Origin of the sequence: Vibrio thalassae (genome assembly GCF_900089835.1) — a bacterium.
Taxonomy (GTDB): domain Bacteria; phylum Pseudomonadota; class Gammaproteobacteria; order Enterobacterales; family Vibrionaceae; genus Vibrio; species Vibrio thalassae.
Genome location: NZ_OANU01000041.1, coordinates 1 through 43,803, shown reverse-complemented (window position 1 = coordinate 43,803; position 43,803 = coordinate 1). Strand labels below are relative to the sequence as shown.

Here is a 43,803-nt window from a genome sequence, read left to right as displayed (position 1 = left end):
AACGGCGGCATTACTGGATAGGCTTCTTCATCACTCGCACATCGTACAAATCAGTGGAGAAAGCTACCGATTACGAGGAAAGAAGGCGGCTGGAACCATACCAACAGTTCTAGAAAATCTATCTGAAAGTAAAAATTAATTACTTGGGTGGGTCAGTTTTACTTCGGCGATAACGTCGATAAGTGGGTCAATTTTAAACTGGCGTTGACAACATTAGTTTGCTTGGATACTATAAAACCCGCAATCACACTTTTTTACACAATAAAACCACCCAATCTGCATCGGATTGTCCTATTTACAGATACAAACGACCATGCGGCATTAGGGTAGTGATCACATTTACAGGGATAAAAAATGCAAAGTTCTAGCTTGTTAGCTCGCTATGCTAATGGAAATTTGGTTCTCCAAATCTTAGCGGGTATCGTTTTTGGTGTTATCCTCGCAATAGCCTCTCCTTCAACAGCTCAAACTTTTGGAATGCTGGGTAGTTTGTTTGTTGGAGCTCTAAAAGCTGTTGCCCCAATTTTAGTGTTCATTCTTGTCGCCGCTTCTATTGCTAACCAAAAGAAAAATCAAACCACCCATATGCGCCCAATCGTGGTGCTGTACCTCATAGGTACATTTTCAGCATCTCTTACAGCCGTTGTATTGAGCTTCCTTTTCCCGACCGAACTCGCACTAGCGTCTGGCGCGGAAGGTGCAACACCACCTCAAGGCATTGCTGAAGTTCTAAATACGCTTCTATTTCAACTGGTAGACAATCCCGTTCATGCGCTAATGAACGCTAACTATATTGGCATTCTCGCGTGGGCTATTGGTCTTGGTTTGGCGCTCCATCACGCATCTGATACCACAAAAGCAGTGTTTGAAGATCTCAGCCATGGTGTTTCTCAGATCGTACGCTTTATTATTCGCCTTGCGCCTTTTGGTATCTTTGGTCTTGTAGCAAATACGTTTGCGACCACTGGTTTCTCAGCATTAGCAGGCTACGCACACTTGCTCATTGTCCTTCTGTCAGCAATGGCAATTATCGCATTAATTATGAACCCTCTTGTCGTTTACATAAAAACGAAAGAAAACCCATACCCGCTGGTATTCCAATGCCTACGTGAAAGTGGTGTCACGGCTTTCTTCACTCGTTCAAGTGCTGCAAACATTCCAGTTAACATGGCGCTATGTGAAAAGCTGGAGCTTGATGAAGACACGTACTCTGTGTCTATCCCTCTGGGTGCTACGATTAACATGGCAGGCGCAGCCATCACGATTACAGTCCTCACACTGGCCGCTGCGCATACTATGGGAATCCAAGTTGACCTTCTCACTGCACTACTACTTAGTATTGTTGCGGCTATCTCTGCATGTGGCGCGTCCGGTGTCGCAGGGGGCTCTCTACTGCTCATCCCGCTAGCGTGTGGTCTGTTTGGCATTTCAAATGATATCGCGATGCAGGTTGTTGCGGTGGGCTTTATTATCGGGGTTATTCAAGATTCAGCAGAAACCGCCCTAAACAGTTCAACCGATGTCGTATTTACTGCTGCGGTCTGTAAAGCCGAACAAAACAAGCTAAGTTAATCATTGACAATGTTCTAAGCTGAAAAACAAAGGGCTGCGCAAATGCGCAGCCCTTTTCGTTCGATACTACCCCGCTTTACGGATCGACTTTAATAATATTCAATTGGTCTAACTGATTGAGCAGCTCCGACTGATGATTACCTTGATCCGTCATCACATTAGAATCTGCAATACCCAAGTCATTCCAACCGATACCTTGTAATGTAATATCCGTTTGTTCACCATTATTAGTCACACTGATGGTTGTTGTAGGATCAGTATCGTCATCTGGATCGTCCGTAACGGTAATAGTGATATTAGCTAGTAAATCACCTAAGTTGTCGTGCTCAGGCAACAAATCGGAAATATCCAACTTATCATCGCCAATGTGAAAATCCGTGACGGTCTGTTCAGCAGGACTTGCTGTCGTTCCAGCGCTATCCTCTGTAAACAAGAACAGATCGAAGCCATCTCCGCCAGTGAGGATATCATTTCCGCCACCACCATAAATAACGTCACTTTCAGCCGTACCGATTAAGGTTTCAGAAGCGTCCGTACCAATGCGAATTTGATCAGGTAAAGTAAGCTGTTCAGATTGATGCAGCGCTAAGGTGACTTCGGTTGGTGTCATGCTATCCACTTCCATCTGTGAGACACCAAGTAAAGCGGTCAGCGTGACACCCTCCAAAACAATAGATTGGAGTACGGTACCGCTATCGTGGATCTCAATGACCGTATCACCCGATTCCTCTTTCACACTCAATTGGTCTGTTAACTGCTGATCGGCTTTAAAGTCCACCGCCGTCAAATCGACCACATCGTGTTTCACGCTTGGATCTGTCGCGGCAAAGTCTCGGACATCGAAGTCTTTGATGGTATCCGTTCCCGCAAGGTTTGCCGTTTCCCAACGGAACGAGTCTTGTGAATCATTATCCGCAGTGATGCCACCACTCGCTGGAATAGAATTACCAAATAGCCATTCATCATCCACCGTGGCGGTCAAGATATCGTCAAGAGCACTATCGCCTCGTTGTCCTTGATTACCCGTTACCGTGATGGTGATCGGCTGTACGCTGTCTCCACCTGCCGCGCTATCAGTCGCTTCGATATAGAAGGTTTCAGTCGCAGTTTGATCGCCTGCCAGTGCGTTACTGCTGCCTGCAAGCAACACATATGCCCATACGCCTGTTGCGATATTAAAAGTCAGTGTCCCATACTGCCCTGTCGCAGTGTAGGTATCACCGTTCAATACGCCATTGCGCAGTGAACGAGTAATGACTGAGCTATCCACATCAACAATGTTCACCGTACCGCTCATAGAATCTGTCACGCCTTCTTGAACGCCTTTAGCAAAGTCACCGCTAATGGTTGGGGCGTCATTCGTGCCTTGAATGGTCACTTTAACCGTTGAAACTGTGCCATCGATTGTGGTAACGGCAAACGTCTCCTCAATACTCTGACCGACATTCAAATAGTCGAAGGATTGGTTTGCAACAAATGTCCACTCACCATTGGCATCAATACTAAACGTACCGTATGTACCTTGATGATTGCTTTGAACCGTAAACGTATCATCTGAATTATCCACATCGGTCGAATTGAGGTTACCCGTCATCTGTAAAGGGGCATCTGTTTCAACTTGCGTTTGCGAATCAGACGTCACCATCGCTGCGTCATTGCGTCCTTCCACTGTTACTTCAATTGTCTGTTTAATGGCATCGCCTTGTGCCACACCACCAACCATACTCTCTATGAACAGATCAAAGTTTTCGGTTACCGGACCATCATTTAGGCTATCTGCTTTCGATTGATCCAGTACGTATTCCCACTTAACGCTATCTGGAGTATCACCTGCAACAAGCTTAAGCGTGCCATAGGTACCCTGAATTTCAGTCACCATGCCAGTTCCACTCAAACTGTAGCTGTGGGTATCATTTTGGTCGGCATCTTCAATAGTGACCACACCAGTCGCAACCCCTGATTCCGCTCCCGTAGGGTCTTCGTGCACGGTTCCGGTCGCAACCGTATTTGCCGCGACAACGCTTGGAGCATCGTTCGTACCGGTAACTTGGAAGTTAACCGTAATCGTATCTAAAGCACCATGTTCATCCGTCACTTTCACCTGATAACTCAATGGGCTAGATAAGGTTTCACCTGCTGATAAATAGTCGAAATCACCAGTCAGATTAAAGGTCCAAGCTCCAGTCACAGGATCGACCGTCAGTTCACCTCGAGGGTCCCCCGAGACCACTTGCCAATGATGACTATCTGCTACATTCATTGTATCAATGTCACCAGAATCGAACTGACCCGTAAGTTGCGTTGTCGTGTTCTCTATAGCCATCTGCTCACCAATATCAACAATCTGCGGCGCATCATTGGTGCCAACGATGGTGATAGTAATGATATGCTCATTAGACTCTTCGGTTGCCGTCACGCCTGAACTGTCTGTCGCGACCACGCTAACCTGAATCGTTTTGGTCTGTCCTTTGGCTAGAGCTTTGATCTCTGGGTTGTTTTTATCGACTACAAACTTCCAATTACCCTTGTTATCAACAGTAAATGTCCCAAGGTTTGAGTCCTGCTTCACAGAGAAGGTATGCGTGTCGCCAATGTCGACATCAGATACCGTCACTTTACCCGCAGCCGTACTGCCTAACGTATCGCTAACCGAGCCGGACGCTGAACCAGAAACGGATGGCTGGTCATTGGATCCTGTGACCATCACTTCTACTATTTGGGTCACCTCCGCACCAAATTTATCCGTCGCCCGGATAGTAAACTCTTCTGTTACCGTTACGCCTTCACCTAGAGATTGAACATGCGACTGGTCGTTAAAGAGCACGTATTTCCATGTGTTGGTCACTGGATCAACCACAAAGTTGCCGTAAGTACCGTTTAGGTTTGCTGGGACGAGAGTAACCACATCGCTCGCATCCACATCATCCAAATAAATTGGCTTGGTCACCGAGATTTCCGAACCACTTAAGACGTCTTCTTTTACTGAGCCGTCGTCGGTCGTCATCGTCGGCGCTTGGTTATCACCTTTAATGTTGATTGTCAGTGTCTGTGTCGCCGTTTCACCTTTGGGGTCGGTGACAGTGACAGTCCAAGTTTGTTCAATACTTTCATCGGCAGCTAACGCCAGAATATCTGGGTTGGTAGGGTCGACAACAAAAGACCATGTCCCATTCGCGTTAAAGGTTAACGTCCCGTAATCAGAGTTGACGTTGTCTTCTGCAATCGTCCATGTGTGATGGCCACGATCCTGCGTATCCACATCATTGATCGTTAGTCGACCTGCAATCGTTTGGTCTGAGTCGTCAGCGACTATGGTTTCTTCAACATGAGCTTGAAGCGTCGGAGCATCGTTTTGTCCATGGATATTAACCACGATTTCTACTGTCTTAGGTAAGCCATTTTCATCAACCACGGTTTTTCCGTATTGGTCAACGGCATATACCTCAAACGTATCTTCCCGAACCTGACCTTCCTGCAGTGACTGTACTGCACGACTATCATTATCAAGCGTAAAGGCCCAAGAGCCATCTTGAGAAACAGTAATACTGCCGTAGGTACCTTGACCGTCAACCAACGTCCAACTAATTTGACTGCCCAACCCAATGCTAGGGTCAAGCGAAAGTGGACCGCCACTTATCACTACCTCTTCAGCGCCTGTCCCTAACTCGCCAGACTCGCCATTGTCTTCAGTTGCAGTGATAGTCTCTACGACGATTTTAGTGTCACCTTGGTAAGAGTCTTCAGCCGAGCCAATGATTTTGATTTTCACTTCACGCGTATCTGATGCCGTACTCGCCCCTTCATTTACATCGGTATCAGTAACCCTAACAACAAATGTATCAAATACCTCTTCTCCCGCAGGTATGTCGACTCCAGGCTTAAGAATGTATGTCCACTCCCCTGTATCAGGGTTAATGCTAAGAGTTCCGTATTGACCAACCGAATTACCATCAATTCCCCATACATGAGTATCGCCCAAGTCAGGATCATCTACGCCAAGAAGACCAGACATCGATGTGGTTACATCTTCTGTCGCTTCCCCTAACAAGATGGTGTCGTTCTGAGGGTGCGTGCTGTCTGTCTCGTAGGTTATTTCAGGCTTATCTGCTTTGCCTTCAATCGTAACGGTGACCTCGACGTAATTGCCATTTTCATCAATGACGCGCCACGTTTCTGTTGCCGTTTGACCTTCTTCTAAACCTTGTGTAAAAGGTGAATCATTATTCAGAACATAAGTCCACTTACCATTACTGGCTTCTAGATGACCATAGATTCCACCATTTATTGGATTGGTAGTCAGCACACCTTGTAATGGGTTACTCGCATCAGAGTCATTATCCGTATCCGTTAGTTTATCGTCTTCAATGACATTTAATTGTGAATCGTCGACTTTAGCACCCGAACCACCATCGCCACCATTACCGCTTGGATCATGCTGGCCGATAACGTCAATAACCACAGGGATCCGTTCCGATACACCACCATTATTGTCTGTGGCTATCACATAGAAAATTTCCTGTGCAGTTTGCCCAACTTGTAGATCTTGAGTTGCTTTTTTTGTGTTATCAATTACATAGGTCCACTTTCCATTATTATCTAACGTCAAAGTGCCGTATTGGCCGACACCAGAAGACTCAATAGACCAGGCGTGAATCGAACTATTGTTATCAACATCGGTCGCAACTAATTGACCTTCAACACGAGTCAAGTCAACACCAAAGACATCCTTAGTCCCATCCTCAACGACTGTACCTGTCGATTCACCATGAATCACTGGTACATCGTTTCGACCTTCGATGGTTATTGTGATGTCTTGAGTGATGGTTGCACCATTTTTGTCTTTAGCAACAACGGTAAAAACTTCTGTTTGTGTCTCACCTTCTGCCAACGCTTGAAGCAAGTCATTCTTCGGGGTGAACTCCCAGTTACCATCCTTATCAATCGACAAGTCGCCGCGCAATCCGGTATACACACTATGTGTTTGCCCATCGGCAATAACAAACTCTGCAGAATCGCCATTATCTAAGTCGGTCAGTACCGCTTGACCAGTTACTGGCGTGAGATCGTCACTCGGATCATCCGTTCCGTTATCTTCAACGAACGTCCCAGAGACATCACCACTCACCGTTGGAGCATCATTTTGTCCTTCAATACGGATGGTGACCGTCTCTGTTGATTTTTCCCCATGACTGTCAGTCACGGTGACTTCAAAGGTATCAGTGACCACCTGACCCGGTTTTAATGCTTTAATTTCTGCTAATTTACTCGGTTGGTCGTAAGTGAACGTCCACTGACCATCTGAGCCAAGCGTCAGTGTACCGTACTCACCACGGCCATTATTTGGATCGGTGAGAGCCCATATATGTGTGTCGTCAGCGTCAACATCCCCAGGGCTTAGCAAACCTGTTGCGGTATTTTGCCCAGCTTCAATCGCATCTTCAGAGATGGAACCAACGGTCGCTCCAGTGATATTTGGCGCATCATTTTCACCTTCGATAACAATCTTGATTTCTTGTATCGATTCAACACCGTATTTATCTCTAACACGAATCTGGATGGTATCACCACCAGGTAATATGTCTCCCTTGTCAAGCGAGTCTACATCTGGATGGTTGTTATTGAGTACATAAGTCCAAGTGCCCGTCGCTTCATCAATGGTAAAGCTGCCGTATTGACCGTTTTGGATTACGCTCCAAGACACCAGCTCACCCTGATCAGGGTCGCCACCACCGATAACATTGTTATCTAGCTGATCTTGCGTCGGTATACCCGCAATGATAGTTCCGCTTAAGGCTGCGCCATCTTCTATAACGGTATATTCAGGTTTAACAACAATTTCTGGCTCACTATTGGTACCCGCAACGGATACCGTAACAGTAGCCGTATCTGTTAAACCGCCAGCATCGGTGACAACCACTTGGAACGTATCTGTTACCGTCATACCAGGAGGAATGGAACGAGTAGCAAGAGAATCACTGTCAAGCTCGTAGGTCCACTTGCCATTCTCGTCAACGGACAGCTGTCCATAGATACCCGTTGCTTTCCCATTCACCGGATTTTCGCCTTGAACTTGCCAAGTGTGAGTATCGGTGGAATCGACATCAGAAACTGCCAGGTTGCCCGTTGCCACTTCACGCCCAGGAGTATCTTCGATAACGCTTCCGGTTGTAGCACCTGATAATTCTGGTGCATCATTCGTTCCAGAAATATTGATGGTAATGGTTTGGGTCGCCGTACTATCCGATTGACCTGAGTCATCTTTAACTGTCACAGTAAAAGTCTCTGTCAAGGCTGCGTCGCCTGGTCTAAGTGCTTGTACTGAAGGATTATTGTTGTTTAGAACGTAGGTCCACTCACCTGTATCGGGATCAATTGAGATAGTGCCATATTGGCCCTTTGGTGTGTTCAAAGACCAAGTATGGTCGTCACCGGCGTCTACATCCCCATCGGTAAGCGTGCCCGTCACGGTAATATCTTGAGTAGCATCGTTATTAGGATGAACGTCCTCAGTGACTGCGCCAGACAAATCACCGCCAATAATAGGCCTGTCATTGTCACCGTGTATGGTTATCGTAATATCTTTGGTGTTCGTCGCTGCATACTTATCGGTTAACGTAATTGAGAAAGACTCTTTTACTATCGCATCATGCGGTAACGCATCCACTGCTGCTTTTTGTGCCTCCGTTACACCAAGCGTGTATGTCCACTCACCATTTTGGTCAAGTACAAGAGAGCCATATGTTCCGACACCCGAATTCGCATCGTTGATTTGCCAACTTTCCGTTTCATTTAAATCTGGGTCGCCCGTCGACAAATCATGTGTAACGCTCTGTCCGTAACCGTTAACTTCATAGAGTTCGGCTGTGCGAGTGCCCGTGATTTCAGGGGCATCATTGGTACCAATAACATCAATATTGACGTCAAATACTTTCGTGGCAGTACCATCGGTCACTTGTATTTGAAAAACATGTTCGCCATTTTCAGAGCCTGATGGGTACAATACCCCTTGCTCAAGTTTTTCAGCCGAGTCCTTGTCAAGTGAGTAGGTCCACTTCCCATTTTGATCTACGGTGAGAGTACCAAGGTTTCCATTTGGATTGAGGACTGTCCATGTAAACTGGTCGTCGATATCTATATCTGAAACAGCAATCACACCATCTTCAACGGTGTGAAGATCTTCCGTCAAAGTTGCTGAACTATCACCATTCAATGTAAAAGTATCATTGGTGCCTTCAACAGTAATCGTGATGTTTTGAGTGCGAGTTCCACCATTTCCGTCATCGACTTGAACCGTAAATACTTCTTTTTCTATTTGACCTTCCGATAAAGAATCGGCTTTATCGTTGTCCAGAATGTACTTCCAAGTACCTGAATTTGGATCAATCGTAAACGAACCATACTTCCCTTCTGAAGACCCAAGTAAAGACCATTCGTGAGTGTCTGAGGTATCTTTATCTTTTGGATTTAAATCACCGGTAGTGCTCACTTCACTATTGATACTTTCAGCATTTTCCTTAACACTCCCAGCCTTATCACCTTTAATACTTGGTCTATCGTTGGTACCCGTAATAATGATAGTAATCACTTCAGAAGTAGATCCATCCGCAGAATAAACACGGAATGACTCCTGCATAGTTTCGTCTACTGCTAGGCTTTGAATGGCTTTGAGTTTGGTGTCAACTTTGTAGTCCCAATCACCTTGTGCGTTAATAGTGAGCGTACCTAGCGTTGAGCCAATAGATTCAACGTTAGTATTGAAGTGACTTTCATTAGCATCAATATCTACAATTCTTAATGAGCCACCATCTGTGATGAATTTTGTTCCACCTTCATTAGTGATCTGTCGGTCTTCTACCACATCCCCAGTATTTGTTCCCGATATAGTAGGCTTATCGTTAGTACCATGAATCGTGACTTCAATGGTCTCGGTTTTGGAGCCATCAATTGAAGTCACGGTGAAACGTTCTATGCGCGTTTCACCTTCACCTAACTCTCGTACTCCTGGAAGAGAATTCGATACTTGATAAGACCAGTCACCGTCTTCAGTGATCGTCAAAGTACCTAAAGGTTGCTGCCCATGATCATTCACTACTTTGGTTACCGCGGTGCTGAATTTGTTTTCACCGGCATCCTTATCACTAATACTCAGCGACAGGTTGTCGCCTGCGATTAGAAGCCCAGTGTCAACATTGGTGTCTTCTGTAACCGTATCGGTCGTTGGACCGGTTATAACAGTTTCGTCCTCAGTACCATGAATCGTAACGGCAATCGTATGTACCGTCCCATCTGCCGACGTTACAGTAAATTCTTCAATACGTTGATCGCCTACATCCAAGGCTTGCACCGCGTCTAGCGAATTGTCTAAGGTATATGTCCACGTACCATCCGCCTGGATGCTCAATGTACCCCATGTGGTCCCCACTGGTATCGCGTCGCCAGCTTGAAAGACCTCTTCTCCCGCATCTTCGTCTGTAATGACCAGTTTATCTGTGGCCACCAAATTGCCACTGCTATTGGCACCAACATCTTCTGTCACAGAGCCTGAGGCACCCTTAACGATGGCAGGGGCTCCGTCTACACCAGTAATAGTCACAACAATGTTCTGCGTTACTGAGCCATCAATTGACGTCACCTGGAAGACTTCTTCGCGTGTGACGCCCTCTCCCAACTCTTGAACACCCTCCAGTGAGTTGTCGACGCTATAATGCCAATTACCATTGGCATCAATAGTCAGGGTACCCAACGGCGATTGGTCGTCACTGTTAGTAAGTCTCGTGACCGTTGTACTGAATAAAGCTTCACCTGTATCAAGGTCTGTAATCGAGAGCGCGCCAGAGTCCGTCAAGATGCCTGCCGTATCTTCTATAACCGCGCCAGGCTCGTAGTTACTGATAATCGTTGGATCTTCTGTCCCATTAATCGTCACATCAATTTGGTGCTGAGTGCCATCCGCTGACGTCACAATAAACGACTCTGTCAGACTGGTATTCACGTCCAATGCTTGAATCTGAGCTAGGCCGTTATCGACTTTATAGGTCCATTCTCCAGCCGCATTGATGCTCAACGAACCCAAGGTGGTTCCCACTGGCGTGGCGACACCTGCATTAAAGACTTCTTCACCAGCGTCATCATCAGAAATCACCAGAGTATTCTGAGCGACGATATTGCCATCACCATCAACCATGACATCTTCTTGTGCGAGCACAGAGTCACCTGATGTAATGGTGGGAACATCATTTACCCCATGAATCGTGACCACAATGTTATGCGGTGTCCCGTCTTCACTCAGTACTTGGAACGTCTCTGTTAGTGTCTCACCCTCGCCAAGCGATTGAACCGCAGAGTTTGTGTTATCGACTTCATAACTCCAAGCACCGCTCGCGGTGATCGTCAATGAGCCTACTACCGTTCCTACCGGCGTTACCCTTGTTTGGAACTTAGCCTCACCAGCGTCTACGTCCGAAATAGTGAGTTGACCGTTATCTGTTAGTCGGTTCGCCGACTGAACATTAAAATCTTCGGTCACACTGCCAACATCATCACCAGCAATAATAGGGGCATCATTAGTCCCTTGAATCGTGACTTCAATGGTCTCGGTTTTGGAGCCATCAATTGAAGTCACGGTGAAACGTTCTATGCGCGTTTCACCTTCACCTAACTCTTGTACTCCTGGAAGAGAATTCGATACTTGATAAGACCAGTCACCGTCTTCGGTGATCGTCAAAGTACCTAATGGTTGCTGCCCATGATCATTCGCTACTTTGGTTACCACGGTGCTGAATTTGTTTTCACCAGCATCCTTATCACTAATACTCAGTGACAGGTTGTCGCCTGCGATTAGAAGCCCAGTGTCAACATTGGTGTCTTCTTTAACCGTATCTGTCGTTGGACCGGTTATGACAGTTTCGTCCTCGGTACCATGAATCGTAACGGCAATCGTATGTACCGTCCCATCTGCCGACGTTACAGTAAATTCTTCAATACGTTGATCGCCCACATCCAAGGCTTGCACCGCGTCTAGCGAATTGTCTAAGGTATACGTCCACGTACCATCTGCCTGAATACTTAAGGTACCCCAATTAGCGCCTACAGGTGTTGCCACCCCTGCATTGAATACCTCCTCACCAGCGTCGACATCCCTGATGACTAATTTATCGGTAGCCACTAAGTTGTCTGAAGAGTTGGCATCAAAATCTTCAGTTAGTGTACCTGTTGAACCACTTACAATAGTCGGTAAATCATTGGTGCCGGTGATAGTAATCGTGAGTGTATCTGAACTGACTGCACCAAACTCGTCAGTTACAACAACAGGAAAAGTAATGTCTATTGAATCGCCGGCATTTAACGTTTGAGTCGCTGTCGCAGTATTATCAAGAGTAAAAGTCCACTGCCCATCTTCTTGGAGAACCAGTTTTCCATATTCACTGTTTCCATTTTGAACTGAGAATTTAAGTTGCGACCCTGCATCAATATCTTCTGCTTGCAACGTCCCTTGAGCTACAGGAGAACCCGCTTCGGTATTACCGGCAGCATCATGACCAGCTTCAACAACTGAGCCTGTATTCTCACTACTTGCAGAAAACTCTGGCTTATCATTCGTTCCGGTAATAGTGATAACAATCGTATCTGTCACCTGCGCGCCTTTGTCATCGGTAACCAAAACGGTGAACTCAGAAGTCACCGTTTGGCCTTCAGCTAAAGCTTGTGTGGCAGCGGAGTCGTTATCTAGGGTATAGACCCATTCACCAGTCTGACTATCCATCGAAATGGAACCATACTGATCTGATGGATTGGCGACAGAATAAGCAAGGACAGCGTCGGTATCGTTGTCTGTCGCCAATACTTGACCAATGGCGGTGTCGTTTCCTGCATCGACATCTCCGTTATCAAAATGACCTGACTCATCAACACTACCCTCTCCTAGCTCTACAATGACTGGGATGTCGTTAATAGGGTTTATGGTGATCGTTACGCCACCTGATTGAACCGAGTTGATTTCACCACGACCATCATCAACGGTATAAGTAAACTGACCCGCATCCTCACCTACGGTATATTCCATCGGCGCATCAAATTGCAGACCTTCGAACTCGGCTTGTGTGAGTTGCTGACCCACTTTTACTGGCGTGCCGTCAGCAAGCGTTAAGGTACCTAGTTTAGGGATCTCAGTAACGATCAGTGTGAGTGGATCGCCATTTGGGTCGGTGGGAAAGTCTAGATTCAACTCACCATTTTGCGATTCTTCGTCGTAATTACGTGAATCAAAAACAGTAACTGGTGCGGCGTTAGAAAATATATCTAAGAGTGTGTTGGTTTGAGTATTATTAAGGCTTCTAGGATCTAAACCTGTGGTTTCAAAGAAGGTTGCTGCCAGAACTTCTGGGGTTATTGCTTCAACAGTCGCGGCATCAGATATGCTGGAGCTAATACCATCACCAGCGGCCGTCGCTTGGTCATCGTTTTGGGTAGGGTCTTCACCAGATTCAATTTGGACAATGATGTCAAGAGCATCTTGGTCACCAAGTAACTGACTTGAACTTGTGCCTTGGCTAGGTACATCCACTTGGGCTATCTTGACGCCATCTAATTCATTACTGGGTTGATTAGCTACGTGTTCCAACACAACATCTCCAGGTCGAGGATCAACCCCTTCTGGTAAAACGACCAATTTCCCTTGTGAATCAAGAACTAATGTCCCAGTGACATTCGCAAGTCCCACTAATGCAGCTATACCCATGATGAGCTCCTTTAAAACCGACCACTTTCTGGCTAAAGTTGTTTTTGATTATGCAAACTTGATTAGATAATCAACGATTCAATATCACTTTCACACTCAAAACATTATAGGTTTGTTAATCAACACTTCTAGTTTTGATAGATTTGTAAATATCAGAAATATCTCATTTAATAAACCGAATTTAGCACTAAATTACGAAATGTCTCAAAAACGAAATATGGATGCGGGATAGGGGGGTTGCCGAACCTCACTTTCGTGCAGTTCAACCCTATAAAGGTAAGAGTTTGTATAACCTAGGAATTCAGTGTATCTAACAATTCTGGGTTAACACCAAACCCAGTTTTATGTTCTTCAATGACCACTTCACTACGAGTTTGAATGACACCCGGTAACGTTCCTAGCTTGGTCGACATAAAGGCTTGATAGGACTTCATATCTTTAGTGCGAACCTTGATCATCGTGTCAAAATCGCCAGAAAGAGAATAACACTCTTCGATTTCTGGCATCAGTTCTACGGCTTTGGCGAACTTCTCAAAGATAGAGAAACTGGTTTGGTCGAGTCGAATATGAATAAAGACTTGAACATCTAAGTTCAATTTCTCAGGATTGAGCTCTGCATGATAACCAAGAATAAAGCCTTCTTTTTCTAGTCGTTTGACCCTATCAGAGCAAGGAGACGTTGTGAGATTGACCTGTTTAGCCAATTCGACAATAGGCATACGACCTTTGAGGCTAAGTATTCTTAGGATTTCTAAATCGATTTTATCTAATGCGAGCGAAGCCATTGATTTATCTCGAGCGAATGGACATTCTATCGATTGTAAATCAATCGTTATGCATGTAAATAGACGTCAGATCACAAACTCACAACAAAACCAAAAGGTTAAAGCTGAGGAGTTTGAAAAACATTACGCTAGGTTTGCTTGCTGACTCATGACAGGTTTTGCCGCTTCTTGGTTTTGCTTATTACAAACTCTGCAATACAGTTGACGCTCTAGTTTGTAATAACCACTACCTGTGACAAGTTGAGACATCAATTGCTGGAAACTGTGGAGCATGGAATTACTATCATTTGGACTGCGTCGCATCACGGCTTTGTGGGCTGTATCTTTCTTGCATGCTGCGCAGTAGTTAGTTGGCATTGTCATTGTCTCCAGCGGGTCTGTTTATTTTGTAACCATATTGTGTTAAAGATCGATAGAATTACAAAACGATCATTGCAAAAAATGTGGCGGCTATTCCAAATTCTTGGTCATTATTTTGCGAATTTTTGATCAAGATTTCGAAATTCACTTACCAATCCCTCTTAAAAAGTGAAATGGTAACAAGGTGCAAGCAATTTATGTCATCTTGCAGCGAAAATCACACATCAACCCCAATACTCAACAAAGCGCTCATACTATTGACACAAAAAAAGCCCACTCTTAAAAGTGGGCTCGGTTCATTAATTTGGCTATTTGGTTACTTAGCTGGCTTGATATTGAAAAAAATCGCAAACAGCACAGGTACTACGATCAGCGTCAGTACCGTAGCAAATCCCAGCCCAGCCATGATAGTCACCGCCATAGAGCCGAAGAACGCATCAAAGACCAGCGGGATCATCCCTAGAATGGTCGTCAAAGCTGCCATACTCACCGGGCGCACGCGACTTACCGCACTATCAATGATCGCTAAGTACGGATCCTTACCGCTTTCAAGCTCCAAATTGATCTGATCCATCAACACGATACCGTTTTTCAAGATCATACCACTAAGACTTAATAGACCAAGTAACGCGGTAAAACTAAACGGCATATTGGATAGCAAGAGACCAAAAGCGACACCAATGATCGATAATGGAACAGTAAACCAAATCACCAATGGCTTTTTCAACGAATTGAATAGCAACATGGTAATAATGAACATCAACAAATAACCCATCGGTAAGGATTTGAACATCGCTTCTTGTGCGTCCTTCGATGACTCATATTCGCCCCCCCATTCGATCGTGTAGCCATCAGGCAGAGGCAGTGATTCTACCTGTGGCTTTACACGAGCGAATAAACTTGCTGCGGTCTCATCGCCAAGCACGTCGTGGTCGGCGAGTACAGTTAACGTACGTTTTCTATCACGACGTTGAATAATAGGCTCTTGCCAATCCAAACTAACATTGTCGATGATTTGCTCGACCGGCACATAGGTCTGAAGCATTGGACTCCATATGGATATGTTCTGCAAAGATGCATAGTCCACACGCTCATCTTCAATTAGGCGAGTCACGATAGGTAACATCTGAGTACCATCACGGAATACACCGATAGTATTACCACCGAATGCCAGCTGAAGTGTGTTGGATAAATCCTCTTTAGAGATACCAAGACGGCGCGCTTTCGACTCATTAAATTGCGGCACTAACTCTTTGGTTCTTTCACGCCAATCGTGTCGAATGTTTCTCGCCCCGGGATCAGCAATCAAAACGTCTTCAACTTGTACCGCAATATCACGCAGCACTTGAGGGTCTGGGCCTACGATGCGAGCCTCAATCTTGGACGCGGGAGACGGACCAAACTCCATTAAACGCAGCTGGAACGTTGGTGCGGCAAATTCGCTCGCTAAGTTATCATCCAACTTATGCAGGAGCGCAAACATATTGTCACGGCTGGTTGTTCGCACTTGGAGCTGAGCATAGCCTTCATAGCTCTTCTCTGGCTGATAGGTCAGCATAAAACGTTGTAACCCTTGACCAACCGAAGTAGAAACAAATTCAATGTTGTCTTGCGCTTGAATGTATTGTTCAACTTTTTCTGTTTGCTTGAGCGTTTGACGAATATCCGTCCCTTCAGGCATCCACATATCAACAAAGAACATTGGTGTATTCGATGGTGGGAAAAACGACTGTTTCACCAACCCAAATGCCATAACAGCCACAATAAGCATTGCCACCATGCCGGCAACGGTTAACCAACGCAGTTTTAGAGCAAGTTTTAATGACCAACGAAAAACGGTGAATAAGATACCTTTGTATGGGTCAGAGTCCTCTGCGCTCGCATTTTTATCCGATTCTTTGAGCAATAAGTCTGCTAAAAACGGAGTCAGTGTTAATGCGGTAATCCAACTTAAAAATAGTGAATAGCATAGGACCCAAAATAGAGAACCCATAAATTCACCCGTCGCATCCTGAGACAAACCAATAGGAGCAAACGCCGTAATTGCAATCACCGTTGCGCCGAGCAGTGGCCATTGCGTTTGTTTGGCGATAGCCATTGCAGCTTGTTTCTTGGTCTGGCCTTGTTTTAGACCGACCAGGATACCCTCTACAATGACAATGGCATTGTCCACCAGCATACCCAAAGCAATAATTAGCGCGCCCAGAGAAATACGATGTAGCTCGATGTTACTGATACTCATCATAATGAAAGTACCAAACACCGTGAGTAACAAAACCGCACCAATGATAATTCCGCTGCGCATTCCCATAGTAAACAGCAGCACCAGAATGACGATTCCAACCGCTTGAGCAAGGCTAACTACAAAGTCTTGAACTGACTTACCGACTTCCGCCGATTGATTGTAGAAATAATCAAGATGAATACCTGCAGGTTTAATGCTTTCTAATGATTTCAGCTGTGCATCTAACGCCTTACCAACTTCCACGACGTTAACGCCAGACGCAAATGAAATCGCTAGGTTAATAGCCGGCTTGCCGTTGAAGGTAATCACATTCGATGGTTTTTCTTGGATACCTTTGGAAATATCCGCGACATCTTTAAGGCGAATTAGGTTTCCGGTATCACGACCATGGATAATCAGATTTTCCAATGACTCAACGGAATCTAAGCTACCATTTGGACGAATCGCTATGCTTTCGCCATTAATCATAATCTCGCCAGAGGAAAGTACGCTGTTTTGCTGATTAAGCAATCCCATCACCGCATTCATGTCCAGGTTCAGTGCTGACAACCTTTCTAGAGACAGCTCAACAAACAGCATCTCTTGCTGATCGCCTGCAATGGTCACTTTGCCCACGCCATCGACCAACTCAAGTTCTCTGCTTAAATAATCTGCATAGCGCTTAAGCTCGACATAATCATAGCCGTCACCCGTGAGCATGATCATTACGCCAAACACATCACCAAAATCGTCAATGATTTGTACCGAGCTTACCCCATTGGGGAGCTGTGGTTGTAAATCATTGATTTTTCGGCGCATCTCATCCCAAATCTGTGGCAGCTCACCAGGACCATAGTCCATTTTCATACTGACCATGATTTGAGAAAGACCCGAAGATGAAGTCGATTTGATGTTATCGATATAAGGGAGTTTGCGTATTTCTTTCTCTAATGGATAGGTCAGTTCTTCTTCGACTTCTGTGGATGTTGCCCCCGGATAGGTAGAAATAATCATTGCATCTTTAATGGTAAATGCAGGGTCTTCCAAACGACCGAGATCCATAAAAGATTGCACACCACCAATAGCTAATATGACGAGAAACAACCAGCTGATGACGCGGTTCTTAATTGAATATTCCGTTAAACTCATTGTTATTTATTCCCCTTGAGAGCCACTTCTTCACCATCTCTCAGTTTTCTCAAGTTAGAGCTCACCAACACGTCGCCTTGGGTAACACCAGTATCAACAATCACGCCGAAGCTGTTTACTTGGTCCACATGAACAGGCGTCTTAGTGACGACTCCTTCAGCATGTTTCCATACAAAGAACTCGCCAGGCTTAGTACCAGCCTCAAGCACGGTCATCGGCAGTTGATAGCCTTGGATTGAACTTAGCCCAGCTGCCACCATGTCCACGTTCACGGCAACACTGGTACCAGGAAGGATTTTCTCAGCTGGTTGAGGCATTTGTAGCCACAACTCATAAGCACGGCTTTGTGAGTCTGGTTCGCTAGAGTGTTCTAAATACGTCATACTGTAGCTTTGATCTACACCAGAAAAATAGGCTCTTGGCTGATAGGCATTTTTCTGAGCCTGTGGAGTAATCGATGCAAGAATGTAGTCCGACAAACTGATTTTCACGTACACTTTGTCATCTTGATAGATAGACACTACGGTCTCACCCGCTCCAACATTCTCAAAACGCTCTTTATCCACACTCGCGACCACACCTGCAAAAGGAGCCTTCAAGCTGGTATATTGAATCTGATGTTGAATGTTCTGATACTGCGCTTTCGCAAGCTGCTTGTTGGACGTTAATTCATCCAGCTCAGAGCTAGAGATCATGTCTCTTGAAAATAATTCCGCACCACGACGCAATTGCTTGGTCGCTAGCTCGTATTGTGCTTGTGCATCACGGTACTGCTGCTGAAGTTTTTGGTCATCAAGCTTTGCGACAACTTGACCTTTCCTCACCGATTGACCGGACTTCACAAGTAAGTGTGAGATTTCGCCTTGAATACGGAACGCCAGATTGGTCTGTTCTGCTGTGACCACTTGGCCACGAAATTCGCGATATTGCTGTTCAACAGGCTTTTTGACTTCAATAGTCTCCACCTGCAAAGGTGCTCGCTCACGCACTGTGATATCTGAATAGCAGCCTTGCAATGCAAGCGCAGCTAAACCTAATGCTAATATTGACTTTTTCACTAGATACCACCCTCACGAGTCCATAACTTGACCTGCTGTCCTTCAGCTAAGTTTGCCGCACCAGCCACAACAATTTGGTCGCCTTGTTGTAAACCAGCCGTCACATCACCTTTTTCATTAAGCGAAAGCTGAATTTGATGAACTTGACGGGTCGCAGGGTCAAAGCGCCAAACCTTACCACTGGTTTCGTTCTGGTTAATCCAAGCGGCAACAGGCAAAGAAAACACACGTTCTGTGGTTTCATTTTGGATATGTACTTTGCCCGACATGCCTGCTAGTACATTGATATTTTCTGGCTTAGTGATTTTTACTGACGCCGCATAGCTATTGGTATCAAGATCAGGCTGCATCGCAATCTCTCTAAAGGATGCTTCAATACGTTGATTACGGTGGCTATCTAACGTGACGAAAAAGTGCTGATGCTTAAGCTCAGCCAGTGTCATGTTCTTCACCTCTGTGACCGGAATAGCAAACGTGACGTCTAAATCTTGGCTACTGATGAGATTCAAAATGGGTTGTTTAGCACCGACCACTTCGTATGGCTTTTGGTGAGTCACAGATACCACGCCATCAAACGGCGCGATGATTTGCGTATAACCTAGATCCGCTTTAGCTTGCTCGAGTGAAGCTTGTGCTGCTTTGAACTGGGTTTCATTACGATCAAAGGCATCAGCACTGATAAGCTTCTTAGCAAATAACTGCTCGGCGCGATTTAATTGGGACTGTGCGAGGTCAAACTCGGCCTGACGTGCATCTAAAGCGACTTGATAATCCGTTGGATCCAATGTCGCTAGAATTTCACCCGCTCCCACCGCCTCTCCCATCTTGACATCTATAGAAGAGATTTGACCTGCAACCTGAAACGAAAGTTGTGCCCGATCTGTTGCGTCTACTTGTGCTAAGTAACTGCTCACTGGCGAAAAATTAAGCTCAGGAACTTCAACTACTTTGACGGGTTTGATCACTGGTTCGTTGATTTCCGATTGTGCTTGATTACAACCGGACAGGCCGACGGCTGCCAATAAAGGCAAGACAGTCAAACCACTAGTTCTGAATAGACGATGGGTTCTCATAGTATTTATCCCAATATTATATTTTACACTTGTACAGCTAATTGCTTTACAAGTGTGCAGTATAAGTATAATTTGAAAGAGATCAATAAATACTGCACATGCGTGTAATATAATATTTATGACTAACTTTATTGCTTTTGGTTATATAAAAAGACGTGACATTAACTCTTGTAAATGTACAGCTCCTGACGACAGCATCGATGCAAATCTTGTCGTCGAATACACTAATGCAGTACCCTGTATAGGATTGTTTGAATTTAGAAGGTATCGAGTGGAAAAGAAAAAAGGTCGTCGCAGTGCAATGGCAGCAGAAGAGACGAAAAACCTGATCATGACGGTCGCCGCTGAAATGTTTTGTGAGTTAGGTTATGAGCGTGTATCCATTCGCAATATTAGTGAACGTGCAGGCGTCTCCCACAGTTTGATCCGTCACCACTTCGGTAGTAAAGAACAGATTTGGTATGGCATTAGTGACCATCTTCATGCTTACATGCAAAAGTATATTCGTTATCTGTTAGATCAGTTGCCAGAAGATACCCCAGCCAACGTTAAAGTTTACCATTTCGCTGTTGGGATGCTTGCCCACTGTATAGTCATTCCTCAGCCTATCCAACTTATCGCTGATGCAATGCGCCAAGAAAATGAGTTTTTCGATTACTTTATCGATAGCACGGGCGAAATAGAAAGTATTGTTTTGAAATTGGTTGATGATTTCAACGCAGCGTCCCCACACACGCCACTCGTTATGCAGGAATTAAAATGGAAGCTAATGATATTTGCTCATGGTTCTGCATGTATGCTTCCTATGCTCAAAGAAACATGGTCTCAAGAAACCACCGATCTCGATGAATGTCTTGTCAAACACTGGTCATTATTTGAAACTCAAGTCGCGAGTGAATTGTCGATAGATGAGCAATATCGTTTGAAACCGAAGAAAATCGATGAGCTTGTTTATCAGGTTGAATGCGACTGGGGTGAATGTCCAAAATAGCAACCAGTACGGGCTTTTTTTGGAGGATTCAAATAAAAAAATGGCCCTCTTAAATAGAAGGCCATTTGATATATAAACTATGCTAAATCACAAAGATATATGATTAGTCTAACTCGACTAGGTTCTTCTCATAGGTTTTATGCTGAGCTTGAACCGTTTTGTCAGGACCACCTGTCATTGAGCTCACTACCATAATCGCAATCCAAGATAGGATAAAACCAGGAACAATTTCGTAGATATCGAAAATACCGCCAGTTAGCTGCTTCCAAACTACAATAGTCACACCACCAACAACGATACCTGCAATAGCGCCATTACGGTTCATACCAGACCAGTATAGGCTGAGTAGAATAGCAGGACCAAAGGCAGCACCGAAACCAGCCCAAGCATAAGACACTAGTCCAAGCACCGAGCTGTCTGGAGTCATCGCAAGCACCAGCGCAATAATCGATAGCAAGATAACGCCAACACGACCTACCATCACGACTTGCTCCGATGTCGCATCTTTATTGATGATTTGCTTGTAGAAATCTTCCGCCAATGCTGAGGAAGAAACCAATAGCTGAGAATCCGCGGTACTCATGATAGCAGCTAGGATCGCAGCCAAAAGAATGCCTGCTACCACAGGGTGGAAAAGTGCATTAACGAGCAACATGAAGATCTTCTCTCCATCCGCTAATACATCTCCACCACTGCTCGTCGTATAAACAAGACCTACTACACCCACGAGCATTGCACCGAGCATAGATAGTGCAGACCAAACAACAGCGATGCGGCGAGCAGTCGTTAAATCTTTGTTTGAACGAGCTGCTTTAAAACGTGCAAGGATGTGTGGCTGACCAAAGTAACCTAGACCCCATGCCACTAGAGAAATAATTGCAATCGCTGATAGCGGCTGACCTTTGACGTCATCCCAAAGGGTAAGAAGCTCTGGATTGATCGCGTCAAGATCAGACGTCAGCTGACCAAATCCACCTTGCATTCCAATCACAGGCACAATCATCAGTGCTGCTGCCATCAAAAGACCTTGGACTAAGTCAGTCCAAGACACCGCAAGGAAGCCACCGAATAACGTGTACGACACAACACAGACCGTACCGATGATGACGGCAATGCTATAATCCAAACCAAATACCGTTTCAAACAGTTTACCACCTGCCACTAGACCAGAACTGGTATAGAAAAGGAAGAAAAGCAAAATAAAGAACGCAGATACCACCTGAACAACTTTTGAATTGTCATTAAAACGACGAGACAAATATTCAGGCAAAGTCAGTGCGTCAGTAGTAATACTGTAAGTACGTAGTCGCTTGGCACAGATTAGCCAGTTTAGCCAAGTACCCGCCAGCAAACCGCCAGCAAGCCAAAAAGCTTCAATACCGGCTGCATACGCATAGCCAGGAAGACCGAGCAGTAGCCAACCACTCATATCCGATGCACCTGCAGATATAGCCGCAGGCCATGGTCCTAATGAGCGACCACCTAGAAAGTAGTCGCTAGAGTTGGCTGTGCGCTTATAAGCAATCACACCGATAGCGAGCATCAACGCCAAATAAGCGATGAAAGTAGTTGTAATAGCATAGCTATTTTGAATCATTATTATTTCCTCATCCTAGAATACAGCCTCCAACATAACGGCGATGTTGGAGGCTGGTAGGGATCCGTGACCTTATGTCACTAGCTACCAAGCTCAAGCAAAGTAGCGTTGCCCCCCACTGCTGTGATATTGATGGTTCTTGTTCTTTCTGTTATGAACCTCAACACGAGATTCGGATCGTGCGCCGCAGGCTGCAGCGCCAAATCCGTCTCAGAAACCAAAAGACCTATCGCTCCATCGCGATTAGCCAGTTGATGGTTGACCTGCCATTCTGTGTCTTTAGAGCCGACAAGGCCCACCACTCGCACATCAAAATCGATAAAAGTGGACGCTTCTTCTAAAGCCACAAATTGAACTAGGTTAATCGGCAGTCTCGAACGCTCAACTGCCGATTTTAATATTTGATTAAACTTGTCGTTGCCAGAACAAACGATGACGCCATTGCCTGCGATAAGTGCAGCTGTTATTTGCGCCATTGCCGCGATCTTCGCCTGTGCTTCTTCGCTCTCTAGAATCACTAAAACCACTCCACGTCCTGCCGCATAGAGCTCATTAGTTTCGCCCGTTGGCCCAGGCATCACATGTGGGTTCGCCAATAGCAGGTTGGCTTGCTGAATATGAAATGCCATGACACTAGCAAGCGTCGCGTTTAGCTCATTCATATTGCGCTGAACAGAAAGTAAGCACTCACGTTGCTCGGCAAAATCGGTAAGATTCCAACCTTCCCATGCTGTCAAAACATCGGAGAAAATAGTTGCGTTATTGACCATGATTTTTCTCCTTATTTCGCCGCTCGATTAGCGTTGGCGTTAATGACATCAGTAAAGCGATATAGGTAGTGTGGGCCACCTGCTTTTGGTCCAGTTCCCGAAAGACCCTGTCCTCCAAATGGTTGAACCCCTACCACTGCACCGACTTGATCGCGGTTGATGTAGCAGTTCCCCACTCGAGCGTGTTTTTCCACCCACTCGTACGTCGATTCATTACGGCTGTGGACACCTAGCGTCAAGCCAAAACCTGTTGCGTTGATGCTCTCAACTACTTTTGGTAGTTCAGATGCTTTGAAGCGAACGATATGGAGAATAGGGCCGAAATGTTCTTCCGTTAGCACAGAGATATCAGAAATTTCAAACGCACAAGGCGGTACAAAATCCCCTTCTTGGCACTCAGCATCAAGCGACAGTTGCGCCACTTTGTTGCCTTGTTTTGTCATCGCATCAATATGTGTCAGTAGTTTTTGCTTCGCATTGGCATCAATTACTGGGCCCACATCGGTAGCATGTAGATAGGGCAAGCCCACTTTAAGCTCATCCATTGCACCTTGAATCAGGTTAATAACACGCTCCGCAATATCTTCTTGAATAAACAGAACACGCAATGCAGAACAGCGCTGTCCAGCAGAGGCGAAGGCAGAGCGAACAACATCGCGAACGACTTGCTCAGGCAGTGCAGTCGAGTCAACAATCATCGCATTTTGACCGCCGGTTTCTGCAATAAATGGTACTGGCGCAACTTGGCGTGCCGCAAGTGTGCTATTGATGCGCTGAGCTGTTGGCGTAGAGCCAGTAAAGGCAACACCAGCAATCGCCGAGTGAGAGGTTAACGCCTGACCTACATCAGCACCGCGTCCTGTAATCAGTTGGATCGCATCAGCTGGGAAGCCTGCTTCAAGCATTAACTCAACAGCACGTACAGCGATAAGAGAAGTCTGCTCCGCAGGTTTAGCCACAACGGTGTTCCCCGTAACCAATGCTGCCGTGACCTGACCTAAGAAAATCGCCAGTGGGAAGTTCCACGGACTAATACAAACAAACACACCTCGTCCGCCGCGTGTCAATGTTTTTGACTGACCGTCAAAGCCCAGTACCGATTGCGTTTCAAAAATATGTGGTTGTTTCGCATAGTAACGACAAAAATCGACCGCTTCGCGCACTTCATCAATACTGTCGTGGATGGTCTTACCCGCTTCCTGATGGCATATCGCCACCAACTCATGCAGATTGTCTTCTAACTTGTCGGCCAGTGTTAGTAAGCACTGACTACGTTCAGCATATGGCGTCTGCGACCAACTCGTAAAACCTTGCTCTGCCACTCGGATAGCTTCGGAAACATGATCAAGGTTAGCCATGGCCACCTGCCCTACGACAATACGGTGATCATAAGGCGCAGTGATCGTATCCACACTCGCACCGTCCTTGATCATGCTTTCGTATTGCGATTGACCATTAATGATCGGAGCACCTTGCCATTGCTTAGCTCGAAACACTTCAACTTTGTGCTCGTAGTCTTTCACTTCGCTCTCAATATCGACGTTCACACCCATTGAGTTTTTACGATCGGCAAAAATAGCGGGAGGGAGATCGATATTCGCGTTGTGTAGGGTGTCATTGGCAAGCAATGCGTCTACCGGGTGAACAGTTAAGCTGTCAACAGGACAACGCGCATCAACAAGGCGGTGAACGAAGCTGCTGTTCGCACCGTTTTCCAACAGACGACGCACTAGGTATGGCAGCAAGTCTTTGTGACTACCCACCGGTGCGTAAATACGGACTGGCTGTTTATGAGTATCCATCACATGGTCATAAAGTGAATCACCCATACCATGTAAACGCTGGAATTCGTAATCGGTGTGCTGCGCCATTGTCGCAATGGCCGTCACTGTATGTGCATTGTGGCTCGCAAACTGCGGGAAAATATTGCCACGCACGTTTTCACTCAATAGGAATCGAGCACACGCTAGGTATGCAACATCAGTGGCTTCTTTACGAGTATAGACAGGGTATGCATCGTAACCCGCTTGTTGAGACCATTTGATTTCGCTGTCCCAATACGCTCCTTTCACCAAGCGGAGTGGAATCAGGTCGCCTTGCTGCTTCGCTAAAGCGTTGACCCAAACCAAAACAGGAAGTGCACGCTTAGAATAAGCCTGGATCACCAGACCAAACTTGCCCCACCCTTTTGCCACGTCGCTACGATACACTTTCTCAAATAATTTAAGTGATAGCTCAAGACGGTCAGCTTCTTCCGCATCTATGGTAATCGCCACATCCAGCTCTCGCGCTCGAGTAAGAAGCTGAGTTAACGTATCGCAAAGCTCAGTCAGCACGCGCTCTTCGTTAGCGACTTCGTAACGAGGGTGGAGTGCCGACAGCTTGATTGAAACTGATGGTGCTGGACTAGTATCTAAGCCGTATTTATCACTGCCTACTGCTTCGATCGCCATCAGGTAGTCTTTGAAATACTTGTCAGCATCAGATTTAGTGAGCGCCGCTTCACCTAGCATGTCATAAGAGTAGGTAAAACCTCGATCACGCATCTTTTTGCCATTCTTCTGAGCTTCACCAATGCTGCGGCCCAAAACAAACTGATGGCCCATGATCTTCATGGCCTGATACATGGCTTTACGAATCACAGGCTCTGAGAACTTGTGGACTAAACGGTTCACCGCTTTTGCTGGGCTTTGTGATTCAGACTCAGTAAGCCCGACAACTTTGCCCGTCAGCATAAGACCCCATGTTGACGCATTGACAAACACAGAGTCAGAATTTTTCAGGTGAGATTTCCAATCAGCGACACTCAGTTTGTCGCGAATAAGCGCATCCGCCGTTGCAGAATCAGGGATGCGCATTAACGCTTCTGCTAAACACATCAACAAAATGCCTTCTTGAGTATCTAAACTGTACTCAAGCAGCAAAGCATCAATCATTTGAATGGCATTTTTATCGGCACGGATGGCTTCGATAAGCTCGGTGGTTTTCTGTGGGATTTGCTGGGCTTCATCGCCTTGCGGCGTCGCCAGAGGTAAAAGCTGTTTCAACCATTGAGACTCATCCACCATGTAAAGTGGAGAGATCAGTGACCAGAGCTGTTCAAGCGGTTGCTCGACAAACTCCGTTTTTAGCACATCTGTTGCTGTAAACATGTGTGTTCCTCAATCTCTACTCAGTCGCAAAAGACGACTGGACTACTACAATGGCAGGCAGTGTATTTTGAGTGTTAAGGAATTGCTTGTCAAAAACTCCGAGCTTTTTGCTGTTTTCTACGCTTATTAACAAAATTAATACAAGGTCACATCGAGTTAGACAAAATGAGCCGTTACAATCTGCAACCAAATTAACATATTGTTTCGTTCTCGCTAAACATTCCCCTCAGTTTTAAAACACAAAAAAGGGATGCACAGAGGCACCCCTTCATAATCACCAATGAGAAACGGAGGTTATGACAAATCTTCACCGTTGGATTCAATCACTTTTTTGTACCAGAAGAACGACTTCTTACGAGAACGGTTCAACGTACCATTACCTTTGTTGTCACGGTCAACGTAGATAAAGCCATAGCGTTTACTCATTTCTCCAGTGGATGCGGCGACCAAATCAATGCACCCCCAAGGCGTATAGCCCATCAAAGGCACACCATCTTCAATGGCTTCTCCCATCGCTTTGATATGAGCGCGCAGATAGTCGATGCGATAGTCATCGTTAATCTCACCGTTTGCTTCCACCACATCTTTGGCTCCAAGGCCATTTTCTACTAAAAACAACGGCTTCTGGTAACGGTCATAAAGGGTATTCATGGCGATACGCAGGCCGAGAGGGTCGATAACCCAGCCCCAATCGCTGGCTTCAAGGTGTGGATTGCGAACCGACTTCACGACATTGGCTTCACTGGTGTTGCCTTTATTCATATCAGCGGAAGCGCAACGAGAGGCGTAGTAACTAAAAGAAATAAAGTCCACAGTGTGCTTTAGAATCTCCAAGTCGCCGTCATGAATCTCGAGTTCTACACCTTTGTCGCGGAACGTTCTTTGAGCATAAGATGGGTAATAGCCTCTGGCTTGGACATCAATAAAGAATAGATTCTCTCGATCTTTATCAAGCGCTATTTTGACATCTTCAGGTTTGCAGGAGTACGGATAGAAGTTGCCACCCGCTAACATGCAACCCACTTGGTTAGCAGGATTAATCTCATGGGCGATTTTGGTCACTAGAGCACTTGCCACAAGCTCATGGTGCGCCGCTTGATATTTCACCTGCTCTTTGTTCTCACCTTCTTTAAATAGCAGGCCAGCACCAGAGAATGGACTTGCTAGCAAGATGTTGATTTCATTAAATGTGAGCCAATACTTAACCAAACCATCAAAGGCTTCAAAACAAGTGCGAGCATAACGCTCAAAAAAACCAATCATTTCACGACTGCGCCACGAACCATAGGTGTTCACCAAGTGCATTGGCACGTCGAAATGGCATAAGGTAACAAGAGGTTCAATACCATGCTTCTGACATTCACGGAACAGATCTTGGTAGTAAGCAATCCCTTCTTGATTAGGTTCTAGCTCATCGCCTTTAGGGAAGATTCTTGCCCACGCAATGGAAGTCCGGAACACTTTGAAGCCCATTTCCGCTAATAGTGCGACGTCTTCTTTATAGCGGTGATAGAAATCGATAGCCCCATGACTGGGATAAAACTCCGATTCATCGAGCGCTACTTGCTCGCGTAAACCCAGCTTAATTGGCATACGATTGTCACCGTACGGAATCATATCGACCGTCGTTAGGCCTTTACCGCCCTCTAAGTACCCACCCTCAGCTTGGTTAGCAGCGATAGCTCCGCCCCATAAAAAGTTCTCTGGAAATACCGACATTGTTACCCCTCAAATCGTACATCGTGAACCGATGAGCTAGCATGTTATCAACACTATGCCAGCCTCATTTCGGCTGTAATTAAGTTTTTTAACTGGATGTGCTCTTGTTCACAACATTAAAAGTTACCGGTATCATGTTACCAGTAACATCGATAATATGAAATCCAGTTTGTGAATTAATTGAATTGTGCGGATTGGATCAAATTTTGATTCGTGAGGAGGGAACTTGGGGAAGTGCATTATTGTGATGGGAGTTTCTGGCTCAGGTAAGAGCACAGTGGGCAAAGGGATTGCCGATGTATTAGGCGCAAAGTTTATCGATGGCGATGATCTTCACCCGAGAAGCAATATCGACAAGATGGCGGCGGGTATACCGCTAAGCGATGATGACCGAGCTCCATGGCTACAGCGCATCAATGATGCTGCATACAGTTTGGGTCGCAAAAATGAACATGGCGTGATTGTCTGTTCCGCGCTGAAAAAGCGTTATCGTGACACATTACGCCTTGGTAACAATAATCTGATATTCGTGTTCTTAGATGGTGAGTTTGAGCTTATTCGACAACGAGTTGACCAGCGCGGTGGTCATTTTATGAAAGGCTCCCTCCTGCGAAGTCAGTTTGAAGCTCTAGAACGCCCTGATTGTGAATTGGATGTCGTGACCATACCTATCGACATGCCACTAGAACGCGTGATTCACGCCGCTGTTCGTGATCTCCGCAGCCAATTATCTAATGCCACGCTTGAGGTTGTATCATGACTCATACAACCTTACTGGCGGTTACGCAGCGTATCGAGCAGCGCAGTGCCCTATTAAGACAACAATATTTAGCGAATATTGCGCAGCAAAAACAAGCAGGCAAAGGGCGCTCGCAACTCTCGTGCGGCAACCTTGCACACGGCGTAGCTGCGGCGTGCGATGCGGACAAACACTCCTTGCTCAACAACACCAGCGCCAACTTGGCTATCATCTCGTCATACAACGACATGTTGAGCGCTCATAAGCCCTATGAAGGTTATCCGGAATTCATCCAACAAGCGTTAAGTCCGTTAGGCCATACCGCGCAAGTCGCGGGCTGTGTTCCCGCCATGTGCGACGGTGTCACACAAGGACAGCCGGGTATGGATATGTCGCTGTTTTCACGCGATCTTATCGCCCAAAGCACCGCCTTCTCACTCAGTCACAATATGTTTGATGGTAACTTGCTGCTTGGTATTTGCGACAAGATAGCGCCCGGTCAATTAATGGGCGCGCTGGCGTATGGTCATCTTCCCACTGCGTTTATTCCCGCAGGTCCAATGGCAACGGGAATCTCTAATGAAGAGAAGGTGACGATTCGCCAACAACACGCCGCTGGAGAGCTTGGGAAAGATTCGCTGCTAGAGATGGAATGTCGTGCTTACCACAGCAGTGGTACCTGTACCTTCTTTGGTACCGCCAATACCAATCAATTAGTGTTTGAAGCCATGGGGTTAATGCTACCCGGTAGCGCGTTTGTACCACCAGATTCCCCTCTTCGTACAGCCTTAACACAAGACGCAGCGAAGAGAATCGCCAGTAGTATTGCAGGCTCTGCAAGCTATCGCCCATTGTGTGACGTAGTCTCAGCAAAAAACTTGATTAACGGTGTGGTAGCCCTACTCGCTTCTGGTGGTAGCACGAATCACAGCATTCATATGATTGCCGTCGCCCGAGCTGCAGGCTTGCTACTAACTTGGCAAGACATCAACGATCTTTCCGACATCGTACCTCTGGTCGTCAATATTTACCCGAATGGCACCAGTGATATCAATGCATTTCATGCAGCGGGCGGTGTCCCTGCTCTATTAACCAGGCTCAACCAGCAAGGGTTACTGCATCGCGATACCGTGACGGCATTTGGCCGTTTTGAAGATCAACTTTGCTACCCACAATTAGACACTCAATCTGATGATCAGGTCCTCACTTGGTTACGCTCTAATGGGACGAAAAACCCTGAGGTCATCGCTAATGACAAGCAGTATTACCAAAAAACGGGCGGGTTAAAGCAAGTATCAGGTAACTTAGGGCAAGCTATCGTTAAAGTGTCGGCGGTAAAACCAGAGCACCAGATTATCGAAGCACCAGCCAAAGTATTTAACGATCAGAGTCAAGTGGAAGCAGCCTATCAGCGAGGCGAACTCGAGTGCGACTGCGTGGTCGTCGTGCGTTTTAATGGCCCAGCAGCTAACGGCATGCCTGAGCTGCATAAATTGATGCCATTGCTTGGCAATATCCAAAATAAAGGTTTTAACGTCGCCTTGGTGACCGATGGTCGGCTGTCTGGCGCGTCAGGGAAAATCCCCGCAGCGATTCATGTATCGCCAGAAGCCCTGAGAGGCGGGAACATTGCACGTATACAAGATGGCGATAGGGTTCGATTAGATTGCCACCGTGGAGAACTCAAAGTGTTCGAAGGTATCGAGAGTCGCCCTCTAGAGGCTCATGATGCCGAAATCTATCAACAGACTTGGGGCAGAGATCTGTTTGCAACTTGTCGCCAGAACGTCTCAGCAGCAGACCGAGGAGCGAGTTTCCTCTTTGTCGACTAAACCATGTTGACCCCGCGAGCCTACCCCCGAGTTTTCATTAAGGCGAGATCTTGAGTTAGAGACTCTCTCCCTCAATAATCGTAAAGCCCATATCAAAAACTTTTTGCTCGCTTGGGGCTCCTGATAGCGCCGATAGCAATAACTCGGCGCTCTTTTTCCCAATCTCAAATCGTGGTGTATCAATACTTGCCAAGGTTGGGCTAATCACTTTACCCATATCCAGAGCGTTAAAACCAACGACGCTGATGTCCTCAGGAACTCGTTGTTGCTTAGCACGACACGCCATAATAGTACCAATCGCAATATCATCGTTGGTGCAGAATACGCCATCAAGCTCTGGTTGAATCAGCAGAGCTTTGTCGAGCAAAGTACTACCCAAAGCAAAACTAGAGTGCTCTTTGGTTAATACGTGCAGAGGTTCCAGCCCTGCCTCAGTGACCGCTTTATCATAGCCGTGCATACGTAGCTGAGTTCGGGTATCTAGGCGAGCACCAAAATAAGCAATGTTACGCTTGCCTTTAGCTATCATTTGCGTCACCACGTCATAAGCCGCCTGCATATGGTCCAAACCGACCGCCATATCAATAGGATTAACCGGTAAATCCATGGCTTCTACCACAGGAATACCTGCGGTTTTTATCATTTGCAGCGTGCGCTCGGTATGATTGGTGTCCGTCAAAATTAGACCATCTACTTGATAAGAAAGAAAAGATTCGATTTTCTTTTCTTCCACATCACGATCGTAGCTGTAGTGAGCGATCAAGGTATCGTAACCATTGAGGTTAGTCACATTCTCAACACCTTGCGCGAAGCTAGAAAATACTTGGTTAGACAATGAAGGCAACAGTATACCAATCGCTTTACTTGATGACTTTGACAGCATTGCAGGCGTTCGATTATGAATATAGCCAAGTTCTTCAACCACTTGAGCGATTTTATCGCGAGTCGCTTGGGCGACCGAATCTGGATTGCGCATGTAGCGACTTACCGTCATTTTAGTGATACCCACTCTATCAGCAATATCTTGCAAAGTTGGGCGTGAACGTTTTGCTTCCATAGTCATTCAACGAATTCTCAAGTAGTAGTGAATGTTACTGTAACATTTTTGCTGTTAATGAACTAACGGTTATCCAAATCTCTAGGTAGGGAAGGTTGAAGAATAACGATTTTTATATCAGATTCAAATAGATAGCTAGTAATATTAGGCAGGGCAAACAAAATTGGGAGAAAAGAACGGCGAGTATGTAAACTCGCCGATATTAGGGTTTAGCGGTACTCATCATCCAGATCGATATCTAGACATCGAGTCTCAGACAAGGTTTTATACCATTGGCCGGATTTTTTCACCCGACGGTTGCGATTGTCTTCGAGATCAATCTCTACCAAGCCATAGCGGTTCTTGAAAGCATTCATAGGTGAGACATTGTCCGTGAACGCCCAAAGCATGTAGCCTCTACAGTTTGCGCCGTCTTCTATCGCTCTTAGCAAATGGAACAAGTGCCTTGAGATAAAATCAATACGGTAGTCATCTTGAATCTGGCCTTCTTCATCTTTGAACTCAGCTTCATTTTCAATGCCCATACCGTTTTCACTCAAGATCCACTCGATATTGCCGTACTCATTTTTAATGCGCATTGCCATATCATAAACAATAGCCGGATCGATCTCCCAACCTCGTGAGAAGTTCATTTCTCTACCCGGTAAGTCAAAGCCGCTAAAGTACTTTTTCGGATGAAACGGCACGTGCGTTGGCCATTCCGCTTCCGGCGCTTTCACTCTGTGTGGGTAATAGAGGTTGGCTCCAATAAAGTCCACAGTATTATGTTTGATGATCGCAAGGTCTTCTTCCGTTGGTGCGAAGTCAATGCCATTGCCTCTCAATAACGTTAACAACTCCGCCGGATATTCTCCTTTGATAGCCGGGTCCAAAAACACACGATTGTAGAACAAATCGTAGATTTCAGCCGCGCGCTTGTCGTGCACCGCACTAGAGCGTGGATAGGTCACTTCAGGATTTAGCACCACACCGATTTTTCCATCATAGCCGTGCTCGCGGTAGGCTTTAACAATTTTCGCCGTCGCTAAGTTTTTGGCATGATTCCACACCATCCACTTATTAGTGTCTTGCTCGTATGGGTATCGAATCGCATCAAGATACACTCGGGTTTGCACCACGATAGGCTCATTGAAACTAAACCAGTACTTCACCTTATGAGCGTAACGCTTGAACACTTCCTCCGCGTAGTGAACAAACATATCGACCACTTTAGGCGAACTCCAGCCACCGTAATGTTCGAGCAAATAAGCGGGTAGCTCATAATGCTCCAAGCAGAACATCGGCTCGATACCTTTCGCAAGCATGGTATCAATGACCTTATCAACGTAGCCTGCATACTCTTCATCGACAATCCCTTGCTCATAATCAAGCATAAATCGAGACCAGTTGATGGAACTGCGGTAGTGGGTTAAACCCACCACCTGCATGAGGTCAATATCTTCAACATAACGGTTGTAGAAATCAGTCGCGACAGCTGGCCCATAGCCGTTATGCCAGACTTTTCGGTCGTTCTTGTACCAAGCATCAATATAAGAATCTTGGCTATCTTTCTTACCACTCCAACCTTCGGTTTGCCATGCAGACGCTGCTGCACCAAGAATAAAACCTTCAGGAAACTTCATAGCGTATTGAGTCATTATGCGTCCTTAAGCTACCGCTTCTTTCGCTTCCGATTTTTGCTCGCTTTCTAGATTATCGAGCTGCTCTTTGAACTGGTTCTCACACACTTTGACAAAAGGTAGGTAGATGAGAATCGAGGTAACAATACAAGCTATCTGAGTCACCACTGCACCAAGCGAACCACCTGTCGCCAACCATGAGCTCAGAATCGGTGGACAGGTCCAAGGAATCATCACCACAGCCTTACCAGCAAAACCAATCGCCGTTGCGTAGTAACCAATCATCCCGGTAATTAGCGGTGTAATAATGAATGGAATCGCTAGAATCGGGTTGAGCATGATAGGCATACCAAACACCACTGGCTCGTTGATGTTGAATGCACCTGGACCGACAGAAAGCTTGGCAATCTCGCGCATATCTTTACGTTTCTTACATACTAAGAAGACTGCAACAAGTAGACCAATCGTGACACCTGAACCGCCGATACTCATGTAGATGTCCCAGAAAGGCATCGTAATGATGTTCGGAATTTCTTCCCCGTTTTCATAAGCTGTCATATTTGCGGCAATCGCACCAAGCAGCAGCGGCTCACGTAGTGGCTTGATCATTTGGTTTCCGTGAATACCCACTACCCAGAAAACCTGAGCTAGGAACATCAGTAAAAGCACACCAGGTAGACTTTGGATAGCCCCTTCAAGCGGACGTTGAATCGCTGCGTACGTTGCATCATAAAGCGTCATTCCCGAAATCTCGTAGAATGCGAAACCAAACGTAGCAATCGCAGTAACGGTAATGATCGATGGCAGCAATGCCGAGAACGAGTTCGCCACATTTGGCGGCACAGAATCAGGCATCTTGATTTGTAAAGCGTTAACTTTCAAAAGCTTGCTGTATACCTCAACCGATAGGATTGCGATAAACATACCCAAGAATAAGCCTTTAGTGTCGGTATATTGGCGAGCAATAACATTACTCACTTCAAACGCTTCACCTGCTACAACCACTTCATAGGTAGTTGGAATGACCGCTACGAAACAGATAACCGCAAGCAAACCCGAGTAAGCGTTAACTTGACCATTAAGCTTGCCAAGCTCAAGACCAATCATAAAGATGGCCCCGATGGTCAAGAAGTTCAGTGTCGCATAGTTTATTTGACCCATGATTGGACGGTATTCAGCCAAAAAGGCAAAGGTTTCAAAAGCAGCAAGACCTGACTGAGTACCCATAACCATGTTAGAAATCAGTACGCCAAACGCACCAACGATAATGACTGGCATCAGCATGACAAACGCTTGTTTGATAGCCATCACGTATTTCAAGCTGGTAAACCAGCCTGCCCAGTAATTGAGCTTTTCTGTAAACGCATTATTAAGCACGAGGTATCCCCTTCCATTCGTGTCGTTCATATTTGTTACGGGTAACATTACGGGTAACAAAACTAGAAAACAAAGAAAAATCCGGATAATTGTTAGCTTGAGCACGAAAAAAAGCCTAATTACTCATCAAATTTGAGCTAGATAACACTTTTGACAGATCACGTATTGCCGAATAAATAGTTACCCGTAACACTAGGGATAACAAAAAACACAAATAAGTGTCAATAACAGGAGAAACAACGATGAAAATTCTATTGCTATGTTCGGCGGGAATGTCGACCTCTATCCTAGTAAAAAAAATGGAAGAAGCTGCTAAAAACCAATCTATTGACGCTGAAATATTGGCTGTGCCAATTGCTGAATTCGAAACTAAGCTAGCCGACTGGGATGTGTTCTTACTTGGTCCACAAGTGAAATTCCGCCAACAAGAATTTGCAGCCTTGGCGGCAGAGCAAGGCAAGAAAGTCCTAGCGATCAATCCTATGGATTACGGTGCAATGCGCGGTGAGAAAGTTCTGGCAACAGCCATTGAAGCACTCAGTGAAACAGCTTAATTAGGGGTATCAAATATGGATCTTGAGATCACCATCATGGGCTTAATCTGCAATGCAGGTGAAGCGAGAAGTCTATCCATGGAATCTATTAAAAGTGCCCGTAACGGACAGTTTGAACAAGCACAAAGCTACCTAGATCAAGCAGATGAAGCAATTCGTCAAGCTCATTTAGTTCAAACGGAATTAATAGGCGCCGATGAAGGTGAAGGTAAAATCCCGGTCACACTAGTGATGGTTCATGCTCAAGACCATTTGATGACCACCATACAAGCAATAGAAAGTGCTCACGAAACAGTGCATCTGTATCAACGTCTCAACAAACTCGAACAGAGCGTTTTTAACAACGTTAGTATGGCTTAATTAATTTGCCGCAGCGTAAACAACAGTCCGATCGCGCTGCGGCAATATACTAATCAACAGCCTACCAAAAGCTCCCTTCAGTAATAGATACAATTGCTAACACTTTTACCTTTTCTATTCGCCCATTTTATGACCAGCATCCGGTATACTGCCCGCGAACCAGAAAGTCATCGCTTACACGTAAAGGTTATTCATTGGTTAAACGTTGGTATCGTCTATTCCTAGCGCTTATGATTACAGTTTGCACACATACTGTAGGCGCGGACGAGTATCTCGCGCCCAATACTTCCAATCTCGCTAATACTGTTATCACTGTCGACCTTTCAACGACGCCATCTGAAGATTTTAATGCCCCAGCAGATGATAGTGGGTCGATTCTTAATGATTACATGGGTCCACTGTTTCTTTCTTCATCCAGACGTGTCATTAGTGACAGTTGGGATGCCGACCAAAAAGCAACGCCTGATTACCACCTATTAATTGCCTTCTTAGCACCTCCCTTGCTGGCGCTCGCCACAAGAAGCACTTCACTTATTCCACCGCAACGTCATTGGACGAGCCGCACACAAAGTGCTCCCTCAAGAGTGGCAGGCTGGAAAGAAGCCAACACCTTGTACGCTCACAGACAGCCTCACTCAAACTAACTCTCAAGACCAAGTTCAGGACTACCTGAACGCTTCAACACGCGCAGCACATTGAGAGCAGCGACTTGCTGATGACTGAAATAAATGTCTTCACAGACTGATTTGGTTACGGCTTTCGTCTCTTTCATGATGACCAGGCGCTCATTTTGATCCGTTTTAGAGAGTTTCATTGTGAAAAAACCATCACGTCAACCAATCAACCGCTACGCCAAGTGGAAGTACGTGGTACTTATATTCAGCTTGCTCGTCATGCTGTTAAGTGCTCTACCTTCTTTGTATGGTGAAAATGCCGCCCTTCATATTAACCATCGAGGGCAAATTTCTGATGCGAGTCAAATCGCTCAATACCTTGAACATGCCAACATCACCCCCACTAGCATTGAACAAGATGGTGATAAAACCATCGTGATTCTAAATAGCCCCAAACAACAAGCTGCAGCGCAAACACTGCTAAAACAGCACTTAGATGAATCCACAACCGTCGCACTAGCGATGGAGCCAGCAGCGCCTCAATGGTTACTAAAATCAGGTTTTTCGCCTATCGCTCTGGGCCTTGATTTGAGAGGCGGCGTCCAATTTTTATTGGAAGTCGATATGGAGCCCGTCTATCAAGCACACCGACAAATGGTTATCGATGAGTTCTCTTCGGAGTTTCGAACTAGCCGAGGTCGAATCACGGGCGATAGCGTTCAGCTCAATTTGTTTGGTGGAACTTCTACCGCAGAAGCACGAGCCTTTTTACGTCAGCAGTTTCCTAACTGGCACACGTCAATCCAAGACAACACGATTCGCCTCTCATTGACAGATGAAGAGAAAAGCACTCTGCGCAACCTGACGGTTCAGCAAAACTTGCAGATCATGCGAGAGCGTATTGCCGAGCTTGGCATTACCGAAGCCTCGGTACAACGACAAGGCGAGAATCGCATTCGCATAGAATTACCCGGAGTTCAGGATCCTGCAGCGGCTAAAGACGTTATCGGTGCAACAGCTTCGTTAGCCTTTCATGCAGTCACAGATGGTCGAGGAAACCGCACCCAAGTTCTACCAGACAATGACGGAATCCCAGTTAATTTGGAGCGCCGCGCCATTCTTGGCGGAGAGCATATTATCGATGCGCGCGCGGGTGTCGGTGATATGGGAACCGCTGAAGTTAACATTTCGCTCGATACATCGGGTGGCCGAAAAATGTCTCAGTTTACCCGAAGCAATATTGGTAACCCGATGGCGACGGTCTACAGCGAGTACAGCCGCAATGCTGCGGGCAATAGCGAACAGCTCAGTAAGGTGATCAGTATTGCCACCATTCAGTCACAGTTGGGTAGCCGTTTTCGTATTACCGGTGTTGGCAGCATGCAAGACGCACAAGAGCTAGCACTTTTACTAAGGGCTGGTTCACTCACAGCCCCAGTTACCATTATTGAGGAACGAACCATCGGTCCTTCACTGGGTGCTGAAAACGTCAAAAATGGCTTTGCTGCGTTAGCGCTAGGATTAGGCCTAACACTAACTTTCATTGCACTTTGGTATCGACGCTTAGGCTGGGTCGCAAATGTTGCCTTGCTCGCCAACATGATGAGCTTATTTGGGTTAATTGCGCTGCTTCCCGGAGCTGTACTTACCTTACCTGGTATTGCAGGTATGGTGCTGACCGTCGGTATGGCAGTGGATGCCAATGTACTCATTTTTGAACGCATCAAAGACAAAATGCGCGAAGGGCGAACGCTAGCTCAGAGCATTGAAAAAGGGTTTAGCAGTGCCTTTCGTTCTATTTTCGACGCCAACCTCACCACCATGATTGTCGCCATTGCACTGTATGCCATTGGTAATGGTCCCGTTCAGGGCTTTGCCATCACACTAGGGCTTGGTCTATTAACCAGTATGTTTACCGGCGTGTTCTTATCGCGCGCCATCATCAATCTTGTTTGGGGGCGTGATCAGCGCCGAGAAGTGAGGATTTAGATATGACTCTTTCACAACATTCTCTTAGCCGAGTTCGCTTTAGCATGTCGGCGATTTCTGCGCTGCTTTTTGCTTTAGCCGTCGCTTTTATCAGTTTTAAAGGTTTTAACTGGGGGTTGGATTTTACTGGCGGTCTCGTGGCTGAAGTACGCTTAGACGCATCGATTGTCGCAACGGAGCTAAAAGCGTCACTTGATAACGCCTTGATGCAAGATGTCCAAGTGGTTAGCTCGACAGAGCCCGGCCGTTGGATCTTACGCTATAACCAACTCGATGATGTGGTGTTGTCCTTAACTCCAGCATTAGAGTCCATCAGCACATCCGTAGAGATCCTAAACAGCAGCATGGTAGGCCCTCAAGTAGGCCAAGATATGGTTGAACAAGGTGGCGTGGCAATACTAGCTTGTTTTGTGTTGACCATGCTTTATCTAAGCTACCGCTTTGAATGGCGGCTCGCTCTAGGCGCATTAGTGGCGCTGGTTCACGACATTGTTATCGTACTCGGTCTGTTTGCCATCACCCAGATGGAGTTCAATCTCACCATACTCGCCGCTGTACTTGCAGTGCTTGGTTACTCTTTGAATGACTCCATCATTATCGCTGACAGAGCCCGCGAGCTATTCAAAGCAAAGCCAAACGAGTCAGCAGATACACTTATCAATAACTCGGTACGTGCCACTTTCTCGAGAACTCTTATTACCTCAGGCACCACATTGGTAACCGTTTCTAGTTTGTGGTTGCTAGGAGGACCTGCGTTAGAAGGCTTCGCGATTGCATTGTGTGTGGGTATTGCCTGTGGGACATGGTCGTCAATTTCACTTGGAGTCACCTTACCTCAAATGATGGGTGTCCGACCTGAACACTACAGAGTGGCAACACCGAAGCAAGAGGAGGCAATGCCATGACGCAGTTCTTGAAGCAGGAATTCGTACTGCTACTTGGCATCATTACCGTTGTATTGTTTAAATTTGCTGGTGACAGTATCTTGCAGGCTCAAATGAGCTCAACTATCGGTATGGTACTTACCACGGCTCTGTTCGCAGTGGTCATGGCTTCAATATTTGCCGTGGTTCGTCATTCTGATGCTTTAGCCATCAAGTTAGGTGACCCTTATGGAACATTAATTCTGACCCTCTCAGTCATCCTCTTGGAAGTAGTGATGATTTCTTCTGTCATGTTGACGGGAGAAACCAATTCCGTTTTGGCAAGAGATACTATGTTTGCAGTTGTGATGGCCGTGCTCAATGGTTTAGTCGGTATTACGTTACTCATCGGTGGGCTAAAATACCACACACAGAAGTACAACCTTGATGGTTTGAAATCTTACCTCGTCGCCATCATTCCTTTATCGTTGCTGTGTTTGGTGTTACCTAATTTCACCAGCGTCACGGAATCAGGGGCAATGTCTAAGGCACTCACTATCACGCTAGTTTTAGCTTCAGTGGTGTTGTATAGCGTGTTTCTGTTTATTCAGACACGCAGCCACACCCATTTTTTTATGGATGAGGGCCACCAAGATAACCACGATTTTCACGGTCCTCTCGAGAGTAACTTTTACCATTCACTGTTACTTATAGGTTATTTAGTCGTGGTGATTCTGCTAGCTAAAAGCTTGGCTATCCCTATCGATGGCACTGTTAGCTTACTTGGCGCCCCACCAGCACTGGGAGGCTTGATAGTAGCCATCTTGATTCTTGCGCCTGAAGCGGTCGGGGCTGTTAAAGCCGCTTTAAACAATCAACTGCAGCGCGCGATGAACTTGTTCTTTGGCTCCGTACTGGCAACTATCGCACTCACCGTACCGGCTGTCCTTCTGATATCTGAGGTCATACAGCAACCTGTTCAACTGGGCTTGGCACCCGCTGAAATGGTCTTGCTCGCGACCACACTTATGATGACCGCCGTCAGCTTTAGTAGTGGCAGAACCAACTCCTTAAACGGCATGGCCCACCTCATTTTGTTCTTTGCTTACATCATCTTGATGTTTGAGTGATGTACTTAACTGACCAATAAGGCTTTTTATCATGCAAGAAATATTCGTTGCTATTTGGCACCATGATTTCGACACTCTGGCTCAAGTAAGCTCACTCAATAGCTTTCTCTTGTTGCTTGCGTTTATTTTATTACTTGAATCCAGCTTCGTTTTCTTACCACTGCCGGGAGACAGTCTAGTACTGTTTGTCGGCGGATTAGTTGGAGTAGGAATTTTGGAGTTTTATCCCGCAGCTGGAGCACTCTGTTTAGCCGCGTCATTGGGAAGCATTAATGCCTATATTCAAGGACGAGTTTTAAACCAAACTCGGCTTGTGCCTTTTTTGCACCGCGTGTTACCGAATGACTCACTCCCTAAGGCCAAACGCTTGCTGAGTCGCTATGGGTTCTTATCTTTATTCATCTCCAGATTTATCCCATTTGTGAGAGTCCTGACACCGATGCTTATGGGATTATCGAAGCTGAATTTCATGCGAACTCTATTTATCAGCATGAGCAGTTCTGTTATTTGGTGCTTGATCCTTATGCTCTCTGGTAAATGGTTGATGATTCATCCAAGACTTAATGACTACCAAGAACTACTTTCTAAATCGTTGGTGATAGTCAGCTTGTGCCTAATGGCGGGAGCGATTGTTGGTTTGTTGTACCGCTACTTACGCTCTAGCAAAAACAATATCGCCACTTAAGAATAGCGCCATGATGCCGCTGCTATTGGCTTAGATAGCAGCGGCGGATTTCTAGTATCAAGGCAGGGACACTAAAGTGACCACTTGAGTTGCTTCCATCCTTGCTTTTCACCTAATGCTTTTAGTGCTGGACATGGATTGACCAAATAAGCGTAATCAGCAAACTCGCACAAAGGTCGATCGTTAATGGAGTCGGTATAAAAATGAATCTCGGTATAGCTGTTATCTTGCTCAGATAACCATTGTGCGAGTTTTGCTACTTTGCCCTCTCGATAGGTCGCAATGCCTTTTATCTTGGCGGTGAAACTGTTCTGTTCGAGTTCTAAATCAATACCCATCGCCACATTAATCCCAAGACGCTTAGCGATCGCTTCAACTAGAAAGCTGACAGAGGCGGATATAATGATAGTATGGATATCGTCACGCTTTAGATCTGCAAGCAAAGCCCGCGCTTGTGGAAACAGGCGGGACAGGATTTTTTCATCGATGCACTGTTCTACCCATTGCTGTACTCTTTCAGTAGGAGCGTGGGTCAAAGGTGCAATGGAGAACTCAAGGTAATCTTCCATATCCATCTTTCCGTCCGCATACAACGCCATTAGCCGTTTATCTTGTTCAAGAAAGTCAGGTTGCATGGCAATGCCTTGCTCTACCAAAAACTCATTCCACAGCACGGCGCAGTCAGCATCAAACAAGGTTTCATCCATGTCGAATACGTATAGAGGTTTAGACATTTTCGGCTCTCACAGGTTGAATTTCGTTAAGGTTAAATAGCAGTTCTAATTGGCTGCCTGTTGCGAGTAACCGCTCCGAAGAGCGGTTAAGAAGATCCACCGTCAACTCACAGTCATCCACGTCGACTTGATAGCGAATAACATTACCAAGTAACTGATGGTTTTTAATCACGCCCGTTCGCGGCGCAGAGATATGGCTAGCGCACTCGCGTCCTTGTTCTTTGACATAAATAGACTCCGGACGAATCGCGACTTTCGAGTTCACGTCCATATCAAATAACGATTTTGCTTTATCTGCTGCCACCAAATTGTAATGCCCCATAAAACCTGCGACGAACTCATTGGCTGGATGGGTATAGATGGCTTCGGGTGCACCTTGCTGTACAATCTCGCCCTTATTCATCAAGAAAATCCGGTCTGACATAATCATCGCTTCCTCTTGATCATGAGTGACAAAGATAGTGGTGAGATTAAGCTCTTTTTGAATGGAGCGGATTTGTTGCCTAAGGTTCTTACGAATTTTGGCATCCAGCGCAGACAGAGGTTCATCCAACAAGAGAATTCTTGGTTTGACGACCAGAGCACGAGCCAATGCCACACGCTGTCTTTGACCGCCAGACAGCTGATGTGGATAGTGGTTTTCTTTACCCTGCAGTTCCACCAGCTCGACGACGTTTGCAACTTCACGCTGTATTTCGGCTTTACCCAAACTTTGCATCTTAAGTCCAAAAGCGATATTGCCCGCCACCGTCATATTCGGAAACAGAGCATAGGACTGAAACACCATGCCGATACCACGCTGCTGAGGTGCGGTATGGGTAATATCTACTCCATCGACAATGATCTGCCCACCTTCAACTGGATTCAGACCTGCTAGACTGCGTAGCAATGTCGACTTACCACAACCGCTGGGGCCAAGTAAGGTAATAAACTCACCTTTCTGGATGGTAAATTCGATGTCTTCAAATACCGTGTTGCTGCCAAATCGTTTGGTAAGCTGATTGACGGATACGTAACTCATGATTTGCCCTTCTGTTGATTACTGCTAAAACGGCTGGCAAGCCACGTCAGTAGGAAGATAAAGAAAAAGTAAGTGATCACTAATGCCGAGGTGAAGTGACCACTGGTTTGACGCATGTTGTAAAGATAGATTTGTAGTGTTTCGTAGCGAGTTCCCACCAGAATATTGGCGAACACAAATTCACCGAGTAAAAACGAGAACGATAGAAATAACGACGCCAGCAATCCTTTCTTCAAATTCGGAACGATGATCAAGAGAAATGCTTTTGTAGTGCTCGCTCCAAGCAGGTGCGCCGCGTCCATCAAATCGTTGAGGTTAATGGCCTCAAAGCTGTTGGAGATTGCTCGATACATAAAAGGCAGCGCGATGGTGAAATAGGTTCCGACAAGAATCCAAGGCGTCCCAACCAAAGGAATGGCGCTATCGGCGTAGATTTGAAGCAAACCTACCGATGACACCACAGGAGGTACCGCAAATGGCAGCAAAATCAGTACATTCATTAGCTTGTCGAGCTTCGGAAAGTAATAAAACACCACAAAGATCGCTGGAAGAATTAATACCACGCTAAGTGCAAGCGCCGCGAAGCACACCAGCAATGAACGCCCAAAGGCGGCGAGAAAGCGAGAATCCGTTAGTAGCTGAACATACCAATTTAAGGTAAATCCATCTGGCAATATGGTCGCCCCCCAACTTGACGACAACGAGTAAACCAAAGTAGCGACGATTGGAATCAGCATGATACCAACAATTCCGTAGACCACGGTTTTGTGATAGTAAACGCTCACATTACTATTTCGATGCATGATAACTCCTCGACAATAGCCACTGATTGACGGCGTTTTTCAAGGTAGTTGTCGCCTTTAATTTTTTAAGCAGCTTCTTTCTGCCTTTCAGGATTTAGCTTAACTTCACCAACTTCATCCCAGTTTCTAGATTCGTTTGACCACCGCTGTGGGTTGGCTGCTCTCGCTTGTTTATAAAGCTCTTTGCGCTTAGCTAAGATGGTACTATCCTCTCCATTATGGCGTTGAACTGGGGTCAC

The 43,803-nt window shown here is 45.9% G+C and carries 29 protein-coding genes; 12 read left to right on the top strand and 17 right to left on the bottom strand.

What is annotated here, in order from left to right:
• Positions 1-139: ATP-binding protein (locus VTH8203_RS13025; protein ID WP_244181154.1), on the top strand; the 139-nt coding region annotated here is incomplete at its 5' end.
• A gap of 215 nt (positions 140-354) precedes the next feature.
• The gene (gene sstT / locus VTH8203_RS13020) at positions 355-1,572 is read left to right on the top strand and encodes a serine/threonine transporter SstT (RefSeq protein WP_096994065.1); all 1,218 of its coding nucleotides are present in this window, start codon (positions 355-357) and stop codon (positions 1,570-1,572) included.
• Positions 1,573-1,648: 76 nt separating this feature from the next.
• Here sstT and VTH8203_RS13015 read toward each other — a convergent pair whose 3' ends face one another.
• The 6 genes from VTH8203_RS13015 to VTH8203_RS12990 form a co-directional block, all read right to left on the bottom strand.
• On the bottom strand, positions 1,649-13,309 hold the full coding sequence (locus VTH8203_RS13015; RefSeq protein WP_096994064.1) for a VCBS domain-containing protein: 11,661 nt from the start codon (positions 13,307-13,309) through the stop codon (positions 1,649-1,651).
• Positions 13,310-13,602: 293 nt separating this feature from the next.
• Positions 13,603-14,094: an Lrp/AsnC family transcriptional regulator gene (locus tag VTH8203_RS13010; protein ID WP_096994063.1), complete on the bottom strand. Its 492-nt coding sequence runs from the start codon at positions 14,092-14,094 to the stop codon at positions 13,603-13,605.
• A 123-nt stretch (positions 14,095-14,217) separates the two neighbouring features.
• Entirely contained in the window at positions 14,218-14,451 is a 234-nt protein-coding gene (locus VTH8203_RS13005; RefSeq protein ID WP_096994062.1) for a hypothetical protein, read from the bottom strand.
• 319 nt (positions 14,452-14,770) lie between these two features.
• Positions 14,771-17,827 carry an efflux RND transporter permease subunit gene (locus VTH8203_RS13000; RefSeq protein ID WP_096994061.1) on the bottom strand — a complete coding sequence of 1,019 codons (3,057 nt, stop codon included), beginning with the start codon at positions 17,825-17,827 and terminating at the stop codon, positions 14,771-14,773.
• Between the two features lie 2 nt (positions 17,828-17,829).
• Complete coding sequence (locus tag VTH8203_RS12995) at positions 17,830-18,885, bottom strand: efflux RND transporter periplasmic adaptor subunit (RefSeq protein ID WP_096994060.1); 1,056 nt, start codon at positions 18,883-18,885, stop codon at positions 17,830-17,832.
• Entirely contained in the window at positions 18,885-19,958 is a 1,074-nt protein-coding gene (locus tag VTH8203_RS12990) for an efflux RND transporter periplasmic adaptor subunit (RefSeq protein WP_096994059.1), read from the bottom strand. Before VTH8203_RS12990 ends, VTH8203_RS12995 begins: the two co-directional genes overlap by 1 nt.
• Positions 19,959-20,259: 301 nt before the next feature.
• Between VTH8203_RS12990 and VTH8203_RS12985 the strand changes: the two genes are divergently transcribed.
• The gene (locus VTH8203_RS12985) at positions 20,260-20,949 is read left to right on the top strand and encodes a TetR/AcrR family transcriptional regulator (RefSeq protein ID WP_167385823.1); all 690 of its coding nucleotides are present in this window, start codon (positions 20,260-20,262) and stop codon (positions 20,947-20,949) included.
• A 103-nt stretch (positions 20,950-21,052) separates the two neighbouring features.
• Here the strand turns inward: VTH8203_RS12985 and putP are convergent, their stop codons facing one another.
• The 4 genes from putP to VTH8203_RS12965 all read right to left on the bottom strand — a co-directional run bounded on the left by putP (position 21,053) and on the right by VTH8203_RS12965 (position 28,187).
• Entirely contained in the window at positions 21,053-22,546 is a 1,494-nt protein-coding gene (gene putP / locus VTH8203_RS12980; protein ID WP_096994057.1) for a sodium/proline symporter PutP, read from the bottom strand.
• A gap of 80 nt (positions 22,547-22,626) precedes the next feature.
• A complete protein-coding gene (locus tag VTH8203_RS12975) occupies positions 22,627-23,316 on the bottom strand; it encodes a 1-pyrroline-5-carboxylate dehydrogenase (protein WP_096994056.1) in 690 nt (229 codons plus the stop codon).
• 11 nt (positions 23,317-23,327) lie between these two features.
• Positions 23,328-26,468, bottom strand: a complete 3,141-nt coding sequence (gene putA / locus VTH8203_RS12970) for a bifunctional proline dehydrogenase/L-glutamate gamma-semialdehyde dehydrogenase PutA (RefSeq protein WP_096994055.1) — start codon at positions 26,466-26,468, stop codon at positions 23,328-23,330.
• A gap of 294 nt (positions 26,469-26,762) precedes the next feature.
• Positions 26,763-28,187, bottom strand: coding sequence for a 6-phospho-beta-glucosidase (locus VTH8203_RS12965; protein ID WP_096994054.1), 1,425 nt, complete (start codon positions 28,185-28,187; stop codon positions 26,763-26,765).
• Between the two features lie 247 nt (positions 28,188-28,434).
• Here VTH8203_RS12965 and VTH8203_RS12960 point away from each other — a divergent pair, with 247 nt between their 5' ends.
• Together VTH8203_RS12960 and edd are read left to right on the top strand one after the other, a co-directional pair.
• On the top strand, positions 28,435-28,947 hold the full coding sequence (locus tag VTH8203_RS12960) for a gluconokinase (protein ID WP_096994053.1): 513 nt from the start codon (positions 28,435-28,437) through the stop codon (positions 28,945-28,947).
• Positions 28,944-30,758, top strand: a complete 1,815-nt coding sequence (edd, locus tag VTH8203_RS12955; RefSeq protein ID WP_096994052.1) for a phosphogluconate dehydratase — start codon at positions 28,944-28,946, stop codon at positions 30,756-30,758. Before VTH8203_RS12960 ends, edd begins: the two co-directional genes overlap by 4 nt.
• A 55-nt stretch (positions 30,759-30,813) precedes the next feature.
• Here the strand turns inward: edd and VTH8203_RS12950 are convergent, their stop codons facing one another.
• From VTH8203_RS12950 to VTH8203_RS12940, 3 genes are all read right to left on the bottom strand, one after another.
• On the bottom strand, positions 30,814-31,821 hold the full coding sequence (locus VTH8203_RS12950; RefSeq protein WP_096994051.1) for a substrate-binding domain-containing protein: 1,008 nt from the start codon (positions 31,819-31,821) through the stop codon (positions 30,814-30,816).
• A 203-nt stretch (positions 31,822-32,024) separates the two neighbouring features.
• A complete protein-coding gene (locus tag VTH8203_RS12945) occupies positions 32,025-33,452 on the bottom strand; it encodes a glycoside hydrolase family 1 protein (protein WP_096994050.1) in 1,428 nt (475 codons plus the stop codon).
• 9 nt (positions 33,453-33,461) lie between these two features.
• The gene (locus VTH8203_RS12940) at positions 33,462-34,811 is read right to left on the bottom strand and encodes a PTS sugar transporter subunit IIC (protein WP_096994049.1); all 1,350 of its coding nucleotides are present in this window, start codon (positions 34,809-34,811) and stop codon (positions 33,462-33,464) included.
• 242 nt (positions 34,812-35,053) lie between these two features.
• Between VTH8203_RS12940 and VTH8203_RS12935 the strand changes: the two genes are divergently transcribed.
• The 3 genes from VTH8203_RS12935 to VTH8203_RS12925 all read left to right on the top strand — a co-directional run bounded on the left by VTH8203_RS12935 (position 35,054) and on the right by VTH8203_RS12925 (position 36,369).
• Entirely contained in the window at positions 35,054-35,365 is a 312-nt protein-coding gene (locus VTH8203_RS12935; RefSeq protein ID WP_038227649.1) for a PTS sugar transporter subunit IIB, read from the top strand.
• Positions 35,366-35,380: 15 nt separating this feature from the next.
• Positions 35,381-35,725: a PTS lactose/cellobiose transporter subunit IIA gene (locus tag VTH8203_RS12930; protein WP_096994048.1), complete on the top strand. Its 345-nt coding sequence runs from the start codon at positions 35,381-35,383 to the stop codon at positions 35,723-35,725.
• A 194-nt stretch (positions 35,726-35,919) separates the two neighbouring features.
• A complete protein-coding gene (locus VTH8203_RS12925) occupies positions 35,920-36,369 on the top strand; it encodes a hypothetical protein (protein ID WP_096994047.1) in 450 nt (149 codons plus the stop codon).
• Here VTH8203_RS12925 and VTH8203_RS24560 read toward each other — a convergent pair.
• Positions 36,366-36,539 carry a hypothetical protein gene (locus tag VTH8203_RS24560; RefSeq protein ID WP_158296138.1) on the bottom strand — a complete coding sequence of 58 codons (174 nt, stop codon included), beginning with the start codon at positions 36,537-36,539 and terminating at the stop codon, positions 36,366-36,368. The genes VTH8203_RS12925 and VTH8203_RS24560 overlap by 4 nt on opposite strands.
• Between VTH8203_RS24560 and secD the strand changes: the two genes are divergently transcribed.
• Genes secD through VTH8203_RS12905 form a run of 4 tightly spaced genes read left to right on the top strand, consistent with a single transcriptional unit; the run spans position 36,538 to position 41,006 of the window.
• Entirely contained in the window at positions 36,538-38,328 is a 1,791-nt protein-coding gene (secD, locus tag VTH8203_RS12920) for a protein translocase subunit SecD (protein ID WP_167385821.1), read from the top strand. The two genes, VTH8203_RS24560 and secD, sit on opposite strands and share 2 nt — an antisense overlap.
• Before the next feature lie 2 nt (positions 38,329-38,330).
• Positions 38,331-39,233 (top strand): protein translocase subunit SecF, encoded by a 903-nt coding sequence (gene secF, locus VTH8203_RS12915; protein ID WP_096994045.1) that lies wholly within the window; start codon positions 38,331-38,333, stop codon positions 39,231-39,233.
• Positions 39,230-40,321 (top strand): calcium:cation antiporter, encoded by a 1,092-nt coding sequence (locus tag VTH8203_RS12910; protein WP_096994044.1) that lies wholly within the window; start codon positions 39,230-39,232, stop codon positions 40,319-40,321. The genes secF and VTH8203_RS12910 overlap by 4 nt, the downstream gene beginning before the upstream one ends.
• A 31-nt stretch (positions 40,322-40,352) precedes the next feature.
• On the top strand, positions 40,353-41,006 hold the full coding sequence (locus tag VTH8203_RS12905) for a DedA family protein (protein WP_096994043.1): 654 nt from the start codon (positions 40,353-40,355) through the stop codon (positions 41,004-41,006).
• Positions 41,007-41,077: 71 nt separating this feature from the next.
• On the opposite strand, the gene VTH8203_RS12900 is transcribed toward VTH8203_RS12905, so the two are convergent.
• Genes VTH8203_RS12900 through VTH8203_RS12890 form a run of 3 tightly spaced genes read right to left on the bottom strand, consistent with a single transcriptional unit; the run spans position 41,078 to position 43,564 of the window.
• Complete coding sequence (locus VTH8203_RS12900) at positions 41,078-41,740, bottom strand: HAD family hydrolase (protein WP_096994042.1); 663 nt, start codon at positions 41,738-41,740, stop codon at positions 41,078-41,080.
• Positions 41,733-42,761, bottom strand: a complete 1,029-nt coding sequence (locus VTH8203_RS12895; protein ID WP_096994041.1) for an ABC transporter ATP-binding protein — start codon at positions 42,759-42,761, stop codon at positions 41,733-41,735. The genes VTH8203_RS12900 and VTH8203_RS12895 overlap by 8 nt, the downstream gene beginning before the upstream one ends.
• Positions 42,758-43,564, bottom strand: a complete 807-nt coding sequence (locus VTH8203_RS12890) for an ABC transporter permease (protein ID WP_096994040.1) — start codon at positions 43,562-43,564, stop codon at positions 42,758-42,760. The genes VTH8203_RS12895 and VTH8203_RS12890 overlap by 4 nt, the downstream gene beginning before the upstream one ends.
• Between the last annotated feature and the right edge of the window lie 239 nt (positions 43,565-43,803).

Excerpts from the sequence above, each read along its gene's own strand:
- VTH8203_RS12965 (WP_096994054.1), bottom strand. The coding sequence starts at position 28,187 with ATGTCGGTATTTCCAGAGAACTTTTTATGGGGCGGAGCTATCGCTGCT.
- VTH8203_RS12935 (WP_038227649.1), top strand. The coding sequence starts at position 35,054 with ATGAAAATTCTATTGCTATGTTCGGCGGGAATGTCGACCTCTATCCTA.
- VTH8203_RS12905 (WP_096994043.1), top strand. The coding sequence starts at position 40,353 with ATGCAAGAAATATTCGTTGCTATTTGGCACCATGATTTCGACACTCTG.
- VTH8203_RS12975 (WP_096994056.1), bottom strand. The coding sequence starts at position 23,316 with ATGGTCAATAACGCAACTATTTTCTCCGATGTTTTGACAGCATGGGAA.
- edd (WP_096994052.1), top strand. The coding sequence starts at position 28,944 with ATGACTCATACAACCTTACTGGCGGTTACGCAGCGTATCGAGCAGCGC.
- VTH8203_RS12900 (WP_096994042.1), bottom strand. The coding sequence starts at position 41,740 with ATGTCTAAACCTCTATACGTATTCGACATGGATGAAACCTTGTTTGAT.
- VTH8203_RS12910 (WP_096994044.1), top strand. The coding sequence starts at position 39,230 with ATGACGCAGTTCTTGAAGCAGGAATTCGTACTGCTACTTGGCATCATT.
- putP (WP_096994057.1), bottom strand. The coding sequence starts at position 22,546 with ATGATTCAAAATAGCTATGCTATTACAACTACTTTCATCGCTTATTTG.
- VTH8203_RS12895 (WP_096994041.1), bottom strand. The coding sequence starts at position 42,761 with ATGAGTTACGTATCCGTCAATCAGCTTACCAAACGATTTGGCAGCAAC.
- VTH8203_RS12985 (WP_167385823.1), top strand. The coding sequence starts at position 20,260 with ATGGCAGCAGAAGAGACGAAAAACCTGATCATGACGGTCGCCGCTGAA.
- VTH8203_RS12890 (WP_096994040.1), bottom strand. The coding sequence starts at position 43,564 with ATGCATCGAAATAGTAATGTGAGCGTTTACTATCACAAAACCGTGGTC.
- VTH8203_RS13015 (WP_096994064.1), bottom strand. The coding sequence starts at position 13,309 with ATGGGTATAGCTGCATTAGTGGGACTTGCGAATGTCACTGGGACATTA.
- VTH8203_RS24560 (WP_158296138.1), bottom strand. The coding sequence starts at position 36,539 with ATGAAACTCTCTAAAACGGATCAAAATGAGCGCCTGGTCATCATGAAA.
- VTH8203_RS13000 (WP_096994061.1), bottom strand. The coding sequence starts at position 17,827 with ATGAGTTTAACGGAATATTCAATTAAGAACCGCGTCATCAGCTGGTTG.
- VTH8203_RS12960 (WP_096994053.1), top strand. The coding sequence starts at position 28,435 with ATGGGAGTTTCTGGCTCAGGTAAGAGCACAGTGGGCAAAGGGATTGCC.
- VTH8203_RS12950 (WP_096994051.1), bottom strand. The coding sequence starts at position 31,821 with ATGACTATGGAAGCAAAACGTTCACGCCCAACTTTGCAAGATATTGCT.
- putA (WP_096994055.1), bottom strand. The coding sequence starts at position 26,468 with ATGTTTACAGCAACAGATGTGCTAAAAACGGAGTTTGTCGAGCAACCG.
- secF (WP_096994045.1), top strand. The coding sequence starts at position 38,331 with ATGACTCTTTCACAACATTCTCTTAGCCGAGTTCGCTTTAGCATGTCG.
- VTH8203_RS12930 (WP_096994048.1), top strand. The coding sequence starts at position 35,381 with ATGGATCTTGAGATCACCATCATGGGCTTAATCTGCAATGCAGGTGAA.
- sstT (WP_096994065.1), top strand. The coding sequence starts at position 355 with ATGCAAAGTTCTAGCTTGTTAGCTCGCTATGCTAATGGAAATTTGGTT.
- VTH8203_RS13005 (WP_096994062.1), bottom strand. The coding sequence starts at position 14,451 with ATGCCAACTAACTACTGCGCAGCATGCAAGAAAGATACAGCCCACAAA.
- VTH8203_RS13010 (WP_096994063.1), bottom strand. The coding sequence starts at position 14,094 with ATGGCTTCGCTCGCATTAGATAAAATCGATTTAGAAATCCTAAGAATA.
- VTH8203_RS12945 (WP_096994050.1), bottom strand. The coding sequence starts at position 33,452 with ATGACTCAATACGCTATGAAGTTTCCTGAAGGTTTTATTCTTGGTGCA.
- VTH8203_RS12990 (WP_096994059.1), bottom strand. The coding sequence starts at position 19,958 with ATGAGAACCCATCGTCTATTCAGAACTAGTGGTTTGACTGTCTTGCCT.